Raw genomic sequence first — 57,671 nt, 5'->3', positions numbered from 1 at the left:
TATATAAAAAGAGGGGGTTTTAAACACTTAACCAAATGAAATAGGACGACGTCCTGTTTTGTCATCTACTTTTGGCTTTTTAGTTCGCTTACGCTTACTTTTAGCAGGCTGAACTGTTGGTTGAGAGACCGCCGGCTTTGGTTCAGTGTGAGTTTGTACAGCAGGTTTTTCTGCAGGGATTGCATCCGCACTTAGTGATAGTTGAAAAAACTCACCATCAAACTCTAATACATCACCACTGTATAATTTTTTCCGTTTAATTGTACAAATTTCATGGTTAACACCCACATAGCCTTCAGTTATTAGGTTTTTAGCTTGGCCGCCACCTTCAACTAAGTTTAGTACTTTTAATAATTTACAGAGCTCAATCGGCTCTTCTTCTAATTCTATTTCTATGTATTCTTCGTTCATATTTGCTCTCGGTGGGGTAACGCACAAGCTTTAGTATAAAGGCTTGCAGCTACTTTTGCACCAAAGCAAGTGACTTTAGCTAATTGTAATAGGTAAATAGTTATGAAAGTTTTTATGTATTTTGTCTGTCTTTAAAAAAACTGAAGCAATTGAAGGTTAAGCTTTGCAGCAGTTAATTTTACGTATGGCCTGCTAATTGCTAAAACTTTGGCGGAATAAATATTTTTCATTAAATGGAGTAGGAAATGGGCGTAAGATTAGCAATGAAAAAAGAGCTAATGGGATTAGATAATTCAGGTATGTTAACTGCTGACGATGTTAGAGAGCACCTTGCTAATTCTGTAAAAAAGCAAGCTGATCAAGACGAGCGCGGTTTTTCTGTAATTTCAAAATTCAATGATACCCATAGCCGTTTAGTTAGTGGTGATGCCACGAGAAAAACAAAACTTGAATTTGAACGTCATCGTTTGTTTAAAGAAGTTTTATATACTCGCAAAAGTGTTGATGCTTGGTTAGATAGCCAAACAAATTAAATTGCCATAAATAGTTACCTTTAATAGACTACAATTGTAATCAAAAAGGGGTAACTATGAAAAATGGAATTTTAATATGTGTGTTGGCATTACTATTAGCTGCGTGCCAACAACCTACCGTGTATGTATTTAGTGAAAACTTGCAAGATGAACAGCGCAATCAGCTCGATGCTGCGCTAAAAGCACAATCGCTCCCTTATGAATATGTTGAGCTGGCAATTCCATCAGAGTTTAGTGAAGCCACATTACTCTTATCAAGCGATAAAATTTACCCAAAAGAGACTGAGAAGTTAGCTACTATTATGCAGGGGCTAGGTTACGAGCCACAAGTTAACTATACAACGCGTTCAAATCATTTTTATGGTGATGGCAATATAGGCTTTTATCTAAAAAATGCAGTGGCGGGTACAACCTTTGTTATGCCTAAAAAGTTACGAACAACTCAATGCAGCGAAGACAAGTACAATGATTTAGCGGTCAAATTTGCAAATGAACATGTTGAATTTACACTACCAAGTGGCGCAATAGTTAGGCTGAGTTGGGAGTATTTATATGGTTATCTTGTTATTTATTACAAAAATCATTCGCAAACATACAGTCACTCACAACCACTTATAAATACGCCCTTTGGCGCCAAACCATCCGATACTTACAGGTTTACAGCTCACGTTAATAACCCCAGCTGGCTTGATTGCTCACTACAAATTGTTTATATGGACTGAGTGATAGAGTTAACCGTGGGTTTCTATATGCTCACTTAGTTTTGCAATTCGTTCGCTCATGCCCTCGATAATACGGTCTTTAATTTTTTCACGTATAACATTAGGTAAACGAGTCAATGCTTCAGGAGTTATAGCGAGTACGATAGTGTCGCTTTTAGCTTGGGCATTGGTACTTCTTTGTCTGTTACCAATAAAGGCGCCTTCACCTATAAATTCACCGGGCTCAATAGTACCTAGTTCTAATAAGTGATTATGCTTAAAGACTAAAAGGGCGCCACTTAGTACAATGTATAAATGTTTGTCGTTATCAAACTGCTTAAATAAAAATTGCTGTTGGTTAACTAAATACAACAGGCCAAACGATTCTAATAATATTTGACGTTCGTTGAGCGTAAACTCTTTAAAAAAGTGTAGCCTGTTTATAATTTCCATTTGTTTGAATAATGGAATATGTTCGATTAGCTTCATCAATAACCAAATTTGTTAGACACGTTTAATTAGCTAATATTGCGCTCTTTTAACTTACGGGTCAACGTGTTGCGTCCCCAGCCAATTTTTATAGCTGCATCTTGTTTATGGCCAGAACAATTGGCGAGAGCTGTTTTTATTAGCCGAGTTTCTAGTTGTGCTTGAATATCGGGCCAAATATTTTCTTTGCCTTGTTTAAGTTCGTGGTTAAGCCATTGTTGAAATGCATCAAGCCAATCACCTTCCTCTTGAATTGGCGAGGCATCAAGGATCTCAGGTGGTAAATCTTGTTCTGTAACAAGTTCACCTGGCGCCATCACAGTAAGCCAACGACACGTATTTTCGAGCTGACGTACATTACCGGGCCAATTAAAGAGTTTAAGCTGCTCTGTTGCTTTAGGGCTGAGTACTTTGCTTTCTACTTGTAAGTCTTTAGCGCTTTTGTGCAAAAAATGTTGCGACAAGCGATCAATATCTTCAGTGCGCTCCCGAAGAGCTGGCAAGCGTAGGCGTACTACGTTTAAACGATGAAATAAATCATCCCTAAATTTACCTTGTTTAACTAAGTCTTCCAGATTTTGATGCGTAGCTGCAATAATGCGTACATCCACCTTTATGCTTTGATGCCCGCCCACACGATAAAATTCACCATCGGCAAGCACGCGCAATAAACGTGTTTGCACATCAAGAGGCATATCACCAATTTCATCTAAAAAAAGCGTGCCGCCATTGGCTTGTTCAAAACGCCCTTTACGCACACTGTCAGCGCCCGTAAATGCGCCTTTTTCGTGGCCAAATAATTCTGACTCAACAAGCTCTTTTGGAATTGCGGCCATGTTAAGTGCAATAAATTGATTTTCTTTACGTGGACTATGATTATGCAAGGCGCTGGCGACCAGTTCTTTACCTGTGCCAGACTCACCATTTATTAATACACTCATGCTAGAGGCTGACAGTTTACCTATTGCTCTAAATACCTCTTGCATAGCGGGTGCTTCACCAATTATGTGTGCACTTTTAGGTGGGGCCTGCTTACGTTTAGTTTTTTTTGTAGAGTTTGCTCTAAATGCACTTTCAACAAGGGCAACCGCTTCGTTTAAATCAAACGGTTTAGCTAAATACTCAAAAGCACCTTTTTGAAAGGCATTAACGGCCGAATCTAAATCTGAGTGCGCGGTCATTATAATAACCGGTAGCCCAGGATTTTGCTCTGCAATAAGCTCAAGTAAAGCCATGCCATCCATGCCGGGCATTTTTACATCCGACACCAAAACAGCGGGTTGGCTAAATTTTAGTGCGCTTAATACATCTTGCGCATTTGAAAAGCTCTCAGCATTAAACCCAGCACGGGTTAGTGCCTTTTCGAGTACGAAACGAATTGATGCATCATCATCTACAAGCCAAACTGTTTTCATGCAAACTCCAAACATTAATCTGCAAAGGGCAGATAGATATTAAATTCAGTATGTCCAGGCCAGCTATCACATTCAATATAGCCGTCATGCTGATCAATAAGCGTTTGCGCAATAGAAAGTCCAAGTCCTGAACCACCTTCTTTATTGGTGATCATCGGGTAGAACAATGTTTCGCGTATGCTGTGGTCAATGCCTGGTCCGTTATCAGATATTTGGATCAACAAGGCTTTTTTAGGTGCTTTACCTGGGCGACGATGTTGATGGTTTATGCGGGTTTTTATTTTTATTTCACCGCCATCAACGAGCGCCTGTTGGGCATTTCGAACAATGTTTAATACGACTTGTTGTATTTTGCCTTGGTCAATATATACATCAGGAATACTCGGGTCATAATCCTTCACTAAGCCAATATTAGAACAATTATCTAACGTACTTAGCCTGACAACCGACTCTAGGGTTTGATGAATATTGCCATAAGACTTTTGCGGTAGCTGATTTGGCCCTAAGAGCCTATCTACTAATTCGCGCAATCTATCTGCTTGCTCAATGATAAGCTCAGCGCATTGGTCTCTTTCTTGTTGATCAACTTCATACTGCAATAACTGCGCCGCTCCGCGAATTCCACCTAAAGGATTTTTAATTTCGTGCGCTAAACCACGAATTAAGTTTCGTGCAGCTTGATATTGATGCATTTGGTTTGATGCTTGGTCGTGCTTTATTTCATCATCTGTTTGGCGCCATTCTAATAATATATATAACGTGTCTTTAAATTTAAGCTGTCTTGAGCTGACTGCTACCTTGGCATGGCGAGAATCGCTAAAAACCACGTCAGCTCTATGTTGCTGGCAATCAACGCCATCAATTAATGAATACTGTTCAATACGTTTCAAGTCAATAGAATGGTAATTAAAAAGGCTATCGAAAGGTTGATCTAACAAGCGTTTAGTACCAAGACCAAGTAACTCACTCGTACTGGTATTAGCATAAACAACAGTAAATTTTTTATCGAGCAACATGACCGCTGTTGTTTGGTTTTGCCAGATAGCGTCAAGCAGTTCTGGGCTGAAAATTTCATTATTAATCATAGTTGCACCATTTTAGTGCGCTAATATTTGCAGGCAATTAATATTAATAAAATGCACTGCTGCGCCTCAGTTTTAAACTTAAATTTAGTTCTTGAATGTTATACCAATCTGCTTAATTAAGTGAGCTATTTTGAGGTATGAAAACCGTGTCGATAACAGGGCAAAAAATTCGTTATTTAGTTGTTCTATATCAGAAATTTTTAACACAGTTAGCGTCAAGCTTAAGCCCTCAAATTGATCAAGTATTATTGCGGATTGGTATTAAGCCCTTTCTGCGCATAAAAAACACATAAGGTTGGCTCACGGCAATAATTTGGTTTTTATTATTCAACAGCTTTACTTGCAATGTATGTTCACCGCGTTCAACATCTTTTATAGCAAAGGTTGAATCATGACTAGCAGGGCCATGTGTTTGACCATCAACAAACAGCTGTATTGTTAACCCACTTTCGAACCGTGGTGTTATACGGCTGGTAACATATACCGTGCCTGTATTTTCATGAATTGTTTGATTATGCTCTGGTGACAAAATAGCAATGTTAAACGCTGCTTTTTGGGGTTGAGGTTGGTTATTTAAAATATCAGTATTGGTCGCAGGCATTGTAAGGTGCTGACTTGTAAGCTTTACCTCCGTCGCGCCTTTATGCGGTGTATCTGAGAACACTAACACGCCATTTTTATCTTCCCAAGCGTATATTTTTTTTTCAGCAGCATAGCCATAATTACTTAATCCTAAAGTAATTGTTAGTAATAAAATGTAATTATTCACTCGGCGGTCCTGCGTTTTAGAGTAACTTTACTCTAGTGGAGATTGCTTTGATTTACCATTAAAAAAGCCCGCAGAGCAGCGGGCTTGAGAACACACATATTTTTTACAGCTTAATTAACAGCTGTAGTACATTTCAAACTCAACTGGGTGAGTTGTCATGTTAAGTTTTTCAACTTCTTTAGATTTAAGTGAGATATAAGCATCAATTAAATCATCAGTGAATACACCACCTTGAGTTAAGAATTCACGGTCTGCGCTAAGTGCAGATAGTGCTTCGTCAAGTGATGCTGCAACCGTTGGAATTTCTGCTGCTTCTTCAGCTGGTAAGTCGTATAAATCTTTATCCATAGCATCGCCAGGGTGGATCTTGTTTTTGATACCATCAAGGCCAGCCATAAGCATTGCTGAGAAAGCAAGGTATGGGTTAGCTGTTGGATCTGGGAAGCGTACTTCAATACGACGACCTTTTTCAGATGGAACCACTGGGATACGGATTGATGCAGAACGGTTACGTGCAGAGTATGCAAGCATAACTGGTGCTTCAAAACCTGGTACTAAACGTTTATACGAGTTAGTAGAGGCATTTGCAAAAGCATTGATTGCTTTAGCATGCTTAATGATGCCGCCAATGTAGTAAAGTGCATCTTCAGAAAGACCGCCGTACTTATCACCAGCAAAAAGGTTTACACCATCTTTAGCAAGTGACTGGTGACAATGCATACCAGAACCGTTATCACCAACAACTGGCTTAGGCATAAACGTTGCTGTTTTACCGTATAAGTGAGCCATGTTATGGATAACATATTTCATTTCTTGAATTTCATCCGCTTTTAATACCATTGTATTAAAGCGAGTAGCAATCTCGTTTTGACCTGCTGTTGCAACTTCGTGGTGATGTGCTTCTACTACTTGGCCCATTTCTTCTAGAACTAGACACGTAGCTGAACGCCAATCTTGGAAGTCATCAACAGGAGCAACTGGGAAGTAACCGCCTTTAATACCTGGACGGTGACCTGTGTTGCCATCTGCATATTCTTTATCTGAGTTCCAAGCAGCTTGCTTAGAATCAATTTTGTACATAGAACCAGACATATCTGATTTGTATTTAACGTCGTCAAATACGAAAAACTCTGGCTCAGGGCCAAATAAAACTGTATCTGCAATACCTGTAGAGCGCATGTAATCTTCAGCACGCTTAGCAACAGAACGCGGGTCGCGCTCATAACCTTGAAGCGTTGAAGGTTCAACAACGTCACAACGAACAATTAGTGTTGTTTCTTCTGTGAAAGGGTCTAATTTGATAGAGTCTGCATCTGGTAATAAAACCATGTCTGACTCATTAATGCCTTTCCAACCAGCGATTGAAGAACCATCGAACATTTTACCGTCTTCAAAAAAGTCTTCATCAACTTGGTGATGAGGAATAGATACATGTTGTTCTTTACCTTTAGTGTCAGTAAAGCGTAAATCAATGAACTTAACGTCATTTTCTTTAATAAAATCTAAAACCGATTGTGACATGTGTCCTCCAAGTGTGGGGTTTTGTTATTGCTGCATAATTGCTTTAGCATTTATTAAGCTGATTTTGTGCCATTTTTATAACTGCATGTTTATAAATTAAAAAAAATAAGTTGTTATAAAATTCAGCATAGTGGCGCACTAGTTTGGTGCGTAAAATATCCCTTTTGGTGCAATATTTACACGGTGCAATTTGCTGATAATTTAATCGCTTAAAATTAGCATAAACTAAATGCAAAAGAGTACCAAAAAGATCGGAAAAATAGCCAAAATGGCTGTTTCTCGAAAAAATATCGAAATTTAATTCATATAATTGTCATATATAAAACAGATACTTAGTGAAAGTATTGAGAAAGTTTTAAAATTTGTATTGGATAAACTTTCATCCATGTCATTAATGAGGGATAATATGCGCCCTTTTAAATCCTATGCTTGGACATCTCGTGAAAACGCAGATGAGTGCGTAGATCTTGCAGGATCATTGAGAATTTAATTTCTCTGAGTAAATATATGAGCATCGAAAAGTTAAGAAATATAGCGATTATCGCGCACGTTGACCACGGTAAAACAACACTGGTTGACAAACTACTTGAGCAATCAGGTACATTAGAAACACGCGGCGGTAACGAAGAGCGCGTGATGGACTCAAACGACATTGAGAAAGAACGTGGTATTACCATTTTGGCTAAAAACACAGCCATTTCTTGGAACGACTACCATATCAATATCGTAGATACTCCGGGACACGCCGATTTCGGTGGTGAAGTTGAACGCGTACTTTCGATGGCTGACTCAGTATTATTACTTGTTGATGCTCAAGAAGGTCCAATGCCACAAACGCGTTTCGTTACGCAAAAGGCATTCGCGCAAGGCTTAAAGCCAATCGTAGTTATCAATAAAATTGATAAGCCAGGTTCACGTCCTGATTGGGTTATGGATCAAATCTTTGATTTATTCGACAACCTTGGCGCAACTGACGAACAGTTAGACTTTAAAGTAATCTACGCTTCAGCAATCAACGGCTGGGCAACACTAGATTTAGACGAGCCATCAGAGAACATGGAACCTATGTTCAAGATGATCGTTGAAGAAGTATCACCACCGGATGCAGATCCTGAAGGTGACTTCCAAATGCAAATTTCTCAACTAGATTACAACTCTTATGTTGGTGTAGTTGGTATTGGTCGTATTAAACGTGGTTCTGTTGCTCCTAACCAACAAGTTACTATTATCAGTGCTGATGGCACTACACGTAATGGTAAAATTGGCGCAGTACAAAGCTACCTAGGTCTTGAACGTATCGAAACTGATAGAGCTTACGCTGGTAACATCGTAACTGTAACAGGTATTGGTGAGCTTAAGATTTCTGACACAGTTTGTTTCCCAGGAAACGTTGAAGCATTACCACCACTAAGTGTTGATGAGCCAACTGTAACAATGACATTCTCTGTAAATAACTCACCTTTCTGTGGTAAAGAAGGTAAGTTTGTAACGTCACGTAATATCCGTGAGCGTTTAGACAAAGAATTAGTACACAACGTAGCACTTCGCGTTGAAGATACTGCTAGCCCAGATAGCTTCCGTGTTTCTGGTCGTGGTGAATTACACCTAGGTATCTTAATCGAAAACATGCGTCGTGAAGGTTACGAGCTTTCAGTTTCTCGTCCAGAAGTTATCTTACGTACTGTAGATGGCGTTCTAGAAGAACCGTTTGAAACAGTGACTATTGACTGTCAAGACGAGCATCAAGGTTCTGTTATGGAACAAGTTGGCCTACGTAAAGGTGAACTTACTAACATGACTCCAGATGGCAAAGGCCGTATGCGTTTAGACTTCATGATCCCTAGCCGTGGTTTAATTGGTTTCCAAACTGATTTCATGACGCTTACTTCGGGTTCTGGTCTTATGTACCATACGTTCGATCATTACGGTCCTCACAAAGGTGGCGACATCGGTGTTCGTAAGAACGGCGTAATGATTGCAAACGCAACTGGTAAAGCACTTACTAACGCGTTATTCAACTTACAAGAGCGCGGCCGTTTATTCATCGGTCACGGTGTTGAAGTATACGAAGGTATGGTTATCGGTATTCATAACCGTGATAACGACCTTACAGTTAACGCCCTTAAAGGTAAGCAGTTAACTAACGTACGTGCATCTGGTACTGATGAAGCGCAAACGCTTTCTCCGCACCTTAACTACTCACTTGAGCAAGCGCTTGAGTTCATCGATGATGACGAGCTAGTTGAAGTAACTCCACTAAACATTCGTATTCGTAAGAAACACCTTACAGAAAACGAACGTAAACGTGCGGGTCGTGCACCTAAGTCATAATCTATTAATTTAGAATAATGATTTTAAAAGCCGCTGTATTGCAAAATACAGCGGCTTTTTTGTGGGTGAGATTAATTAAGTAAAAAGGTTAAAGGAGTTTTTTACTAACGAGCTCACCGAGATGCTGTGTGGTATATCTAGGTCGACTTATAAATATGTGTTGTTATTGGGTAATAGTGTTGTTATAAATTATCAAAGATTTTGCTGGCGCAAACACTAAATATTTATCGGTATTCTTGGTGATACACAGTTAGAGTTTTTGATTATTAAACCTCAATTTGGAGTATATTATGGCCTATGAGTTAGGGAAAAGATTAGTAATTGGTGTAGCTTCAAGTGCTATGTTTGATTTGTTAGAATCGGATACTGTTTTCAGAAAGCAGGGTGAGGAAGAGTATAGGAAGTATCAATTAGAAAATCTTGATAACCCGCTTAATAAAGGAGTGTCATTTTCATTTATTAAACGGTTACTTTCTTTAAATAACTTAAGCGAGAATCCTAAAACAGATCCTTTAGTGGAAGTAGTATTACTATCGCGTAATGATCCAGATACCGGATTACGTGTCATGAAATCGATTAAGCACCACGGCTTACCAATATCACGTGCTATTTTTATGCAAGGAAAATCTCCTTATGAATATATTCCAGCATTAAGTATATCCTTATTTTTATCCGGTAACTCTTCTGATATCAAAGAAGCAATAGGTATGGGATACCCTGCGGGTCATGTTCTCGAATCAGCAATTGTAGATGATGACGATGATGATTTAAGAATAGCTTTCGATTTTGATGGTGTTCTAGCTGACGATGAATCTGAAACGGTAATGCATAATACAAATGATGTTAATCAGTTTCATGAACATGAAACTAAGAATGTGCTGCAGCCTCATAATCCAGGACCTTTGAAAGAATTTCTTGTAAAAATATCTGATATTCAAAAATTAGAAGAAAAAAAGAAGAAATCTGATCCTGACTATAAAAATCGCCTGAGAGTTTCAATTGTAACTGCCCGTAATGCTCCATCACATGAGAGAGCTCTTAATACTCTGAAGGAATGGGGTGTAATGGCTAACGATGCATTTTTCCTCGGTGGTGTAGATAAAGGTTTAGTATTAGGAGTACTTAAGCCTCATATCTTTTTTGATGACCAGTCAGGGCATTTAAACTCTACAAGTACAGTTGCCCCTTCAGTTCATATACCTTTTGGTGTTAAAAATTTAAAGTTAGACTAATAGTTTAACTCCATCCAAACGCATTGAATTTGATGTCATATTTAATGCGTTTTAAAACAGCCGATAACGCAAAGCCCCCGTGTTTGTTGGTGGGGTATTTTTTCGTTGGGTTTCGCTGTGCTCAACCCAACCTACTTAATTATTTATTGGTGGGGGTAGCTTACTTTTTAGGAAGTAGGGTGATTTTGCCAAATACGTCGGCATCTATAAAGCCACGATTTCTGTCGCCATTTACTGGTTGTACTTCGTGTGAGCCCATAAAGTGCTCGCGCACGTCGCTGCCATCGTTATCGCAATACGCTAGCATAAAGCCGATTACTTGCTTTTCGCTAAGTGTAATAGGGGTGTTTTTAGCCCCTTCTTTATAATCATTTGGGTAGAGTTTTATTGCTACTTCCCAGGTAATATTAAAAGGCGCGGTGGTGTTGCGCTTCCAGTTACTAACTAGATGGTCGGTATACAAATGGGCTTGTTTATCAGGTCCGTAATCGGCAGCTTGGTTATCAAGGCCAATATGGTACGCCAAAGCGGTGTGATTAAATTGATGATTACCGCCTGATGCATCGCTATCAATAAATACTTCAAGCGCATCGTCATCCCAATATTTATACGTTGGATCGGCGTGTGTATCAATTAAAACGTCATCCACAATATCGGCTTGTAGGTATAAATAGTTTTGATCCCACAATAAACGATAGCGCCCTTTAAAGTCGGCATCGTTTGATGGCAGTGTGCCATCCATTAAATAAGGCATGTCGTGCCAAGTGGCTTTATTCCACGCATCTTCTGATACGCCATCAATAGTAATTGGGGTTGATGTATGCTCAACATCAGTGGCCATTGCTGGCGTGCTTAATAAAAAGCTTAAGGCGAGTGCTAATTTCTTCATTAATCCCTCAATTTTATTGTCGATTTGTCTTAATGTAATAACAATCTTAAAACAGCTAAGTAAATAGTTACAGTGAAATACTTTCGCCTTCGTTTAAAATATACAGCGGTGTTTTAGCATCCATTTTTTTAACCATGTGCAATAAGCGCAGCAAGGCTGAATGACTGCTGTGATCGCCCATTTTCCAACTTGAGTTACCGTACCCCCACGGTATCATTACTCTACAATTAAGCTCTTGTGCTGCGCTTAGTGCATCTTCTGGTGTGGTGTGGACGTAACGGTACCAGTTAGGATCGTCTTTACTGTAGTAAGAAGCGATTGGCATTAAGCAAATATCGATATCGCCGTATTTTTGCTGTATGTCTTTAAAATGTTTTGAGTAGCCAGTATCACCTGCAAAAAATAAAGTGCTACCGTTTTGTTCAAGTAACCAGCCATTCCATAGGTCTTTATCGTGATCTTCGTAAATAAAAGGCACTGAAATACGACTGCTAAAGTGATGTGCAGGTACGCCATGAATTGCTAAATCGTCAATACTCGTTTTTGCATACCAGGCCATTTCGCTAATGTTAAATCCACCTGTTGGGAAGTTATCAGCCATTCCCAGTGGCGTTAAGTAGCGTGGTTTGTTACCTATTTCTGCTATATCTGCTTTATTAAAATGATCATAATGAAGGTGAGAATATATAACGGCATCTAAATTAGTTAGTTCGCTGTTAGTTAGCCAGTCACCGGGCTTACGATAAAACCCTGAGGCAAGTTTAAAGGCTAAATCAACAGGGGAGTCGAACTGCTCTTTTACAGGATCAAACACCACTTGCTGCCCGTTTGGTGTGCTGATCATAAACCCTGCATGGCCAAGCCAGCGAACAGTGTATCCGGTATTTAATTTTGGAGTTACTTGCCCAGCAATATATTGGCAGTTTTCACTTCCTTCTTCACATTGCAAATGAGTGTTGCTTGGATAGCAGTCATTTTCACAACTAATAGGGTACGTTTTTTTGCCTGGGTATAGATTATGGTAGCGCCCTTCGCGCTCACCATCTTTATGTAGTGGTACTACAGTATCAGGCCCTGCGATTCTTTCTATGTGATTAGCAGTTCCGCAAGCGGTTAGTAAGCTAGAGATAGCTAAAAGAGTTAAGGTACTTATTTTCATTGTAGTTTTTTATTTTAATTCTAATTTTATGAAAGTGTACCAAAAACGTTAGATTAATAAGTGGTTAAAAAGTAACAAAAAGTAAAAATAAATAAGCCTGCGAAGTTGCAGGCTTATTTATTTTTGTTCGTTTGTTTGTAATATATTAGTTAGCCTGCGCTATTCATTTGTTCAATAAATTTGTTTGAATCGGCAATCGATTTGTTCATGTCGTTCATTAACACTTGTATGTCGCGTTTAAGGTTAGTGAATTCACCTTTAATAGCCGATACCGCTTGTGCGTTTAAGTTATGCTTTAAATATAAAACATTATCGTGAAGCGACGTTAATACTGGCTCCATTTTACTCTCTGCGCTGCGCATCGAGCGTAATAACTGTTCAAACTGACGCTTAGTCGCGGTTAGCTTTTTGCTGCTTTCACGCTTAAGTGATGCGCTTTTGTATTGCTCTAGCTCATCGCTCCACTCATCAAAAAGTGCTTCTGCTACGTCTTCTACTTTATTGATGTTAGTTGATACTTCGTTTGCGGCTTTTAAGCTCGACTCGTAATCGTCGTTTAATTGATTGTAAGTGTCTTGTAGTTCGCCACCATTAAAATCGATTAGAGTAGTTAAGCGCTCTAGTGCGGATTTAAATTCTTCTTGAGACTCTTGCTGCGAGTCTTTGGTTTCTTCTACGCGGTCGATAAGGATGTCGCGTTTGTGAATACCTACTTTTTCCATTGCAGAGTAATAAGCTGTTTGGCAACCTGACAAAGTAAGTGTTAGTACAAGCATTGAAACACTAAGTAATGTTTGTTTTTTCATCTGAATTCCTGTTTACGCGTGTTAGTGCTGTAAATTATGGCGCTGATTGTTATTATAATCAAAACCACATAAGCACAAGTCAATTGTATGAATGATAAGCTCTCCAATTACAAACAGCAAGTTAAGACCTTTATACGCCAGCAGCCAAGTTGGTGGATGCAGTATTTTAATCGCTGTATAGATGATCAAATAACGGTTAATGCCGGCTATTTAGCCTATGTTACGTTACTTTCTTTGATACCGCTTATTGCAGTGGGTGTTGCTATATTTTCGGCTTTTCCAGGTTTTGAATCCACTCGTATGGAGATTGAGAGCTTTTTGTTTACTAACTTTGTGCCTACTTCTACCGATGTTATTAGAGAGCACATTAGCTCTTTTGCCGGTAACGCAAACCAAATGACCGCAGTAGGTATTGGTTTTTTAGCTGCAATTGCATTGTTGCTAATACGTAATGTGGATGCCACGCTAAACCGCATTTGGCGAATAAAGAAAAAGCGCCCGATGATGATTTCCTTTGCAGTATATTGGATGGTTTTGAGCTTAGGGCCTATGTTACTTGGTGCCAGCATTGGTGTTACCTCTTATATTGTATCTTTGGTATCGTTTGCTGATCAGGGTATTCCTGGGTTTAGCGGGTTTTTGTTAAAGCTATTGCCGTATGGTATTTCGATGGTGGGCTTTATTATGCTCTACACCTTAGTGCCTAATACGCGCGTATCGTTTAAAGCGGCGATACCGGGAGCATTATTTGCGGCACTTTTGTTTGAGCTAACTAAAAAAGGGTTTGCACTTTATATTAGCCATTTTCCTTCGTACGAAGTGATTTACGGCGCAGTGGCAACGATTCCTATTTTGTTTGTTTGGGTGTATTTATCGTGGGTTGTTGTTTTGCTTGGCGCTGAATTTACAGCATGTATTAGCCCAGATGAAATACCAGAAACACCAGAACTTGAGTTTGAAGATGACAAGCCAACAGTAAAGGACACAGTTTAAATGCAAGGGTTAATACAGCGCGTAAAGCATGCCAAGGTAGAAATTAATAATCAAGTTGTAGGCGAAATTAGCCAAGGTATATTGTTGTTGCTGGGTGTTGAAAAACACGACGATAAACAAACGGCCGATAAGCTTTTACACAAAGTAAGTAACTATCGTATTTTTACTGACGAAAAGGACAAAATGAACTTAAGCCTCAAAGATATTAAAGGTGAGTTGCTGGTGGTTTCGCAATTTACCTTAGCGGCTGATACTAAAAAGGGTATGCGCCCTAGTTTTTCATCTGCGGCAACGCCAAGCCAAGCTAATGAGCTTTACGAGTACTTTGTTGCTCAAGCTAAAGAGTTGGGGCTTACAATAGCCACCGGTGAGTTTGGTGCCGATATGCAAGTAAGCTTGTGTAACGATGGACCCGTTACGTTTAACTTATCTGTTTAAGTTTTTTGGTTACCACGACAATATGATTCACGTAGCCCGTAATTTTTTGCGGGCTGACTGTACAGCCAAACACATCGAGTAATAGCTGCTTAAGTTGCTTTAATTGCGACTCATGTTGCGATAAAAAATTAATAAATAGCACACCGTTGTTATTTAAGGCCAAGTAGATTTTTTTATAAAATGCCTCTTCAAATAAAAATCGAGGTGCGTCTATTTGGCTAAATAAATCTAAGATAATCCAGTCAATATTTTGCGCACTTTTTAAAACCTGTTGTGCATCGGCGCAAAGCAGTTGCTCATTTTTATTTGACGAAAAAAACTGGGTATAGCAATCAATAATATCGGCGTTTTTTTCAACGGATGTTATGTGTGCTTTGGGGTATTTGTGTTGTAAATAATTACGAATAGCACCGCCGCCAAGGCCAAGTTCTAGCACCTTTTTTGGCGCGCTAAGAGCTTGCCATTGCTTACCTAAGCACAATAAATGTGGAAAAAGTAATAAACTCGGGTCATTTAAATCAATAACAGATTGGAGTGTGTCGTTAATGAGTAACCAGCGCAACTGCTCATGACCACGTATCTGAATGTGATCCCCACTGCATTTATGCCAATAGATTAACTGACCAATGCTGTGGCTATTCTCAATAAACTGATCGCTTAGCAAGCCCGTCAGCGAATTTATATAATTGATTTTTTCTATCATATTCTCAGCATAAACTAGCACCGTTAAATGGCAATGCCTTGTGTTATTAATTTTTAGATATTTTATGGCCATCACCAAAGTCGTATTTGCAGTTTTTTAAAGATGGAGTATGGTATTTACAATAAAAATACCAAGCGATTTAATTATTTGAGCTTTCTAGCTTGTAGATAATCAATATGATTAGTATAGCGCCGTAGCCTTTTTGATTTTTATTTACGGCTTATATAACAACAGGAGTATGTATGTTTCAGGTAAGCACCCCACAAAGTAGCGAAGATTGGCAAGCGTATTACCAATTGCGCTGGCAGGTATTACGCGCGCCTTGGGGCGAGCCGCGTGGCTCTGAGCAAGATGATATGGAACAAGACTCTGAACACCGCTTTATAAAAAATAAAGAAGGTGAAGTGCTAGGTGTAGCACGTTTGCACTTTAACAATCATGAGCAAGCACAAGTGCGCTATATGGCGGTTGCAGAGGGTAATCGTAACCAGCATATTGGTAGTCGCTTACTGCACGAGCTTGAAAAAATTGCATGGGTTCAAAACGCAGGCGAGCTTGTATTGTTTGCACGCGAACGAGCGCTTGAGTTTTATAAACGCCACGGTTACGAATTAAAAGAAAAAGCGCACTTAGCGTATGGCGATGTACAGCATTTTAAAATGGTAAAGCAAAAGCCGTGTGAGCCAGGTTGGTTTCGTCACCCTAATTGGACGCAGGTACTACAAAATACGTGGCGGGAGTCTATTCCAATTAGTGACGCGATGGGCATTAAGGTAGAAAGCTATACCGATTGGCAATTTACAACCAGCGCCGACCTAGACGCTAACTTAAACCTACATAACACTATGTTTGCAGGTTCTATTTATAGCTTGGCTACGCTAACAGGTTGGGGCGCTACGTACTTAGCACTTAAAGAAGCTGGGCTTGAAGGTAATATTGTATTAGCCGATGCTAACATTAAGTACTTAAAGCCGCTTACTACCGACCCACGAGGGTGTGTAGATTTGCAAGCCTGCAAAGGTAAGTTGAGCGATTTAGAAACCGAAGGTAAAGCAAGCTATGTTGTGCCTGTTACTATTTATGATGGTGATAATATAGTTGCGGAGTTTGAAGGGCAGTTTGTAGTAAAAAAATAACTGTTTAGTTGTTCAAAACACTAAAAAGCCAAGCAATGCTTGGCTTTTTAATGCGTAAAACTTAGGGAAGTATTACAGCAGATCGGTTAATAATATACCTACACCAATACGTTCTATATCGGCATTATAGTCAATTAAGCTTTCGCCATAACCATTGAAGTATTGTGCATAACCACGAACTCGGCCCCATAATGGAAATGACCAGTCAAGCTGAATAGCACCACGATTGTCTGAATTTAAGTTATTACGCGACATAAAGCTAAATTCATGATCGTTAAGACGGTATGCACCGCTAAATTCAAAATAGCCCATGTATTTGTATATGTCTGGATTATCGTCGCCTTTAGCTTCTAAAACGTTGTCTTTTTCGTCCTCGGCTATGCGATACCAAGGTTTAAAACTAAAAACAAACCCTTCATTTTCCCAAATGAAATCAGCGTAAATACGGTTCCATGAGCGTGAGTTGGGCTGGCTACGACCATTTGACTGATGTGAAATACCTAAAACAATTGCCATTTCATCGCCCCAAAGTACATTTTCTGGATCGAGGTAGTTTATCCAAAAAACTTCAGGTTCGTAGTTCGTTTCACGAAATGGTGAGGAGATTTCTGAATTATATATTTGCCAATATGATTGCAGCGTAAAACCAAAAAATAATGCTTGGTCTTCATCTGAAAAATCATCGTACAAAGGTACTTTAATAGAAAGCTGGTACTTTGCCTCTAAGTTATCGAGCGGTTCACCATCATTATCATCAGTTAATTCGTCGAAGCCATCGAAAGGGCGATCATTGGGATGGGATACGTACGAAAGTGGTAAAATATAATTACGTTTATGTGGCGTAATAACATTACGATTTTTTTTACCCACTTCTTCACGTGCTTGGCGTTTATCAAGCGCGGTAAGTTGTTTGTTTTCTTCAAGAGCCGAACATTTTTTACGAAGATCGTCTAGAGTTTGTTTACCGTCTCCACCAATAACTTCGTTTAAAATACACTGTTTTACAAGGTTTATTTCGTTGTCTTGCTCGTTTGTAGCAACCTCTTCTTGTGCTAAGGTAGTTGTACTTATTAAGGCAGAAAGTGTGATCCAGTGGCGCCAGCTCATTGTAGTTCCTTTGTGAGTTTAAGTTATTGTATGCGTTAATTTAATTATAACGTCTTTTTACATATGTAACGGTGAACTTTTACTGAATTTTTTCTTATACTTCGTATTATACGTATTTGAGATAAACACAGATCAAAAGAAAAGCGGCCTGGGCCGCTTTCTAATGCAAATTAACTACTTTAGTTAATTTATACCAATTTTATTAAAAACATGATCATTCTAGCGTATTAAATAACTCACTAACTACGTTAAAAATTATTTATATAGAACAACTATGTACCATAATTTTAGCCTTGTTATTAAGCTATTTCCTTATCGCTATAATAGATCACTAATTTAATGCAATTGGTATTACTCTCACGCAATGAGAAGGGTGAGCTAAAGCTCGAATATGTTAGTAAAAAACTTATAAAGTTCGGTACCTTGGTTAACACTCGCTGAGGCAAAGTGCAAAATAGCAATTGCATCGCAATCAAGAGTGAGTGTTTGCAGTGGCTGCTCGCTTAAGTAGCGCTCCATGCGTAAAATATGTGCAATAGGCTCACCGGCTTTAATGTGCCCGCCAAGTGGGGCTATGTATTCAACCATACCGCCAATAGGGGCGTAATAAGCAAAGTAGTCATCTAAATTACATGCATAGCGAGTGATGTTAGCTGGCGTATGCGGTGCGTTTTGTAATACGCCTTTGTGATTTAAGTAACTTAAAATGCTGTTTGCATCGTTTAGTGCTTCTTTTAAGTCTATTTTTTCTTGGCTGCCTAGCTCTACCGTAAATGCTTCTACAGGTATTGATAATTCACGACCTTGCTCGCTAAGTGCATCACTTAAATGCCACCATGGGCAAAAGTTAGCTTCATCCATAGCGCCGTCAAAATCACTGGGGATAAGCAGTACATGTTCAATATTAAAGTAACGTGCGCTGTCGGTTGCATAGGTTGGGCAGTACAAATGCTTGCTGGAAATAGGACCAGTGTGTAAATCGAGTACTATATCAGCCTGATGAGCGAGTTTTTGTAAGTTAAGCGCAATGCGTTTACCCGTATTGAGTAAATAAGCAGGGCCGTTAAGTTTGCTGTCTACTTCGTCAATAAGCGCCTGTTTGAAGTTACTTTTTAATGTAGCGTTGTCATACTGAGTATGATTTTGCGCAAACTGTGTCACTAAATTTTTATTGTAATGATACATGCGATTCCAATTAGTGCCCGTAATCGGATCGAACCTGCCAAGGGTAAACTCGCCAGATTTTTGATTACAACCAATCGGATTTGCATAAGGTACAAGGGTAATATCGCCATTAAGATTAAGGTGTTTTAATTGCTCAAGCAGCTGAAAAATAACTGCGTTACCTTGCACTTCAGCGCCATGCATATTGGCCTGAATGTAAACACTAGGCCCTGTACCATCGCCTTTTAAACGATACACAGGAATTGTAAGCGGTAAGCCGTTTGCAACTTCCCCTACTACAATGTTCTCTTGGCTAATGTGTGTTGTATTACTCATACTTATTACCTTAAATAATAGCTGGCATTTTCGGCTTGGCGAACACAGGTAAGTGTACCGTTTTGCAATGTGTACTCGGCGGCTAGCTCATGGCATAAAAAATACGGCATACTTTCGGTAAAGCCGTAAGCACCGCATTGGCTAAACACTAGCCAGTCGTGCTCATTTAAATCGCTTGGCAGGTTATGTTCACCTAGGCAATCAAGCGCTGTACAAAGCGGGCCGTATAAAGTGACCGCTTGAGTTTTAGCACTGGATTCACGCAGTAATGCAGCAGGAAAATCTTGACTGGTAACAGCAGGGCGTAATAAGTGATTAATACCGCCGCTTAAAATTACTTGTTCTTGATTATAGTTTTGTTTGCGCTCTACTACTGGGTTTGCGTAATGACCGCATTCGCCAACGGCATAGCGACCAAGTTCCATCCATAGCTCTTCTACACCCGCATCATTTTTAATTTTAGCGAGCGCAGCAATTAAGTCATCCCAATCAAGCGTTGCTTCATTTTGTGTATAAGGAATTCCTAAGCCGCCGCCTAAATCGAGAATTTTAAGGCTAATATTTAAATCGCTGGCAAGTTGACTAAGTGGTGCAATCATTTGTGACCACAAGTCGCTTAGCTTTTGCGTGCTAAGCATGTTGCCCCACTGAAAAATATGCAGGCCGTCAAACTTAAGTGCAGGGTAGTCAGCTACATTGAGTGCTTGCCACTCATCACAACCCATACCAAACGGCGTAAGGCTATCGCCGCCCAGAGGGTTTTTTTCACCTTCAGGCCAACGTAATTGCACACGCAGTAATACTTGTAACTGCGTGTTTTGTAATTGTGCTTGTTGGTTTAACCAACGTACTTGATTGAGGCTTTCTGCTACAAATATACGCACGCCGCGCTCAATAAAGTGTTTTATTTGTTTAGGGCTTTTTGCAGGCCCTGTGTTGAGCACGCGCTGTGAGCTAATACCTTGTGCGAGTACTTGCTCAAGCTCACCTTTACTTGCTACGTCAAAATTAAAGCCAGCGTTGTCTAAGCTTTGAATAATTTTAGACAGTGGATTTGCTTTTACCGCGTACCATAGTTTTACATCGGTTTGCGCCACTAAACGCGCAAGATGCGTGTTTAGTTGATCTAGGTCGTAAACAAAAAAAGGTGTATCAAGTTGTTGTGTAATAGTATTTACAGCGGTTTTGATAGGCGTGCTCAAAAAGCTCATTATCGTAAAACCTCTTCAAGCAATAACGATGCATCGCTTTTCTCGTCGCGGTATTTAACAATTAATGCACACGACATGCTTAAGCCTTGCTCGCGCGCCCATTCGTTTGACGCAGGGCGAGAGCCTGGTATTACAATCGCGTACTCTGGGATTGGCTCGCCTTTATCTAGTTGGCGCTCGTTTACGCAGTCGTATACCGGAATAGTTGCTGATAAACGCACGCCAGGGGCAAGTACTGCACCTTTTTTAATAACTACACCTTCAACAATAATACAGCCAGCGCCAATAAATGCGTCATCTTCAACCACTACTGGGCTTGCACCAATTGGCTCAAGTACACCACCAAGCTGAACTGCAGCACTTAAATGTACGTTTTTACCTACTTGTGCACACGAGCCAACTAATGCGTGGCTATCTACCATTGTGCCTTCGTCGATATATGCACCAATGTTTACATACGCTGGTGGCATAATAATCGTGCCTTTAGCCACATAAGCACCACGGCGAACACTTGAGCCACCTGGTACCATACGAACGCCATCTTCAGTGCTAAACTCTTGCGGAGCTAAGTTATGTTTATCAACAAAACCACCTGCAAACTCAGTATTAGTGCCATTTTTAAAGGCTTCTAAAATACCTTTTTTTACTTCTATGTTAGCTTGCCATTGGCCGCTTTCGTTTTGTGATGCTGCGCGTACAGCGCCCGATTCTAAATTATTTAATAGTTCTAACCAGCTCATTATAAAAACCTGTATTTAATGCCAAGATAAAATGGTGTTGTTTGCAGTTGTGATGCAATCGGTTTGAGTTAACTCAAGATGTGTTAAAGGTGGACGAAGTTGCGGGCTGCTTAAGCGGCCTTGCAAATGCATCAGTACCTTTACGGGAATAGGGTTTGCGACAGCAAATAGGCTATTAATAGCGCTTGACCACTGGGCAAATAAATTAGGGTGTTGACCACTTAAACTGCGTTTAACAAACTCGTGAGTTTGTGCGGGCCATGCATTTGCAGCTACCGACACTAATCCTTTTGCACCTGCTTGTGCAAAGTAAGGCATCAGCGCATCGTCGCCACTAAAAATAGCTAAATTAGGGGCGGCTTGGCGGTAAGCTTCAAACTGAGCAATACTGCCGCTCGCTTCTTTTAACGCCCATAAATTTTTATTGTTTTGTAAGTTTTGAATTGTTGCCGCTGGGATGCTAACAGCACTTCGTCCCGGTACGTTATAAAGCATACACGGGTGAGCGCTTGCATTAAGTAGGCTTTCAAACCAATGAGTTTGACCTATAGCGCCGGGCTTTGCATAAAGCGGTGAGCCAAGTAAAAAGCTATGAATTGGCAATGTATTACAGTAGTTAACCCACTCAATTTGTTGCTTTAAGTTACTACCGCCCACAGCAACCATGAGTGGTACTGTTGGTTTTAGCTGGCATACGTGTTCTACAATGGCTTGTTGCTCTTTTTGCGTGAGTGCTAAACCTTCGCCCGTACTGCCAAGTAGTAAAATACCGTTATGTGCCGCTTCTTGCTCGCTAACCAGTTTAGTTAACGTGTTGTAGTCAACATCGCCGTGTTGATCAAATGGCGTTACGAGCGCGGTCCACAATGAGTAGTCATTTAAATTGAAGTTGTTGATCATCTCTCACGAACTTATAATTTGTACCAATTTTATTAAAAACGTGATCATTTTATCGATAACTAATTTAATGCAATTGGTATTATTCGAAGAGTTAAAAAGCTTTATGGAAGGAGCCGCATTAACGTCGTTCGAACTAATAATTCGAAGAGCGAATGGGCTTAAAATAATAGGGCGCACGGCCTTAATATTTAAGACCAGAAGCTCTCCACCAAACTAATAAGCTGCTTGTTATAAGCAGCTATTGGTGACAGTCGCTAGGGTTCAACCTAGTCGCCCGAAATAAACACCTCGCAAAAGTGATTACTTCTCGGCGTTAATTCCCCTCACGTATGCTCACTGGAGTTTGCGCTCCTAACATACGCTACCTGAATAACGCACCTCTTCTAGCCCTTTGCACCTGTTTGTAGAGTAAAACTTACAAACCTGAGCAATTTAAATAGGGTAATTGCAGCGATTAAAGCATTTTAGCCGTCTGGGTGTCAAGCGACTAAATGCATATTCATTCATCCATAATGGGAGTGGTTACGTATTGGGTGCTTTTCTCGTACACTAGCAATATAAGTAGTGAGGTATTTAATTAGTATGGAAAAATTTAGCGATATTTATAAGCGAGCGGTAGAGCGAAAAGGCTCCGAAAAAATGCTGAAGTTATTACTTGCAAAACCGTTATCTAAAAAACAACTAAGCACGTTAAGTGACGACGATTGGCTTGAAGAATTTACTCGAAAAGTATTTCAAAGCGGTTTTTATTGGTCAGTCATTAATAATAAGTGGCCGGGCTTTAGAGAGGTTTTTTGGGATTTTAGCGTTGATAAGTTATTAATGATGCCACCCGATATGCTGGAACAAAAAGCTACGGATGAGCGTATTGTTCGTAACTATAAAAAAGTAAAAACAATTACCGAAAATGCTTACATGATCCACGAGATAGCAGGAGAACATGGCAGTTTTAGCCAGTTTATCGCTAATTGGCCAACAGACGATATTATTGGTTTATGGGCGTATTTAAAAAAGCATGGTTCGCGTTTAGGCGGAAATACTGGCCCTTATGCATTGCGAGCACTTGGTAAAGATACTTTTTTATTATCACGCGATGTAGAGAATTATTTGCGTGCGCATAAAATTATAGACGGCGGCTTACAAACTAAAAAGTCACTGAATGCAGCCCAAGCCTTTTTTAATGAAATGCAAAAGCAAAGTGGCTTAAGTATGCAAGAGTTGAGCTTAATTGTTGCTTATGGCGTAGGTGACAACCGTGTTGGTATAAGTCAGCAACAATAGGAATTACCATGAAATTAGTGCCAAGATACACAGACATCGCGGAAAACTTCGCGATTGAAGATTTCCCTGCAAGTGTCGCCTCTCCTCAGTTATTGCTGTGGAACGAGAGCTTAGCAAAAGAGTTTAATATTAACGTTGCGGCTGATTTGCGTGCCAGCACTTTTAGCGGCAACGAAAAACAGGCAATTCCTGCAGTAGCACTTGGTTACTCTGGGCACCAATTTGGACATTTTTCACCACGGTTAGGCGATGGGCGAGCACATTTACTGGGCGCTATTAATGATGATAAAAACCAGTTGTGGGATATTCAATTAAAAGGCTCTGGTGCTACTCCTTACTCAAGAGGGGGAGATGGGCGTTGTGCACTTGGTCCTGCTATTCGTGAATACGTAATGAGCGAGGCAATGCATGCGCTGGGAGTTAAAACTACACGCTGCTTAGCGGTTGTTGGCAGTGGCGAAACGGTTTACCGTAATCCGCCACAAGCAGGGGCTATCGTTACTCGCGTAGCAACGAGCCATATTCGTGTTGGTTCATTTCAATATTTAGCGACGCAAGGCGATGTTGAAGGGCTTAAAAATTTAGCCGATTTAGCTATAGAGCGACACTACCCAGAAATAACCGATACAGGTTCGCAGCGCTATTTAGCCTTTTTAGGCGCAGTGATTAAAAACCAAGTTAAGCTAATTGTGAGCTGGATGCGTGTTGGTTTTATTCACGGAGTAATGAATACAGATAATACGCTAGTAAGCGGAGAAACCATTGATTACGGCCCATGTGCCATGATGAACAGTTTTGATTTTGATACTGTATTTAGTTCTATTGACAAACAAGGCCGCTATGCATTTGGTAACCAGCCGAATATGGCTAACTGGAACTGTGCCCGTTTAGCTGAAAGTCTTATACCACTAATTCATGACGATGATGAGCAAGCTGTTTCGCTAATGACGCCACATATAAATAGCTTTGCTGAACAGTTTAATATTGAATTTACGGCTATGTGGGCAAAAAAGTTGGGCTTAGTCGGTATTGATGAAAACGATACAAAGTTAGCTGCAGAATTGTTAACATTATTAAAAGTTCATGAACTCGATTACACCAATACCTTTGATGCATTAACCGAGTCGTTAAAACAGGAAGCGCTTATTCCTGAAGCATTAGCGCAATGGGCATATAAATGGCAAAGCCGGGTTGATGGAAATAGTTATACAGTAATGCGAAAAGCGAACCCTCGAGTAATACCACGCAATCACATCATTGAATCAATTATTACTGACTACAGCGAAATGGGGTCAAGTGCGCTATTAAGTGATTTTTTAAAAGTACTGAGCAATCCTTATAATGAAGTGAATAAGCTTGTCGATTTTCAGACGCCTCCTAAAAGTGATCATGGGTATCGTACTTTTTGCGGTACTTAACTATTAATTTTAGATGTAAGTTTATAAATATTCATTTTTCATTTTTAGAAGTGTTCATTGATTGAGCAAAATAAATTCTAGTGTTATCATCCATTTTATAAGGATAAGTAAGTTTTGCTGTGTATAAAAGTGCATTTAACTGAATTGTTCCTGTTTTTGTCACAGGCTATCGATTTATAAAAAAACCACAACTATAAATTATTTGCAGAGTAGGTAATATTTTTGATTTCACCTACAATGGGTGGTTGGATGTCGTTATAGATAATTAAAAAAATTTATAAACTTTATTATTCGTTAAGTATTGATTAACAAAGGTTCGGTTAGTCTGTATAAAACAGATTGAGCTAGTATTGATTAGCTACAATTTTTAATTGTTAAAATGGGAAGAAAACAATGAAATTAAAATCACTTACAATCGCAATTGCGTTAGCTGCAACTAGCGTATCTACATTTGCTGCAGATAAAGAAGAAGGTTTCTACATTGGCGCATTTGGTGACTACTATGACGCATCTTGGAAAAACATGCGTGCTCAAGCTGGTCTTGATGTAAATGAATCAACTGGTTGGGGTGTTGAAGCTGGTTACCGTTTCAGTGATTACTGGAGCGCACGCCTAGAATATGCAGACATGGATTTCAATGCTTTTGATAAAGTTGCTGGCAACCGCAACAGTATTGATGGCGAGCGTTACGGTATTGATGCTCTTTATCATTTAAATGGCGGTCCTTTCTACGGTCTTTTCGGTATTAAAGAAATGGACGTAGTAGATGACAACACATTCTTAAATGCAGGTGTTGGTTACCAACATTTCATTACAGATGGTTTATTTGTAAATGCTGAAACAGCTGTATACCAAGGTCTTGACCGTGGTTACACAGATGTAGGCGCTAAAATTGGTATTAACTACTTATTTGGCCAAAACTCAGCACCAGTTGAGCCAGTAAAACCAGCTCCAGAAGTAGTTGAAGTTGCAGTTGCTCCTTTAGACAGCGACAATGATAATATTTTAGATGCTGACGATAGATGTCCAAACACGCCAATGACTGACGCAGTTGATGGCACTGGTTGTACTTTATATGAAGATAAAGAAGTAACTGTAAGCTTATTAGTGACTTTCCCTAATAATACATCAGCAGTATCTACTCAGTACTTAAATGATATCGAAAAAGTATCTGAGTTCTTAAAAGAGTACCCAGGTACAACAGTGCTTTTAGAAGGTCACACTTCAGCTGTAGGTAAAGCAACTTACAATAAATGGTTATCTAAAAAGCGTGCTGATGCTGTAGCTAAGCAACTTGTTGCTGATGGTATTGCTCAAGATCGCATTACTACAGTTGGTTTAGGTGAAGAGCGTCTTAAAAATGATGCAAACACTAAAGCTGCAAACGCAGAAAACCGTCGTGTAGAAGCGCATATCAAAACTATCAAAAACGTTAAAGTTTTACGTTAATTAAATAGTTTGTAATAGAAACCCAGCCAAGAGCTGGGTTTTTTTATGTCTGTAATAAATTAATATTGGTTAATGGTAATGATTATTACTTAACAAGTATTCATGGGAATAGTTTTTACTACAACCACTATTCATAGTATTTATAATCGGTATAATCAGTTGCGTAACTGGATGGATTTTCATCTATCCATAAAAGCTTTATAATTACGCGTTAGAATACTATAAGTATTGGGTAACTTATTTGCGCTTGAAGCGCTACCGGATACTTTCACGTCACCAAGAGGGCAATATTGTGCTACAAGAATATCGTAAACACGTAGAAGAACGTGCCGCGTTAGGTATCGTACCAGCGCCATTAGATGCTCAGCAAACTGCTGATCTTATTGAATTAATCAAAACTCCACCTGCAGGTGAAGAAGAATTCATTTTAGATTTGTTTATTCAGCGTATACCAGCGGGTGTTGATGATGCTGCTTATATTAAAGCGGGATTTTTAGCAGCTATAGCTAAAGGTGAAACTAATTCTCCACTTGTTTCTAAAGAAAAAGCGGCAGAATTATTAGGTACAATGTTGGGCGGTTACAATATCGCACCAATGATTGACCTACTTGATGACGAAACACTTGCACCAATCGTAGTTAAAGGCCTTTCAAATACATTACTTATGTTTGATGCGTTCTACGATGTTGAAGAAAAAGCAAAAGCGGGTAACACATTCGCTAAGCAAATTATTGAGTCTTGGGCAAATGCGCAATGGTTTACTAATAAGCCAGCTGTTGCTGAAAAGATCTCAGTTACTGTATTTAAAGTAACTGGCGAAACAAATACGGATGACTTGTCACCTGCACCAGATGCATGGTCTCGTCCAGATATCCCACTACATGCTTTAGCAATGCTAAAAATTGAACGTGATGGAATTACACCAGACAAGCCAGGCGAAGTAGGTCCAATCTCTCAGCTTGAAGAATTAAAAACTAAAGGCCTACCACTTGCATATGTAGGTGATGTTGTTGGTACTGGTTCTTCTCGTAAGTCTGCAACTAACTCTGTACTTTGGTTTATGGGCGATGATATCCCGTTCGTACCAAACAAGCGTGTTGGCGGTGTATGTCTAGGTAATAAAATTGCGCCAATCTTTTTCAATACAATGGAAGATTCAGGCGCATTACCAATCGAGTTAAATGTTGATGAGCTTAACATGGGCGAGCAAATCGACATTTACCCGTACGAAGGTGTTGTTAAGCAACATGGTACTGATAAAGTGATTTCTACTTTTGAGCTTAAATCTGATGTGATTTTAGATGAAGTTCGTGCTGGTGGTCGTATTCCACTAATTATCGGTCGTGGTTTAACTGATAAAGCACGTACATCACTTGGTCTAGCTCCAACTGACGTATTTAAAGTACCAACAGCAACAGAAGTATCTGACAAAGGCTTCACACTAGCGCAAAAAATGGTTGGTAAAGCATGTAACGTTGCAGGTATTCGCCCAGGTCAATACTGTGAGCCTAAAATGACAACTGTTGGTTCGCAAGATACAACAGGTCCTATGACACGTGATGAACTTAAAGATCTAGCTTGTTTAGGTTTTTCTGCAGATTTAACCATGCAGTCTTTCTGTCATACATCAGCTTATCCTAAACCTATTGATGTAAACACTCACCATACGCTTCCTGATTTCATCATGAACCGTGGCGGTGTTTCACTTCGCCCAGGTGATGGTGTAATTCACTCATGGTTAAACCGTATGTTACTACCAGATACTGTAGGTACTGGTGGTGATTCACATACTCGTTTCCCATTAGGTATTTCATTCCCAGCAGGTTCGGGTGCAGTTGCATTCGCAGCAGCAACGGGTGTTATGCCACTTGATATGCCAGAATCTATTTTGGTTCGTTTTAAAGGCGAAATGCAACCAGGTATCACTTTACGTGACCTTGTACATGCAATTCCTTACTACGGTATCAAAGCGGGTTTATTAACAGTTGAGAAAAAAGGTAAAATTAACGAATTCTCTGGTCGTGTACTAGAAATTGAAGGCGTTGAACACCTTACTGTTGAGCAAGCATTTGAATTATCAGATGCATCTGCAGAGCGTTCAGCTGCAGGTTGTGCGGTTAAACTTTCTAAAGAATCTATCGCAGAATACCTAGAGTCAAACATTGTTATGCTTAAATGGATGATCTCTGAAGGTTACGGCGATGTACGTACTATTGAGCGTCGTATTACTGCAATGCAAGATTGGTTAGCTAACCCAGAACTAATGGAAGCTGATGCTGATGCAGAGTACAAGCATGTACTTGAAATTGATTTAGCTGAGATTAAAGAACCCGTTCTTTGTGCTCCAAATGACCCAGATGATGCGCGCTTACTATCTGACGTTACTGGCGAGAAAATCGACGAAGTGTTCATCGGTTCTTGTATGACTAACATCGGTCATTTCCGCGCAGCGGGTAAATTACTAGATGGCTTTAAAGGTCAGTTACCAACTCAACTTTGGGTTGCTCCACCAACTAAGATGGATAAAGACCAGCTTACTGAAGAGGGTTACTACGGTATCTTTGGACGTGTTGGTGCACGTATCGAAACACCAGGTTGTTCACTTTGTATGGGTAACCAAGCACGCGTTGCAGACAAAGCAACGGTTGTGTCTACCTCTACACGTAACTTCCCTAACCGTTTAGGTAATGGTGCAAACGTATTCTTAGCATCAGCAGAACTTGCTGCTGTAGCGGCTATCTTAGGTAAATTACCTACTCCAGCTGAGTACCAAGAGTACGCAGCGAAGATCAATGCAACGGCTGCAGATACTTACCGTTACTTGAACTTCCACCGTATGCCTGCTTACACTAAAAAAGCAGACAAGGTTATTATTCAACAAGCTGTATAATTTTTAAAGTTTGTTTAAAAACCCGCTTTGGCGGGTTTTTTATTGACTAAAATAAATATTAGATAGTTCATGCTTCTTTTTTTATATTTTTGTATTAACTCTGGCCTTAAGTTGTTTTTAAGTTGAGTAATAAAGCAAAAAATCCTCTCAATATGCATTAAAATCCTCACCAATATTCTCATTATTTTAGGCGAGATTTTATGACAGCATTAAACAACCAGAATTTACTGCAACTACGTTTTATTAACCAAGTAAATATTGATTTGGTTAAGCCTTCTTTTGATAACCTGCCTGCAAATCCATATGCAGATGGTGCTTTTCGTAAACGTCGTTATTCAGTAGTTAAAATGCTAAATGGTGAAATAAAGTTACAAAAAACCAAAGCATTTGTTCAAGACGATTCAATTAATACTTTTCAGGGTAATGTAGAGCGTACTTACGAAAACCTAGAGCAAAGTTTACTTGAATCAGAGGGTATGAAAAATATCGTCAATGAGTTTCGCCAACTTACCGGTATTGATGAGCAGCGCGATATTGAAATTCATCAGTTCCGCATGCTTGCCATTGATAGCGATACACCTGCAGCGCCAGAAGGCGTTCATCAAGATGGTTTTGACCATGTATGTATATGCGGCGTATCTCACGAGAACTTAGAAGGTGGCGAACTGCTTGTATACGAAAACAAGCAAGCTGAGCCTTGTTTTAAAATGGAAATAAAAGACGGCATGTTTGCATTAATAAACGACCGTCAAGTGTGGCACAACGCAACACCTATGAACAAAATTGATGCTAGCAAACCAGGTTACCTGGATTGTTTTGTATTAACGTCTTAAGGAATAAGCATGAACATAACGCAATTACGTGAGCAATTTCCAGCATTAATGCAAAACGTTGATGGTAAATCGCCAATATTTTTAGACGGACCAGGCGGCTCGCAAGTACCAACATCGGTGCTTACTGCGATGACTGCTTATTTAGGTCATTATAATTCGAACTTAGGTGGCGCGTTTTTTTCAAGTGATAAAACGGTTGAGTTGATGGCGAATGCGCGCCAAGCCGCCGCTGACTTACTTAATGCACCTAGCTCACAACAAATTGTGTTTGGTCCAAACATGACCAGCCTCACATTTAGCTTTAGCCGTGCAATTTCGCGTGATTGGCAGGCTGGCGATGAAATAATTGTAACTAACGCTGATCACTTCTCGAATGTATCGTCATGGCAACAAGCCGCAGAAGATAAAGGTGTTGTTGTAAATACTGCGCTTATTAACGAAGCTGATTGCAGCTTAGATATGGCGCAGTTTGAAAGCTTATTAAACAGTAATACTAAGCTTGTTGCGGTAACGTATGCGTCAAATACCACAGGTTCAATTAATAATATTAAACGCATTGTAGAGCTTGCTCACAGCGTAGGCGCACTTGTTTATGTTGATGCAGTGCATTACGCACCGCATGAACTTGTTGATGTACAAGCACTTGATTGCGACTTTTTAGCTTGCTCGGCGTATAAGTTTTTTGGTCCGCATTTGGGTATGGTTTACGGTAAAAAAGAGCATTTAGATGGGTTTACACCGTACAAAGTTGAGCCAGCTAAAGACATAGCACCAGGTCGCTGGGAAACCGGCACACAAAGCTTTGAAGCAATGGCTGGTTTTATCGCGGCTGTTGATTATATTGCGGCGATTAGTGAGCTTGATGATAGCCATTCACGCCGCAAAAAGTTAAGCGTGGCTTTTGCTAAAACTAAGCAGCACGAAATGGCGCTTAGCGAACACTTTTTAACGCGCTTAGTTAATTATCCACGCATTAATTTGTTTGGTATTGATGATTTTGATCGCCTTAATGAGCGTACACCTACCTTTGCTTTAATTTTTGAAGGGCTTGAGCCACGCGCCGTTTCAGAATTTTTAGGCAAACAGCATATTTGTGTGTGGGACGGTAACTTTTACGCGCAAGGTTTGTGTAAGCAGTTAGGTGTACTCGACAAAGGCGGTGTAGTGCGCATTGGTTGTATGCACTACAACACCATTGAAGAGCTAGATCAGTTGTTTAATTTATTTGATGAACTGCTCGGTTAAATAATACTGATTTTGGTGCGCTAACTCTTAGGCGCACCATATATTTGTTCTGCTCGATTAAACAGTACCCACGATGTTAAAATATACTTATCGTTTGATACTGGCTTATTGCCTCTATGAGTATGTGTAAAGTAGCCAGGTGCTATTACCATAGTGCCTTTTTTAGGGGCTATTTTACGGTTTTGATAATAAAACTCTGTTTCACCACCTTCTTCTACATCGTTTAAGTAAAACATAAATAGCAACACGCGATGTAATGCTTCATTGTGCTGTAGCTGCGGATAAACTTCACTGTGCCAGTAAGGGTAGCCACCTTTGTTTACTTCGTATTTTTGCGCTTGAATATTGCCAAGTCTAAAAATCTGCTGCACTAAAACGGGGAGTTGCGGCTTTCCTACTTCTTCAAAATTAGCATGAGTTAAATCAACTACTTCCCCCGTTTTTGGATGATATACCTTTAAACCAAACGCCCCAATCATCATAAAAATATGCTCTTCAACATACTTAAAAACATGCTGTGCAGTTGTTTGTTGTATATGTTTTAATTGCTGAGCATATTCGGGGTGATTATTTAAGTGTAGATCGTGGCTGTCTTTTTTCTTTAGATCGACACCGCCCGATGTCACCCCTTGTCTTACATGCGGGCTTTGCGCGAATGTGGTAATAAATTCATCGCAAAAATCATTGCTTAGCGCGTTATCGTATACGCGAATAAAGTCCGTCATGAGTAACCTTTATATAATTATTATTGGATTTTTATGTTTATTGAAAAAGTGATGCCGCGCTTTAGTGAAACTGATGCGCTCGGACACATTAACAATACCGTACTCCCGGTATGGTTTGAAGTTGCACGTGCACCTATTTTTAAGTTTTTTACGCCTGATTTAAATCCACATGATTGGAAGTTGATAATTGCCAAAGTTGAAGTGTCGTTTGTAGGCGAATTATTTTATGGCCACGAAGTAACAGTAAAAACCTCTGTAGAGCATATAGGCACTAGCTCTTTTACGCTTAGGCAAGAAGCATGGCAAGATGATAAATGCTGCGCAATAGGTAAAGCCGTTATGGTGAGATACGATTTTATCGCAAAATCAAAGCAGGCCCTTAGTATTGACGAAAAAACAGCGCTTAATGAGCATATATGCCAAAGAAGCTGACCTTGAGGAGCCTATATTTTATATAACCTCCGGCGAAGCTTAATTATTGTAAATAAATAATGGCAGCTGTAAATTTTTATCGAGAAATTTTAACGTATTTAGATTGAGTTACAGGCTTCAGTTATATACTATTTATAATATATATTGTTGCGCCGTCATAACAGAAAATGTTAATTCGGTAATTTGATTGGAGAATACATGTGGTAGCTATTGCCAATAACCAGCTTTTACAAGTTATTCAGCTCAGTGATGGTAAAGATTTAACCGCTGAAATTTTGCCATTTGGTGCAATAATTAAAAGCATAAAGTTTAAAAAGCAAGAAATGACACTTTGCGTCGATGACCCTCAATACTATCTTGAAAACCCATTTTACCTTGGCGCTACAGTAGGTAGATACGCTAACCGTATTGCAAAGGGGCGTTTCAGCTTATCTGGTACGCAGTATCAATTAGAAACGAACAACGGCCCTAATAGCTTACATGGCGGTGTTAAAGGCTTTAATAAAGTACTTTGGCAAGTAACCAAACAAACTGAAAGTGAAGTTGAGCTTTATTATTGCTCGCCCGATGGTGAGCAAGGCTTCCCCGGTGAGTTACAGGTTTGGCAAACGATTAGTGCTAAAAATGGCGAGCTTGCATTACGCTTTAAAGCTACGACTAACAAAGAAACACTCGTTAATTTTACTAACCATTGTTATTTTAACCTTGATGGCAGCGAATCAATTAATGATCATTCTGTTCAAGTAAATACCAGTCACTACCTTCCCATCGATAAAACCAGCATCCCGCTTAATGAAGCGGCATTAGTGACAGGTAGTTGTTTTGATTTTACCAAACCAAGTCAAGTTGGGGAGGCATTAAGCGCCATTCATCCTCAGCTAGAAGCTGGAAATGGCTTTGACCACTGCTATATTTTTAATGATGACAGCAGTTTAAAGACGATGGCTACATTAACCTCGCCACACACGAAGGTTAATTTAACGCTCAAAAGCACTCAGCCAGGTATGCAGTTATACACCGCTAACTTCGTCGGTGCGCCGTTTAAAGCACGACAAGCTTTGTGTGTTGAAGCGCAAAATTGGCCTGACGCGCCAAACCGTGAAAATTATCCAAAAGCTAATTTATTACCTGATGAAGTTTATGAACAGGTTATTATTTACGCATTTTGTAATTAACTTAATATGTTGATGTTAATTTAAAGAAAATAAAAAGAAAAAATACGGTAATAAATAACGCTCTACAATCAAGGAAAAGGTTGCACTTCAGCTTGATTTAAAGTATTTATAATATAAATAGTATTTGAAACTATTTGCACTAGCACAACGACACAACGACTACACACAATCAGGAGTTTTTAAAAAATGATAATTAACAATAAGTTATCGTTCAACAAGAAAACCGCGATCAGTATTGCTATCACTGGCATATTGGCAAGCGGAAACGTTGCAGCTCAAGGCGCTGAAGGCGATACGTCTACAGTAGTAAATGAGGATGTTGAAGTTATCGCAGTAACGGGTATCCGTAGCAGCTTACGTTCATCAATGTTAGATAAAAAAGCATCTAATGTTGTTACAGACGGGATTAAAGCAGAAGATCTTGGTAAATTTCCTGATTTAAACGTAGCAGAATCTCTGCAACGTATTACAGGTGTAGCAATTGACCGCAGTGGTGGTGAAGGACAAGCGGTAACTATTCGTGGTTTTGGTCCACAATTTAATACTGTACTTGTTAATGGTCGTCAAATTGCGACAGACAGTGCAGGTCGTGAATTTAATTTTGATGTATTAGCCGCAGATCAAATCACCGGTGCTGATATTTATAAAAGTAATACAGCAACGCTTCAAGAAGGCGGCATTGGTGGTACGGTTAACGTAACTACAGCACGTCCTTTTGATTTTGGTGGTTTACATATTTTAGGTTCAGTTAAAGGTATGTACGAAAGCCTTTCTGAAGAAGTATCCCCATCAACATCATTCTTAATAAGTAATACGTTTAACGATGATAAGCTAGGTGTGCTTTTTGCCATCACTAATCAACAACGTAAACTTCAAAATAACCAAATTTTAACGGCAGGTTGGCGCGGCGGCCAAACAATCTCTAATCCAACTGATGGTGTATTGTTTGAAAATGCCTATATTCCACGTAACTGGGACCAAGTTGTTGATGAGCAAGATCGTGAGCGTACAAATGCAAGTTTAGTACTGCAATATGCGCCATCTGACGATGTTACTATTACTGTTGATGGCATGATTTCAAAATTTGAAGTTGATTCAACAGTACGCGATTTAGCATCTTGGTTTGAACCAGACCGCGTAGGTAGCGCAACGATTGATCCAGAAACAGGCACGCTTTTAACTTTCTCTCAAGAAGTGGGTTTAGGTGCGCCAAGTGGCGACCCTGCAAGTGACTTTGTGTCGCACACTCGTAACTCTCGTGATGTAACTAATAAAGCATTTGGTATTAACGTAGATTGGCAAGTAAACGAATTATTAAAAGCTAAATTTGATGTGTCTCGCTCAACAGCTGAAAATGACCGTGCAGGTACTGACCGTTTTAATGTTGTAGGTATTATTAATAGCTATAGCTTTGATGGTACAGGCAGTGTTCCTACTGTTCAGCATGACGGGTTTGAAAATGGTTCACTCCCAGATCCTAGCCTTGCGCGCCTTCACTACAATGAAGTCGGTCTTCAGTTTACAGATGAAGATGAAATCACAGAAGTAAAAGCTGATTTTGAATACGTGCCAGATAAAGGCCCTGTAGATCGAATCAACTTTGGTGCTTATCGCCAAGAGCGTGAAAAATCAAGTTTTCAAGTTTATGGTACTCAATGTCAATTTTGTGGTTATGGGACGCAAGCACCACTTGATGCAATTGATTTTGAAGCCTATCAAGCAAGTAACTACTTCCCAGGTTTGATCGATACATTTTACACCTACGACGGTGATAAAATGCTTGATTATTTAGCCGATCAAGGTTTCCCAGTAGAGCCAACATTACAAAATAACCGTTACACAATCAACGAAGACATCACCAGCCTATACATGGACTTTACGCTTGGTTTTGACCTTGCGGATATGCCTGTAACCGTTAACTTAGGTGCACGTTATTCTGAAACTGATATTGAAGTAGCTGCAATACAGAGCTTTATTAGTGATGTAATCCCAACGACGGATGCAACTTTGTTTGCTAACGTATTTGGTCCGGCCACAAGCATTGAACAAGGGACTAGCTACTCAAACTTACTACCATCTTTAAATGTTAAGTTAGAACTGCAAGACAATATGATTTTACGTTTTGCTACGTACGACAGTATTACTCGTCCAACGATGTCGCAGTTATCACCAGCGACTACGTTTAACGAGCCTCGTCGTCAAAACTTAACGGCAAATGGTGGCAACCCTGCTCTTAAGCCATTCCAATCAGAAAACTGGGATATTTCTTACGAGTGGTACTACAACGATGCTAACTTATTTAGCTTTGCAGTATTTAGTAAAGAAGTTGATGACTTCATTGTCACGCTAACAGGTGCAGAAACATTTGAAATGTCTGACCGTTCGGGTCCTGATTTTGCGTGTACTACATGTACAGACCAAGCTGATGATGAACTCAATGGTAGTTCAGAGGTATACACAGTAACTCGCCCTCAAAATGGTGAGTCAGCTAAAGTAACGGGCTATGAAGTTGGTGTGACGCACATATTTGATAATGGCTTTGGTATTATAGCCAATGCCACAGTCGTAGATAGTGACATTAGCGTAGGCGCAGACACCACACAAACGTTTGCACTTGAAGGTTTAGGCGATTCGCAAAACTTAATATTGTTTTATGAGCAAGATAACTGGCAAGCACGTGTTGCATTTAACAACCGTGAAGGCTTTTTACGCTTAGTTGATAATGGCTTTAACGGTGAACCAGTGAACGTAGAAACTTACGGTCAGTGGGATATTAGTGCAAGCTACGATATTAACGAAAACTTCACTATTTTTGCTGAAGGCATCAATATCACTGAAGAAGAGCTAGTACAAACAGGTCGTTTTGCTAACCAAATCTATTCAGTAGAAGATAATGGCTCACGTTACGCGTTTGGTATTCGTGGATCGTTTTAATTGATAGCAGAGGCAGCGACTGCCTCTTAGTTTTCATTGCAGTGCATTATAAGTCCTGTTACTAATAAAGTTAGTAGCTATTTTGCACAAAATGAGACTAATTTAAACAAATGCCCGAAAGGGCATTTGTTGTCTAGCCGGTTATCAATAAAGTACTCAAAGAGTAGTCCGTTATGAATAAAACAATAAAAACAATCGCCGTAATTGGTGGCGGCACAGCAGGATGGCTGAGCGCTGCAATTATAGCTTCGTATCACCAAGGTAAAAATGGTGACGGCTTAAAAGTGATGTTGGTTGAATCGTCAGATATTCCAACAATTGGTGTAGGTGAAGGTACCTGGCCCACTATGAAAAACACTCTTCAGCAAATAGGTTTGCGTGAAGTTGATGTATTTAAAGCCTGTAACGCTACCTTTAAGCAAGGTGGTAAATTTGTAAATTGGACGCACGGCAACAACGATTTTTACTACCATCCATTTACTGTACCGCTAGGCTACGGCCGCATAGATTTAGCCCCTTATTTAGATAATGTTGAAGACTTTGCACAGCAAACTAATTTTCAACATGATATTTGCGAAGCAAGCTTAGCCCCACGGGGTATAGCGCAAGGTGAATATCAAGGTAATTGTAATTACGCTTATCACTTAGATGCCGGCGCTTTTGCAGAAATGCTTAAACAGCATTGTAAAAGTAAGCTTGGCGTAGAGCATATTATTGGTACTGTTGATCAGGTAAAACTTGATGACGATGGTGCAATAAATGAGCTTACTCTAAAAGATCAAACCCGCACTATAAGCGCTGATTTATTTATAGACTGTACTGGTTTTTCATCATTGTTATTAGGCCAAGCGCTCAACGTACCGTTTAAAAAAATGGACCACGTGCTATTTAACGACAGCGCTCTGGCGATGCAAGTCCCTTATGATGAAAACGATGACTCCTTAGCCAGCCATACCATAGCAACAGCGCAAAACGCTGGATGGATTTGGGATATAGGTTTAACGCACCGCCGAGGTGTAGGGCATGTATATTCAAGCAAGTTTCTATCAGACGATGAAGCAGAGCAAAACCTAAGAAACTATTTAGGCGATGCAGCAAACTGTTTAACTGCCCGTAAGATTAGCTTTGAGTCGGGCTACCGTGAAAAGTTTTGGCATAAAAACTGTGTTGCCATTGGTATGTCGGCAGGGTTTGTGGAGCCGCTTGAAGCAACCGCTATTATGCTTGTTGAAATTTCAGCACGCTTTGTAGCAGAGCATATGCCAGCAGATACACAAGTAATGCCTATTGTAGCTAAACGCTTTAACGAGCAAATGGATTACCGCTGGCAGCGTATTATCGACTTTTTAAAGCTACATTACATGCTAACCAAGCGCCCAGAACCTTACTGGCAAGCACATGTACAGCCCGATACTATTCCACAAACCCTGCAAGAAGACTTACTTCTTTGGGGAAGCCGCGGTCCACTTATTCAAGACTTTCATGGCGCATTAGAGTTATTCCCTGCTGCCAGTTATCAGTATGTTTTGTACGGTATGGGCTTTAAGCCAGACTTTACTAAACAAGCATATTTGTATTCACAACATGTGCAAGCCAAACAAATAATTGAACGTAACAGCCAGCTTACACAGCAGATGTTACAAACTTTGCCGCCACATCGTGCTTTTATAGAGCAGTGGCTAGCAGCTAACCCAGTTTAAGGATGTGTAACTATGGCTATTAGTGAACTCGTAAACACTAAACACCAAACATTAAAAATTAACCCCAATGCAGCCGTTGAATACGCAAAAACACAGCATTTAGTTAATTTAAGAGCTAACGAAGTGGCTAAAGTAGCCTGCGACTTACCTATTTTTTTAGCCCATAACGCACAAAATGGCAGCTACACAATATCAGCGTTAACAAGTTTTAACGCCGGGCAAAGTTTATTGGTGAATAACAACCAATGGCAGGCACTTTACACACCTGTATGTATGCAAACTCACCCTCTTCATTTAATGACCCGTGAAGCAAACAGTAGCGATTACTTTATTGCGATTGATGAGCAAAGCTCAGCTGTAAACTCGCAGCAAGGCGAGGCACTATTTGATGCTAAAGGTAACCCAAGCTTATTTTTAAATTCGCAACAAAAGCTACTTGAGAGCGATTTAAAAAATGACTATCAAACATATCAATTTGCCCAGGAAGTAGCGTGCTTAGGGCTCATTAAAAATATTGATATTGTTTTACAGTTTGAACAAGGCGAAACCCAAACCATTCAAGGTTTGAGCACCGTTGATGAAGACAAACTGCAAACACTAGATAGCAATACCATTGCGGAACTACAAAAGAAGGGTTACTTAAGTGTGCTTAACAGCATGCTTATTTCACTGTTTCAGCTTAACGCCTTAGTGAAACTTCATAATCAGCATTCAGACCTCAAACCTTTAAAGCAAATTAAATTAGAACTAAGTCGAGATTCACACGCGCTATAGCGTGTCTATTTTCACACACATATAAGAGACACACACATGTCAGATAATATTTTACAGCTGGTGGTTTTTGTTTTTGTCACCGCTTTAATTGGTGGCCTTACTTATTGGAAATGCCGAGGCCAAAATCGTAATAACGGACAAAGCCAAACTAAAGAGTACTTTTTAGCCGGCGGTGGCCTTACTTGGATGTTTGTTGCAGGTTCAATCACACTTACTAATTTAAGTACTGACCAGCTTGTTGGCATGAACGGTAACCAAATGGCTTTACTGGTTTGGTGGGAGCTTGCAGCAATTATAGGTTTGATTATTTTAGCCAAAGTGTTCATTCCTGTTTATTACAAATACAACTGTACAACGACCACAGAGCTTTTAGAAAAGCGCTATAACAACAAACATATTCGCGCTGTTATTGGGGGATTATTCTTTTTAGGTAATGCACTTATTTATATGCCAGCGGTTATTTATTCTGGCGCGCTCTTTATGCAAACCATGTTTAAGGTTGATATTCCACTAATGTATATTGCCACCGCGTTTGCCATTATTGGTGCTGTTTATGCATTTTTTGGTGGTTTGCGGGCAGTTGCTGTATCGGATACCTACAATGGCATACTTGTACTGGGCATGGCTGTTTTAGTAGTCTTTTTAGCACTTAATGCGATTGACTATGACTTTTCGGGTATTCCAGAGGAGCGTTTAACACTCATCGGCGATGCTGATTCACCTATTCCGTGGCCAACACTTTTAACCGGTATGATCTTTATTCAAATGTATTACTGGGGTACTAACCAAACAATTACGCAACGAGCAATGGCAGCGCCTAATGTTAAAGAAGCGCAAAAAGGTATATTTGCAGCAGCAGGTATTCGCTTTTTAATCGTCCCTGCAATTGTGGTATTACCGGGTATTATTTCGTTTAAACTTTATGGTGATATTGGCGACGCTGCTTACGGTCGAATTGTTGGCGATGTAATGCCTGCATGGTTAACTGGTGTATTTGCAGCGGCAATGGCGGCGGCAGTGCTATCTACTTACAACAGTTTATTAAATTCAGCCACAGCACTATACGTGTGTGACATTCACGAAGCTTACTTTAATAAAGAGCCAAGTGTAGTAAAGCTAAGTGGTTACGTAACATTATTACTAACGAGTTTAACGCTGGTACTTGTACCAATTTATCAGCAAGCCGACAGTATTATTAACTTACTACAGCAATTAAACGGCTTATTAAGTATGCCTATATTCTCTATTTTTGTAGTGGGCTTATTATTTAAAAATGTTGATGCCCGTGCGGGTATTGCAGCGGTAATTTTAGGCGTGGTTATGTACGGTATGCTTACGTTTGCAAACTCACCACTACATACCGACATTCATTACATTCACTTAATGCCAATTACACTCATTGTATGTGTGACTTTTGCATTAGTAGTAAATAAAGTGGTATTTGGCTTAAACGCGCAGTGGGCAGGTAAGACCCCTGATCTTGATGGCGCAACGCAGACGCTAATACAAAAATAAACTACAGATAAATTAAGCTATTAAAATCGGTCACAGGTAATTCTTGGCCGATTTTTTTATCCATCAAAAAGAGAGTAATTGGATTTTTGAGTTAAGGTTAGTTTAATGTCTTTTATTGCAGTGGTACTTCCAGTGAGTTTATCTAACTATTTGCAGTGCAAAGGCTATCAAAAGTTAATTTATATGATATATACTATTATTATTGAGAGCCACTGTCTGACCGATCGTATCTCAAGCAACGGTAAATGAGTTCACACACAAAATAACTGACTCACATACTCACATTATTTAACTCGTAATAGATTAAAAGGATAGGAAAATCATGGCCGACACTAAATCATTTTATCGATTAGACAGTGTAAACAGCACCGTTATTTTCGATTGCCAGAGCAAAACACCGGCATTACTGTACTTTGGTAAACGCCTATCTGAGCAAACAACTGAAACAATGCTTACTCAGCTAGCAACTCGTCAAGAAGTAAAATGTGCCGTGGTTGAAGAAGCGCCTATTTCTCTATCTCCTTTATTAGGCGAAGGCTTTACTGGTGCGCCAGGCCTTGAACTTGTAAACGACTCAATTGCATGGTCAGTAGGGCCAGAGCTTCAAGAAGTGCGTCAGCCTTCAAGTGCGACCGTTGAGTTTGTAAGTGTAGATAAGCTTCGTGGTATTGAAGTCGTGCATAGCATTACACTTGATAAAAGCACTGACGTACTAAGTGCACATACTGTATTAACTAATTTAGGTGACTCACCACTGGGCGTTAATTTTTGCGCCGCGCCAACATTTCAATTGCCAGATAGCGTAAGCAAAATAGTGAGCTTTGAAGGTCGTTGGTCAAACGAATTCCAGCGTCAATCGGTTGATTTAGTCTTAGGTAGTTTTGTTCGCGAAAACCGTAAAGGCAAAACATCACACGATGTATTTCCTGGTTTATTAGTGCATAACGAAAATGCAGGCGAGCAACACGGGGAATGTTACGGCTTTCATTTAGGTTGGAGTGGTAACAATAAACTACGTGCAGAGCTTTTAGCTGAAGGGCGCCGTTATGTACAAATGGGCGAGCTATTACTTCCTGGTGAGCTTACGCTTGTTAAAGGTCAAACGTATCAAAGCCCGAGCATTTATGGCTCGTTTTCCAGTGAAGGTTTTAGCGCGCTTTCTCGTAATTTCCATCGTTTTGTTAAAGCTAATTTACTTAGCCAAGCACAACGCGAAAAAACGCGCCCTGTGCATTACAACACATGGGAAGGTATTTACTTTGATCACGACGTAGACACGCTTAAGCAATTAGCCGACAAAGTAGCCCCGTTAGGTATTGAGCGTTTTGTACTTGATGATGGTTGGTTTAAAGGCCGCCGTGGCGACAATGCTGGCTTAGGTGATTGGACAGTAGATTACAAAATTTACCCAGATGGCTTATCGCCAGTTATAGATCATGTTAATAGCTTAGGTATGGAGTTTGGTATTTGGTTTGAACCAGAAATGGTCAACCCTGATAGTGATTTATACCGCGCGCATCCTGATTGGGTTTTAGGCTCTCAAAACAACGAACAGTTAAGCTTTAGAAATCAGCTCGTACTTGATTTAACGCGCTCTGAGGTGGTTGAGTACCTATACAAAGCCATTGACGATATTTTAGTTGAATACCCAACCATTAAGTACATTAAATGGGATATGAACCGCGATATTAACCATGCGGGTAACTTTGATGGTAAGCCGGCCGTGCATCAACAAACATTGGCGCTTTATCGTTTAATTGATCGTATTAAAGCGGCGCACCCAGGGCTTGAAATAGAAAGCTGTTCGTCAGGTGGTGCACGTGTAGATTACGGCGTACTTGCACACACAGACCGTGTATGGACGTCAGATTCAAACGATGCGCTTGATCGCCTTGAAATACAGCGTGGATGTTCGTTCTTTTTCCCATCGTCGGTAATGGGTGCACACGTAGGCCCACGTGATTGTCATATCACAGGGCGTAATGTGAGCATTGAAATGCGTGCTGCGGTATCAATGTTTGGCCACATGGGCATTGAAATGGACCCACGTGAGCTGACCGATCACGAATACAATACACTCAAAGCGGCAATAGTACTTCACAAAGAGCATCGGGAGTTTATTCATAGCGCCGATTTATACCGCCTTGATAGCGACGATTTATCAATTAACTTTGGTTTAATCGATGAGCAAAAAACAAAAGCGTTATTTGCCTATAATAGCGTTCGCGAAACACCGCGTACAGCGCCTAATAAATTACGCTTTGTTGGCCTAGATACCGATGCACAATATACACTTAATTTAGTGTGGCCGGTAAAATTTGAAGAGTATCGCCCATCTTCTATTGCTGTGGTAAATGGTCAAACATTTACAGGTGAAGCGTTAATGCAGTTTGGCTTACAAATGCCAATTTCATTCCCGCAAACATCGCTTATTTTTGAACTTACAAAAGCGTAATTTTAAATATGGGCAGCAAAAAGGGAGCTAATTAGCTCCCTTTTTTAATCTGTCAAAAGTAACTTTTTACTACACCAGCTTTGATTCGATAAGCTCAAGCGCTTCTTCTAAAATAGTTTCTACTGCTTTTTTAGCCAGCTCTGGGTTACGTGATTTTATGGTATTTAAAATGTCTGCATGCTTTGCTACATCAGCGCCGGGTACACCTTTAATATGGTTAGTGTAGCGAATACTTACACGTAATGCGGTGCTAATAAACTCAGTCAATTGTACAAAAAATCGGTTGTTGCTGGCCACTAATATACTGGTATGAAAGGCAATATCAGCTTCGAGAGGATCATCTAATCCTTCATCGGCATCGGCCATACGCGCTAATGCATTATCTATTTCAACGAGTTGTTCAGCAGTTGCATTCACCGCTGCAAGCGCTGCAGCTTGAGGCTCAAGTGCTACACGGACTTGGGTAAATTCTTTTAATAAAGAAAGTGACGGTTTGCTGCTTAAAATCCAACGGAGTACGTCGGTATCAAACATGTTCCAGCTACTTTCAGGTAATACACGAATACCCTGCTTAGGACGCGACGAAATTAATCCTTTAGCAGAGAGCATTTTTACCGCTTCGCGAGTGGCACTACGGCTCACATCGTATTTTATACATAAGTCAGCTTCCGACGGCAGACCTTCACTTACAGGGTACACGCCACGCACAATAGCAAAACCCAAATCATGGGTTAGTTGGTGTGTTAAGTTTTGACGAGGTTGGCTTTTCATTGTGCGAGTTTCCGAGTTCATATTGCTAGATTATATATCATATATCATATTAATGTACGTAAGGATATGGTATAAACTTTTTATTAGTTAAGTATTTTAACACAGTAATAACAATTTGGTTTGGCCCTTTATGTTGTAAGTATCAGTTTATAAAGGGTTTAAATAAGATTTTATATGTGCTGTATGGAGAGTTGAATTTGAACACCCTCGCTCAATATCATAGTCTTTCTGGTAAAGTTATTTTTATTACTGGTGGTGCATCAGGCATCGGTAGAGCAATGGTCGAATCATTTACTAAGCAAAATGCCAAAGTTGCTTTTATCGATATAGACGACGATGCTGCGCAGGCGCTCATTAACAATCTCCCACAAGCTAACTTATGGTACAGGCAAGTTGATGTAACTGATTCCCATGCTCTGCAGCAATCATTAGTTGATGCGTGTGCTGCCCTTGGTAGCGTCAATGTACTGGTCAATAACGTAGCAAACGATCGCCGTCAACCTAGCGAAGACGTTACAGTGCAAGACTGGGATCAGTGTCTGCAAATTAATTTAAATCCAGCCTTTTTTGCTTCCCAAGTCGCTATGTCATTTATGCAGCGAGAAGGGGCGGGCAGTATTATAAACTTTAGTTCTATCAATGCCATAATGGGCCAACCGCAAATGGCCGGTTACGTTACCGCTAAAGCAGGTCTTATAGGCATGACTAAGGCACTTGCTCGTGATTATGGCGAGTTTGGTATTCGCGTAAATGCTATTTTACCTGGGTGGGTGGCTACCGACCGTCAATTAGCAAGCTGGTTTACAGAGGCCGAGCAAGTAAAATGGATGGAAGCTATGGCGCTTAAAAAGCTAGTTTCACCTGAGGATGTTGCTAATTTAGCGATGTTTTTAGCGGCAGATGAAAGCAGTATGATTACCGGGCAGGGCATTAAAATTGACGGTGGGAGACTTTAAAGTTTGACTACTTCATCTCTTTTTATAGCCGTTGATTGGGGTACCAGTCATTTACGTGCTTATTTGTGCCGCGTTAACGCAAAACAACCGCTTACATTACTTGAACAACGTGATGGGCCAGGTGTTGTAAAAGTTAATCAAGACTTTGAGCAAACGCTTCTTAGTGCTATCGAGCCTTGGAGTCAGCAGTATGGCTGCGTACCTGTATATATAGCAGGGCAAATCACATCAAGCATAGGTTGGTACGAAACGCCCTATTTAGAGTGCCCTATAAACCCTGAGAGTTTGCTCGATGCTGCTATTAGCTTTAATTGTGCAGGGCATACTATTAAAGCGTTGCCGGGTACTAAATGTACCCTACAAAATTCTTTATTTGATGTAATGCGCGGTGAAGAGCTGCAAATTTTAGGGTTTTTAAAACAAAATCCAGAGTATCAACAGGGTAAAATATTACTGTGTTTACCAGGTACACATACTAAGTGGGTACTTATAAACCATGGTGAAATAATCTGCTTTAAAACCGCAATGACTGGCGAGTTATACGATTTACTGTGCCACCAAAGTGTATTGATACCCAGTGACTGTGAAGAGGGCGACTTTGATTGGAAAGCATTTGCTCAAGGGTGCAAACTCACGCTTGACAGTGATAGTGGTAATTTAGCGCATGGTATTTTTAGTGTGCGTACTCGTCAGCTTTCAAAGGAGTTAACACCTGTACAAGCTAAAGCGTATTTATCGGGTGTGTTAATTGGCAGTGACGTACGAGCAGCACGCCATGCCAGTGAGTGGCAGTTGCAAAGTAATACACAAGTTGTGGTAGTGGGAACCAAACAGCTTAATAAATGTTTTTCTACGGCACTTAACCAAATAGGCGTTAAATGTGTTGAGTTTGACATTAAAATGGCTACGTTGAGCGGTTTTAATTTTTTATATCAATCAGCTTAATTAAGTGAGCGATTTTGAAGTAAGAAAATCGGGTCGATAACAAGGTGAGAATTTCGTTATTTAGTTGTTCTATATCAGAAATTATTAACATAGTTAGCGCCAGGTTTAAGCCCTCAAATTGACCAAGTGTTATTGCGGATTGGTATTATATAACCGAGAAAATTAAACCCCTTCATAATGATTAAATTATAAAGGGGTTTCGTAGAAAGCTTTTAGGGCTATTGCAGCCAATTTCTTTAGCGGTTATTAAGCAATTTTGGCCGCTTTGCTTTGTTCAATATAATTATTAAGGGTGGTAGTTTGGGTTTCACTAAAGCGCAGTCCTAACTTTGTGCGGCGCCATAATATGTTATATGCGTTTTGTGCCCACTCTTCATTTAATAAAAAATCGACCTCTGCTGCAAATAAGTTATGCCCAAAATCTTGACCTAAATCGCTTAGTTGTTTTGCATCACCCAAAATATTTATAGTGCGAGTACCATAGGTGCGTACAAAGCGATTTAGCAGTATTTGTGGTAACCAATTATAGGTTGTTTGTAATTGCGCTTTAAGTGCTTCTACAGAGCTAAAATCGCCACCTGGTAACGCACTATGTTTAGTCCAAGCTTCACTCATTTGCGGGTAAAAGTCTTCAAGTTTGTTAACCGCAGCTTCGGCAAGTTTGCGGTAAGTTGTAATTTTTCCGCCAAACACACTCAGTAGAGGTGTTTGTTTAGCATCACTCGAAAGCTCTAGTTTATAATCGCGAGTAACGGCTTGTGCATTAACTGATTCATCATCAAGTAATGGACGTACACCTGAAAAAGTATGCACAATATCTTGGCGTTTAATCGGAGTTTTAAAGTAGCTATTAGTAATCTCGATAAGGTAATCGATTTCTTCTTCACTAATTTTAACGTCTTGTGCCTCACCTTTGTGCTCAACATCAGTCGTGCCAATAAGTGAGTAATCATCTTCAAACGGAATAACAAACACAATACGCTGATCTTTATTTTGTAAAATATAAGCTTGCGGTTCGTTATGAATGCGTGGCACGACAATGTGGCTACCCTTTACAAGGCGAATATTTTGTGGTGATTTTTCTTCGAGTGCTTCATCAAAAAGCTTAGCAACCCAAGGACCCGCTGCATTTACTATGCCTTTAGCAGCAATACTATAATGCGATTTTGCACTTTGTTGCTCAAGCGTTACTTGCCATTTATCTTGCTCACGATGCGCTTTGACACATTTAGTTTGTGTGGCAATTACTGCGCCTTTTTGCTGCGCTGCAAGGGCGTTTAAAATAACTAAGCGAGAGTCATCAACCCAGCCATCAGCGTATTCAAAACCTTTAGTAATTGAAGGTTCTAGTACGCTATGCTCGCCAAATTTAATGCTCTTCGATGCAGGTAACGTAACTCGTTTTGCTAGGTTGTCATACATAAATAAGCCAATGCGGATCATCCATGCAGGGCGTAAATGCTTTTGATGGGGTAATCTAAACGTAAGTGGCCACATAATGTGAGGGGCATTTTTTAGCAGCACTTCTCGCTCGGCTAAGGCTTCTTTTACTAATCTAAATTCGTAGTGCTCAAGGTAGCGCAGACCACCATGGATCAGCTTGGAGCTGTTTGAAGACGTTGCAGAAGCTAGATCTGACTGTTCGCACAAAAGTACTTTAAGTCCTCTACCAGCAGCATCTGCTGCTATGCCTGTGCCGTTTACGCCGCCACCGATGACTAGTAAGTCATATTCGTTATCTGCTAATTTCACCGAGCACCCTTCTATTTATAATATAAATAATACATAAAGCATCATAAAGCTGCTGTTTTCATTTGACAATAGAAAACCCAATTTTTTATTTGTTAATTTTGACGCGAATCCACTTTCAATTTGGAGCAGTAAAGTGTGCCTTTTAAATCGAGCATTTAGCTAAGTTAAAAAAGACAAAGTGACTAAAGTATTAGCCTTAGCCACTTAGTATTTACTGCGGGCAATTTTTATTTGTTAAGCACACTTGAGCTACACAGTGCTGCCATTTTGCATATAAATCATTACGCTCGTCGGCACTCATGGTTGGCTCAAAACGACGGTCACATGTCCACATTTTCGATAACTGCTCAGTTGATTCGTAAACGCCGGTTTGTAAGCCTGCTAAATAAGCGACCCCTAAAGAGGTGGTTTCGGTCACCGTTGGACGCTCTACTGTTGCACCTAAAATGTTTGATAGGAAGGTCATAACCCAATTGTTTTTTACCATGCCGCCATCTACACGAAGCACACTTGGGCGAAGGCCATCACGCTCCATCGCTTTTTGTAAATCTTTGGTTTGATAACCCACTGATTGCAAAGCAGCCGCAACAATAGTACTAATTCCTGAGTCGCGTGTAAGACCTAAAATAGCGCCACGTGCATTTGGGTCCCAATAAGGTGCACCTAAACCCGTAAACGAAGGCACTAAAAATACACCATGATCGAGGGGGACATCTTTAACCATCGATTCACTTTCGCCAGCATGACTAAGTAGTTTTAAGCCTTCCACAATCCACTGCATAGTCGCGCCAGCCATAAAGATACTGCCTTCAATGGCGTAAGTTGGTTTGCCGTTTAGTCTATAGGCAACAGTAGTCAGTAAGCGGTTTTCTGAGGTCAGTGCTTTTTCGCCGGTGTTAAGCATTAAAAAGCAGCCAGTGCCATATGTACTTTTTGCCATGCCTTGCTCAAAACATGCATGACCAACAAGGGCTGCCTGTTGATCACCAGCAATACCACATACACGAATTGGTGCACCAAAAATATCAGCGCTCGTTGAGCCAAATTCGTCGGCTGAGTCCATTACTTCTGGCAGCATAGATTCTGGAATATCGAATAACTCTAGAAGCTCTTGATCCCACTGCTGGGTATGAATATTAAATAACATAGTACGGGATGCATTCGTTGCATCAGTGCGATGTTCTTTACCACCTGTTAGTTGCCAAAGTAGGTAAGTGTCAACCGTACCAAAAGCCAGTTCGCCAGCGAGGGCTTGTTCGCGTGCGCCTTCAACATTATCTAAAATCCAACGAACTTTAGTGGCTGAAAAATAAGGGTCAAGTAGCAAGCCTGTTTTTTCGCTAATAGTTTGGCAAAGTTCATCGGTCGTTAAGCTTTCGCAGTAGTCACTAGTGCGTCTATCTTGCCAAACAATCGCGTTATAAATCGTTTTGCCTGTTTTTTTGTTCCATACTAGGGTGGTTTCGCGTTGGTTAGTGATACCTATAGCGATAATTTCTTCAGGCTTTACATCTTGTTTAGCGAGTACTTCGCGACTAGTGCTAAGCACTGTTTGCCAAATATCGTTAGGATCGTGCTCAACCCAGCCGTTTTGTGGAAAATGCTGAGGAAATTCTTGCTGTGCTGTACCAAAAACGTCTGCATCTTTTGTAAACAAGATGGCACGAGAGCTTGTGGTTCCTTGATCAATTGAGAGTATGTATTTGGACATATTTATTAATATTATTTATCTTATATATAGCTAGATTGCCTTTAACGTTAGCTAATGGCAATGGTTTTTCTTAAAATATCTTACTAAAAAGTAAACTCGCCTGTTTTGATTGATAACTTTTAAAAAGCAGGGCGTTTTACTTTGAGTAAATTTTAAGTGCGAGCGCGACTATTTAAGAGAAACAGTCGCTTTTAGTGAGTTATTTAACTTGAAATCTGACGGACTATTGCAAGTAAATTCAACGCAGTTAACGCTGAACATAGCTGCTTGAGATAGATTTATTATCCAGAGCTCAGTTACTTAACGTGTGGTTTAGCTTGCTGCCAATCCATACCAGTGGAAAAGCGATTATCAAATCCGTGCCACTGTGGTAGTGGCTTACCATCAACAACAGCTTGGTCGCCGTTTTGTGGTAAATCTAAGTATTTACACTCACTGGCTATACCTTTTACGTGGCAATCCATCATAGCAAGCACAAAGTGTTTATTGATTTCGTTTAGTGTGCGCATAGACCACGATGGCTCGTAGTAATGGCCTATATCTAACTCACTGCTGCTTTGTGCAATAGCAGGGGCTGGGTGTGGTGCAATATTATGGCGCGCATTTTTGTAAGTAAGCATGTACTTATCTTCGCTGCCTGTTTGGTTATATAGGTTTTTAATGCCCTCATAACCCGAAATGTCATCTAAGTTACCAGCTATATAAAGCGAAGGTACTTTAATATTTGCCATTGCTTTGGCATCAAATATAGCGTGCTGTCCGCCCCACGGTGCAAAGGCAACCATGGCTTTTATACGTGGGTCTACTTTTGGGTTTTGGTATTGTCCACCAGCGCAGCTGTTGAGTAGTTGCTGTACTTGTTTAATCTGAGCTGGGTCTTTTATACCCGTAAACATGGCCGTAGTTTGCTCATTAAAAGCGTAACAACCACCTATCGTATTTACCGCGCCATAGCCACCCATTGAGTAACCAATTACACCAGCGCTTTTGTTATCTACTTGCTTACTTGCAAAGTTATTTTGCTCGTTGAAGTAATTAATAACAAACTGCTGATCGCGAGAGCGATTTATAAGCGTACTGAAAAAGCCAGAGAACGGCGCATTTTTAAAATCAACATCTGCGTTAGTTGAATCAGTATGATCAATCGCTACAACTATGTAACCGTGTGACGCTAAGTGCTCGCCAAGGTAGTACATAATTGTACGGTAACCGGTATAACCGTGCGAAAGCACAATGACAGGGTAGTGCTCTTTACTATTTATGGCGACATCACGCATTGCATCGGCTTGCAGAGTAAACTCTTTACCTGAGCGAGTTTGATCAGTGTAGCTGCTAAGTGGTGCTTTTGCTGTATTTGCAGCCGGATACCACACTTCTACTTTTAAAGGACGATCTTTTTGACCTTGTGTAGCGGGATCAAATTGCGCAGGGTTAACTAAACCAAGTGTTTGCACACCTACATTGTAGCTACCTTTAGCTGCAAGTTCTGGGAGTACTTCGCTAGTGATTGGCGGGTATAGCTGCTCTGGTTTATTAGATTCAGCAACAGCTACACTGGCAGATAAACTGCACGTAGCAAGTAATATAGCTTTTGAAAGCGCCTTGAGTGTGTGTGTCATTGTGTGTCCTTGTTGTGTATTTTTATTTTTTAATTAGTCAGTTCAGCCGACTCGACGGCATTGCTATATTGCAACTGCCATTGTGCTCGTAAGGTATCCATTATGTTCATAACTCGTAAGCTAGTACCCAGTGGTAATACGCTGCTTTGGGTTTGTTTTTGTAATATACACTGCGTGACATGTGCAATTTCAAACTTGAAATTTTCATTGTCGCTAAAGTTGTATTCAAAGTACTGAGGGTCTTGGTCGTTTATGTGTAGCTCTAGCGTTTGTGCACCTACAAACTGAGGTATTCGAATATAGCCAAGCTCACCATTAATACATGCTTCTGTTGGGCCATTTTGCTGCAGTGCGCTGGCAAGAGATGCAAATTGCCCATTACCGTAATCAACTATAGCAGTGCTTCGCTCATCAACACCGGTTGTGCTTTTATGTACAAAGGATTTGATGTGTTCAGGGGCTTTATTAAATACCACATCAGCAATCGAAATAGGATAAATACCTAAATCGAGTAGGGCGCCACCCGCTGTTACAGGGTTCATTAATCGATGAGTGTCGGCAAAGCTGCCAGGTAAACTAAAGTTGGCATTAACACTGTGTACATTACCAATAACACCTTCATTTAGGAGTTGTTGTAATTTTACTATGGCTGGTAAAAATCGCATCCAAACGCCTTCCATTAAAAAGCAGTTTTGTTGTTTTGCAAGCTCAGTGAGGCTTTGCAACTGCTTAGCATTAACGGTAATTGGTTTTTCGCTTAGCACGTGCTTATTGTGCTTTAAGCATTGGGCTATCGTTTTAAAGTGTTGATCGTGCGTATTGGCAATATAAATAGCATCTATATTTGGGCATTGCATAAGAGCTTGATAGCTCTCATAGCCTTGAATATTGTACGGTGTGGCAAATTCTTTAGCGCGCTGCATACTCGTTGATGCCGCGCCAATAAGCTGTGCATCACTACAATGTGCAATGCTTTTAGCAAAGGTGTGAGCTATATTGCCACACCCAATAATTCCCCAATTAACCTTTGCCATGCTTATTCCTTAAATTTATTTAAAAAGACGTAATTTGTAATCCTGAACCCGCTGAACATACGTAAATATCAGCATTTAGGCTAAAACGCTCAAAGTAATGCTTTTCTACCGCTGCTTTAATTAGTGGTACTTCAGCATCACGACACAAACATACAATTGCACCACCAAAACCACCCCCTGTCATACGTACTGCGCCGCGCTCGCCCATCGCTTCTTTACAAATTTCTACTAGGCCATCGGTTGCCGGTACGGTTACTTCAAAGTCGTGTTTAAGTGATTGGTGCGATGCTGCCATTAGCGTACGAAGTGCATCCATATCGTTATTTTGCAGTGCAGTAGTTGCTGCAATTACGCGGTCGTTTTCGCTAATTACGTGGTGTGCACGTTTATATTCGTTTTCGCTTAATGTCGCTTTTACTGCTTGCAAGCCAGTCATGGTTGCTTGGCGAAGTGTTTCTACACCCATTTTTACAGCAGCTTGTTCGCAGTCAATACGGCGCTGGTTGTATTCGCTATCAACTAATTTACGCGGGTAGTTTGAATTAACAATAACAATGTTTAAATCATCTGGTACTTTTACCGCCGTAGTCGCTAAGTTTTCGCAGTCAATTAAAAGTGCGTGACCATTCTCGCCTTTAGCCGAAATAAGCTGATCCATAATACCGCATTGGCAATGCATAAAGTCGTTTTCGGCTTCTTGGCCAAATAACGCAATTTTCTCTGGTGGTAAACCAAGCTGTGCAATATGGTTAAACATACCGCCAACAGCAACTTCGAGTGCTGCCGATGACGACAAGCCACTGCCTTGCGGCAAATTACTATCAATAAGTAGGTCAGCGCCACGTAATGTATGGCCTGCTCGTTTAAGTACAAAAGCCACCGCGCGAATGTAGTTACCCCATTGCGATTGGCCTTCAGTGATTTCTTCATCAACGCTAAAGCGGTCTTGCTCGCCTGGGTAATTTAAAGAGCGCACAGTGATAATATTATCGTCGCGCTGTTTAAACATAACTTGGGTACGAAACGCTAACGAACACGGTAAAACAAAGCCATCGTTGTAGTCGGTAAATTCGCCAATGAGGTTTACACGCCCCGGTGCTGCTGCAATACCTTGAGCAGGAGCGCCATACAGTGACAAAAATTGTTGTTGGAATTCGTTAAGCTTCATCTATGTGTCCTGCTGTATCTTTATAATGTGTGGTACTGGCTGCTTTTAAAATAGAAGCGGCGGTTTCTGCGCTTAAATCGCGTTGGCTTTCGCCTAGCATTTCGTAGCCTACCATGTGTTTTTTAACGGTAGCAGAGCGAAGTAGCGGCGGATAAAAATGTGCATGCAAGCGCCAGTGCTGCTCATCAGAGCCTCTATTGGCCGGTGCATTGTGCCAACCCATTGAGTAGGGGAAGCTGCAATTAAATACGTTGTCGTATTTAGTGGTTAATACTTTAAGAGCCTGAGCTAAAGAGTCGGTTTGTGCATCGTTTAGCTGGCTAAAGTTTTGAATGTTATCTTTAGTTACTAGCATTGTTTCAAACGGCCATGCAGCCCAAAATGGCACAACCACAAGCCAGTGCTCGTTTTCAAATACTACACGAGTTTGATCTGCTTGCTCTTTTTGCGCGTAATCGGCAAGCAAGGCTGTGCCATGCTTTTCATAATAGGCGAGCTGCTGGTTATCTTCGGCTTCAATTTCCGTTGATAAATGCGAATGCGCCCATACTTGACCGTGAGGATGAGGTTGCGAACAACCCATGATCTCGCCTTTATTCTCAAAAACTTGTACGCATTCGTACTGCTGTGCAAGCTCTGTGTAATTTTGTTTCCAAGTTTTTACTACTTCGTGCAATGCATTTTGGCTAAGCTCTGGTAGTGTTTTATTGTGCTCCGGAGAAAAACAAATTACGCGGCATTCGCCACTGGCTTCGTCGGCAATAAATAAATCGCTGTCTGACTCTAAGCTTTGTAATTGCTCGCTGGCATTAGGTGTGAGTGCGCCAAAGTCATTTCTAAATACATGGGTGTATTTGTAATCTGGGTTACTGTCGCCATTTGCACGGGTGTTGCCAGGACAAAGTGGGCAGCTGTCATCGTGTTTTGGTAATACGTTTTCGTTAACAGCTTCTGTTGCGCCTAACCATGGGCGATTATTACGATGTGGTGACACTAATACCCAACGACCCGTTAGCGGATTTTTACGTCTGTGAGTACTTTCTAATAAAGTCATATTAACTCTCCAACCCACTTGGGTAATTAGTTTGCCAGCGCCATGTGTCGTTTGTCATGTCGCTAAGTGTTAGTTCTGCGTGCCAGTTAAGTGTGTTTTGCGCTTTTGTGGCATCGGCGTAATTACAGGCAATATCACCTGCTCGGCGCGGTGCAATCTTATACGGAATATCTTTATTGGCTGATGCGCTAAATGCTTTAATCATATCAAGCACAGAATAACCTTGCCCTGTGCCTAAGTTATAAGCATGAAAAGCTGTGTCTGTTTTGTGCTGCATAAAAGCGGCAACGTGGCCTTTCGCTAAATCTAAAACGTGAATATAGTCGCGCACGCCGGTGCCATCTTCGGTGTCGTAGTCGTCACCAAAAATATTTACCACGTCGCGCTTACCTACTGCAGTTTGGGCAATAAATGGCATTAAGTTATTAGGAATACCATTAGGACTTTCGCCTAGTAAACCGCTTGGGTGTGCACCTACTGGGTTAAAGTAACGAAGCGCAATCCCCATAAATTGACTGTTGGCATTACATACGTCTTGCATGGCTTGCTCAACCATGACTTTAGTCCAACCATAGGGGTTAGTTGCGCGTATAGGATGCTTTTCGTCAATAGGGAGGTAGTCTGGCTCGCCGTACACAGTAGCCGATGAGCTAAATATAATATGGTTAACGCCTGCCTCTTGCATGCTCTGTAACATGCTTAATGTGCCCGACACATTATTTTGATAATAACGCAGCGGTTGCTCAGTTGATTCGCCAACGGCTTTTAAAGCTGCAAAGTGAAAAACAGCTTCGGCTTTAGTATGTTTTAGAGCGAGTTTAAATTGTTGCTCGTCTTGAATGTCACCCAAAATAAACTCAAACCGAGTACCTGTAATCTTTTCGAGTTGGTCAAGTACCCGCGCACTTGCATTAGATAAGTTATCATAAATAACAGGTGTAATACCTGCTTCATGCAATGCAATACATGTGTGGCTACCTATATAACCCATGCCGCCAGTAACTAAAACTTTCATGTTATTTCTCGAAAAGTATATTTATATGATAAATACTACTATTAAGGGGGTGTAAAAACAATAGTAATGATTAGAGCAAAATTCAAATAGAAGAATAAAAAACATTCGCTCATCAGATCCTCGCTTTATCAATTTATTTTATAAACTGATTCTATTACATGGCTAATTATCACGACGGTATTGGGGTGCTACGATAGCTGCATAATTTACTTTAAGACTGTAACTGGGCTTTAACTAACCACAACCCTGGTTAAGATATTTATTATCTAGAGTCCAGGTTAACTACTTTAATGTTGCACTGAGAGGGCATACACATGAAAAAAATCATTTTAATCACCGGTGCAACAGATGGCATTGGTTTAGAGACGGCAAAAATGTTACTAGCCCAAGGTCAGACTGTATTACTGCATGGTCGTAATATAGAAAAGCTTAATAATGTACAGACAATGTTAAACGAGCATTACCCGCAAGCAAGTACTCAAAGCTATGTGGCCGATTTAAGCGAAATGTCACAGGTACATTATTTGGCAGAACAGATAAGCGCAGATCATAAACAAATTGACGTACTTATTAATAACGCTGGTGTATTCAAGCTTGAAAACGTAACAACACCTGATGGCCTTGATGCGCGTTTTGCCGTAAATACATTTGCACCTTATTTACTGACTAAATTACTGTTACCACTATTAAATAAAAATGCGCGTGTAGTTAACGTATCATCGGCCGCGCAATCAAGCGTTAACCTTGATGCACTTATTGGTAATAAGGCGCTTTCGGATGGTGACGCTTATGCACAAAGTAAGTTAGCTATTACGATGTGGTCGCGCTATCTAGGACTTAAATTAAAAGAGGTAGGCCCGTTAGTTGTATCAGTAAATCCAAAATCGTTACTGGGTAGCAAAATGGTTAAAGATGCATACGGATTAGACGGTGGAGATCTAAAACTAGGAGCTGATATTTTTTATCGTGCTGCGCTTAGCGATGAATTTAACAACGCCACAGGTTTGTATTTTGATAACGATGCTGAGCGTTTTGCACCGCCACATATAGATGCATTAAACGAGACTAAAAACCAACAACTAGTTGATACATTAGATAGTGTTTTAGCACAGCTTAAATTAGGTGAATTATAATGAATAAACCTATACGTGGACTGCTGAGTGCGCGCTTTATGACAACTTTAAAGCCCTGCTACTGTGTTTATGAATCCAGTGGGTGATTTTGTAAAGTAATATAGATTTTTGATTGAAGACGATCAAAGAGTTCACTGTTTACAGCGAACTCTTTTTTACTTTTTAGTGTTGTTCGGCTTGAAGTAAACGCTGGTATAGCCAATCTTTTAATTCTGAGCGATCATGCTTTAATTGATGCATTTGTTCATCGCTAATTGGCGCATCTTTAAGCTCCAATACTCTTATTTCTTTGTCTAACTTATCGTACTGTGTTGCCTTTTCGGCAAATTCAGAATCGTCAGTATTGAGTGTTGCAATGGCATTTAAATGATCTGGAAAGTCGTTTGTTAATGAGTGGTCTTCGCCTAACATATTCGCTCCTTAATAGGATATAAATGAGCTCACAAGTAAGTGAGTTGTTTAAGTGAATTATTACCTTCATATAATACACTGGGGTTTAAACAATCATAAATCAACCATTGCCAACTTAATTTGATATAGCGCAAACAACCGCTTTTACTTTTTAGCAGTTACTGTTTTTTCCAATAAGGGACTTCACCAAAGCAGGCAATAAAATGATCGATAAACGCACGTACTTTAGCGGTCAATAATTTATGGCAGGGGTATACAGCTGAAATAGTCGTATTAACTACTCGTGAAAAGCTTAGGGCTCGATATTATTGCTCAAGATGCGAGAAAGTAGAATAACCACAGAAGTTAAGCGACTATGAGTGGAATTAAACTTAAGTAACCTGAACTCTGGGCAATAAATCTATCTTGAGCTGCTATTTTAGTTAAAAGAGCAAGTTTTTAACGCTTTTTGCTAATTTATGTTGGTTAATTAATAGTGGTAGAATGCAGCGCTTAGTACCACTTGTGTGAAGTAGTGGTCAATAATTTATAAGGTCTGTTGTGTAATGCTGTTAATGATCGATAACTACGATTCGTTTACTTACAACTTAGTGCAATATTTTCAGCGTTTAGATCAAGACGTTTTAGTAAAACGTAATGACGAGCTAAGCATTGCACAAATAAAACAGTTAAACCCGAAACACATCGTGTTATCGCCGGGTCCTTGCTCACCTAACGAAGCTGGTATATCGTTAAGCGTGGTTGAGCAGCTAAAAGGGCAATACCCAATTTTAGGCATTTGTTTGGGACACCAAACCATCGCACAAGCTTTGGGTGGTGATGTCATTCGTGCTAAAAAAATTATGCACGGTAAAACATCGCCCATAGTTCATACCAATAAAGGTGTATTTAAAGGTTTAGCCAACCCATTAACGGTATGTCGTTATCACTCTTTAGTCGTTAAAGCACAAACACTGCCTAAAGAGCTTGAAGTAACCGCGTGGAGCCAAACCGAATTAGGTGAATTTGACGAAATTATGGGATTACTCCATAAAGAGTTAGCGATAGAGGGAGTGCAGTTTCATCCTGAAGCTATTTTAACTGAACAAGGATTAGCACTGCTTGATAACTTTTTAACGCGCTTCTAATTTTTAATACCGATACTTATTTTATATTTACTAATGAATGGATGTTATGACTGAACTTGTAGCGCAACAACGAACAGCTA

The 57,671-nt window shown here is 40.2% G+C and carries 50 protein-coding genes and 1 riboswitch (1 of these 51 only partly in view); of the genes, 25 read left to right on the top strand and 25 right to left on the bottom strand.

Translation table 11 applies throughout. The features are described from left to right. Positions 1 to 27: 27 nt before the first annotated feature. Positions 28 to 411, bottom strand: a complete 384-nt coding sequence (locus tag DO88_RS09000) for an RNA-binding S4 domain-containing protein (RefSeq protein ID WP_008133330.1) — start codon at positions 409 to 411, stop codon at positions 28 to 30. 245 nt (positions 412 to 656) lie between these two features. On the opposite strand from DO88_RS09000, the gene DO88_RS09005 reads away from it, so the two are divergent. Both DO88_RS09005 and DO88_RS09010 read left to right on the top strand, forming a co-directional pair. Next, entirely contained in the window at positions 657 to 944 is a 288-nt protein-coding gene (locus DO88_RS09005) for a hypothetical protein (RefSeq protein WP_007582180.1), read from the top strand. A gap of 56 nt (positions 945 to 1,000) precedes the next feature. Continuing rightward, positions 1,001 to 1,666: a hypothetical protein gene (locus DO88_RS09010; protein WP_033039488.1), complete on the top strand. Its 666-nt coding sequence runs from the start codon at positions 1,001 to 1,003 to the stop codon at positions 1,664 to 1,666. A gap of 9 nt (positions 1,667 to 1,675) precedes the next feature. On the opposite strand, the gene DO88_RS09015 is transcribed toward DO88_RS09010, so the two are convergent. From DO88_RS09015 to glnA, 5 genes are all read right to left on the bottom strand, one after another. Further along, on the bottom strand, positions 1,676 to 2,134 hold the full coding sequence (locus DO88_RS09015) for a Crp/Fnr family transcriptional regulator (RefSeq protein WP_008133336.1): 459 nt from the start codon (positions 2,132 to 2,134) through the stop codon (positions 1,676 to 1,678). Between the two features lie 29 nt (positions 2,135 to 2,163). Beyond that, positions 2,164 to 3,549 (bottom strand): nitrogen regulation protein NR(I), encoded by a 1,386-nt coding sequence (gene glnG, locus DO88_RS09020; RefSeq protein ID WP_007376205.1) that lies wholly within the window; start codon positions 3,547 to 3,549, stop codon positions 2,164 to 2,166. Positions 3,550 to 3,563: 14 nt separating this feature from the next. Further along, positions 3,564 to 4,634: a nitrogen regulation protein NR(II) gene (gene glnL / locus DO88_RS09025; RefSeq protein ID WP_008133339.1), complete on the bottom strand. Its 1,071-nt coding sequence runs from the start codon at positions 4,632 to 4,634 to the stop codon at positions 3,564 to 3,566. A 238-nt stretch (positions 4,635 to 4,872) separates the two neighbouring features. Continuing rightward, positions 4,873 to 5,403: a DUF4124 domain-containing protein gene (locus DO88_RS09030; protein ID WP_033039485.1), complete on the bottom strand. Its 531-nt coding sequence runs from the start codon at positions 5,401 to 5,403 to the stop codon at positions 4,873 to 4,875. A 114-nt stretch (positions 5,404 to 5,517) separates the two neighbouring features. Continuing rightward, positions 5,518 to 6,924 (bottom strand): glutamate--ammonia ligase, encoded by a 1,407-nt coding sequence (gene glnA / locus DO88_RS09035; RefSeq protein ID WP_033039482.1) that lies wholly within the window; start codon positions 6,922 to 6,924, stop codon positions 5,518 to 5,520. A 507-nt stretch (positions 6,925 to 7,431) separates the two neighbouring features. Between glnA and typA the strand changes: the two genes are divergently transcribed. Both typA and DO88_RS09050 read left to right on the top strand, forming a co-directional pair. Then, entirely contained in the window at positions 7,432 to 9,255 is a 1,824-nt protein-coding gene (gene typA, locus DO88_RS09045) for a translational GTPase TypA (protein WP_007376210.1), read from the top strand. A gap of 290 nt (positions 9,256 to 9,545) precedes the next feature. After that, entirely contained in the window at positions 9,546 to 10,487 is a 942-nt protein-coding gene (locus DO88_RS09050; protein WP_033039477.1) for a 5'-nucleotidase, read from the top strand. A gap of 160 nt (positions 10,488 to 10,647) precedes the next feature. Here the strand turns inward: DO88_RS09050 and DO88_RS09055 are convergent, their stop codons facing one another. The 3 genes from DO88_RS09055 to DO88_RS09065 all read right to left on the bottom strand — a co-directional run bounded on the left by DO88_RS09055 (position 10,648) and on the right by DO88_RS09065 (position 13,341). Continuing rightward, on the bottom strand, positions 10,648 to 11,376 hold the full coding sequence (locus tag DO88_RS09055) for a CBM9 family sugar-binding protein (protein WP_033029248.1): 729 nt from the start codon (positions 11,374 to 11,376) through the stop codon (positions 10,648 to 10,650). 67 nt (positions 11,377 to 11,443) lie between these two features. Continuing rightward, on the bottom strand, positions 11,444 to 12,535 hold the full coding sequence (locus DO88_RS09060) for an MBL fold metallo-hydrolase (RefSeq protein ID WP_033029246.1): 1,092 nt from the start codon (positions 12,533 to 12,535) through the stop codon (positions 11,444 to 11,446). 149 nt (positions 12,536 to 12,684) lie between these two features. Beyond that, positions 12,685 to 13,341: a DUF2959 domain-containing protein gene (locus DO88_RS09065; protein ID WP_007376214.1), complete on the bottom strand. Its 657-nt coding sequence runs from the start codon at positions 13,339 to 13,341 to the stop codon at positions 12,685 to 12,687. A gap of 87 nt (positions 13,342 to 13,428) precedes the next feature. On the opposite strand from DO88_RS09065, the gene DO88_RS09070 reads away from it, so the two are divergent. Both DO88_RS09070 and dtd read left to right on the top strand, forming a co-directional pair. Then, positions 13,429 to 14,334 (top strand): virulence factor BrkB family protein, encoded by a 906-nt coding sequence (locus tag DO88_RS09070; protein ID WP_007376215.1) that lies wholly within the window; start codon positions 13,429 to 13,431, stop codon positions 14,332 to 14,334. After that, positions 14,335 to 14,772, top strand: coding sequence for a D-aminoacyl-tRNA deacylase (gene dtd / locus DO88_RS09075; RefSeq protein ID WP_007376216.1), 438 nt, complete (start codon positions 14,335 to 14,337; stop codon positions 14,770 to 14,772). On the opposite strand, the gene DO88_RS09080 is transcribed toward dtd, so the two are convergent. Further along, positions 14,756 to 15,475, bottom strand: coding sequence for a spermidine synthase (locus DO88_RS09080; RefSeq protein WP_033039475.1), 720 nt, complete (start codon positions 15,473 to 15,475; stop codon positions 14,756 to 14,758). The two genes, dtd and DO88_RS09080, sit on opposite strands and share 17 nt — an antisense overlap. A gap of 242 nt (positions 15,476 to 15,717) precedes the next feature. Here DO88_RS09080 and DO88_RS09085 point away from each other — a divergent pair, with 242 nt between their 5' ends. After that, complete coding sequence (locus DO88_RS09085) at positions 15,718 to 16,611, top strand: bifunctional GNAT family N-acetyltransferase/hotdog fold thioesterase (protein ID WP_033039474.1); 894 nt, start codon at positions 15,718 to 15,720, stop codon at positions 16,609 to 16,611. 72 nt (positions 16,612 to 16,683) lie between these two features. Here DO88_RS09085 and DO88_RS09090 read toward each other — a convergent pair whose 3' ends face one another. From DO88_RS09090 to dapA, 5 genes are all read right to left on the bottom strand, one after another. Further along, on the bottom strand, positions 16,684 to 17,718 hold the full coding sequence (locus tag DO88_RS09090) for a phospholipase A (protein ID WP_033039471.1): 1,035 nt from the start codon (positions 17,716 to 17,718) through the stop codon (positions 16,684 to 16,686). A 378-nt stretch (positions 17,719 to 18,096) separates the two neighbouring features. Beyond that, positions 18,097 to 19,218, bottom strand: coding sequence for a succinylglutamate desuccinylase/aspartoacylase family protein (locus DO88_RS09095; RefSeq protein ID WP_033039468.1), 1,122 nt, complete (start codon positions 19,216 to 19,218; stop codon positions 18,097 to 18,099). 5 nt (positions 19,219 to 19,223) lie between these two features. Then, positions 19,224 to 20,429, bottom strand: coding sequence for a PLP-dependent decarboxylase (locus DO88_RS09100; RefSeq protein ID WP_033039466.1), 1,206 nt, complete (start codon positions 20,427 to 20,429; stop codon positions 19,224 to 19,226). Continuing rightward, positions 20,429 to 21,169 (bottom strand): 2,3,4,5-tetrahydropyridine-2,6-dicarboxylate N-succinyltransferase, encoded by a 741-nt coding sequence (locus DO88_RS09105; protein WP_008133358.1) that lies wholly within the window; start codon positions 21,167 to 21,169, stop codon positions 20,429 to 20,431. Before DO88_RS09105 ends, DO88_RS09100 begins: the two co-directional genes overlap by 1 nt. 15 nt (positions 21,170 to 21,184) lie before the next feature. Beyond that, positions 21,185 to 22,069, bottom strand: a complete 885-nt coding sequence (gene dapA / locus DO88_RS09110) for a 4-hydroxy-tetrahydrodipicolinate synthase (RefSeq protein ID WP_033039463.1) — start codon at positions 22,067 to 22,069, stop codon at positions 21,185 to 21,187. Between the two features lie 190 nt (positions 22,070 to 22,259). Beyond that, positions 22,260 to 22,460: riboswitch (Lysine riboswitch) on the bottom strand. A gap of 191 nt (positions 22,461 to 22,651) precedes the next feature. Between dapA and DO88_RS09115 the strand changes: the two genes are divergently transcribed. From DO88_RS09115 to DO88_RS09135, 6 genes are all read left to right on the top strand, one after another. After that, positions 22,652 to 23,350, top strand: a complete 699-nt coding sequence (locus tag DO88_RS09115) for a DNA-3-methyladenine glycosylase I (protein WP_007376225.1) — start codon at positions 22,652 to 22,654, stop codon at positions 23,348 to 23,350. Positions 23,351 to 23,358: 8 nt separating this feature from the next. Continuing rightward, positions 23,359 to 24,768, top strand: coding sequence for a protein adenylyltransferase SelO (locus DO88_RS09120; protein ID WP_033039460.1), 1,410 nt, complete (start codon positions 23,359 to 23,361; stop codon positions 24,766 to 24,768). Between the two features lie 393 nt (positions 24,769 to 25,161). Further along, positions 25,162 to 26,217, top strand: coding sequence for an OmpA family protein (locus DO88_RS09125; protein WP_033039458.1), 1,056 nt, complete (start codon positions 25,162 to 25,164; stop codon positions 26,215 to 26,217). A gap of 292 nt (positions 26,218 to 26,509) precedes the next feature. Continuing rightward, positions 26,510 to 29,107, top strand: a complete 2,598-nt coding sequence (gene acnB / locus DO88_RS09130; RefSeq protein ID WP_033039455.1) for a bifunctional aconitate hydratase 2/2-methylisocitrate dehydratase — start codon at positions 26,510 to 26,512, stop codon at positions 29,105 to 29,107. 200 nt (positions 29,108 to 29,307) lie between these two features. Continuing rightward, positions 29,308 to 29,940: a 2OG-Fe dioxygenase family protein gene (locus DO88_RS0118320; protein WP_033039453.1), complete on the top strand. Its 633-nt coding sequence runs from the start codon at positions 29,308 to 29,310 to the stop codon at positions 29,938 to 29,940. A gap of 9 nt (positions 29,941 to 29,949) precedes the next feature. Beyond that, positions 29,950 to 31,185 (top strand): cysteine desulfurase-like protein, encoded by a 1,236-nt coding sequence (locus DO88_RS09135; protein WP_033039451.1) that lies wholly within the window; start codon positions 29,950 to 29,952, stop codon positions 31,183 to 31,185. A 20-nt stretch (positions 31,186 to 31,205) separates the two neighbouring features. On the opposite strand, the gene DO88_RS09140 is transcribed toward DO88_RS09135, so the two are convergent. After that, complete coding sequence (locus DO88_RS09140) at positions 31,206 to 31,910, bottom strand: 2OG-Fe(II) oxygenase (protein ID WP_033029215.1); 705 nt, start codon at positions 31,908 to 31,910, stop codon at positions 31,206 to 31,208. Positions 31,911 to 31,943: 33 nt separating this feature from the next. On the opposite strand from DO88_RS09140, the gene DO88_RS09145 reads away from it, so the two are divergent. From DO88_RS09145 to DO88_RS09175, 7 genes are all read left to right on the top strand, one after another. Beyond that, the gene (locus tag DO88_RS09145) at positions 31,944 to 32,342 is read left to right on the top strand and encodes an acyl-CoA thioesterase (protein WP_033039449.1); all 399 of its coding nucleotides are present in this window, start codon (positions 31,944 to 31,946) and stop codon (positions 32,340 to 32,342) included. Positions 32,343 to 32,542: 200 nt separating this feature from the next. Next, positions 32,543 to 33,517 (top strand): aldose epimerase family protein, encoded by a 975-nt coding sequence (locus DO88_RS09150; protein ID WP_033039446.1) that lies wholly within the window; start codon positions 32,543 to 32,545, stop codon positions 33,515 to 33,517. Between the two features lie 186 nt (positions 33,518 to 33,703). Next, on the top strand, positions 33,704 to 36,451 hold the full coding sequence (locus tag DO88_RS09155) for a TonB-dependent receptor (protein ID WP_033039443.1): 2,748 nt from the start codon (positions 33,704 to 33,706) through the stop codon (positions 36,449 to 36,451). A 173-nt stretch (positions 36,452 to 36,624) separates the two neighbouring features. Further along, positions 36,625 to 38,151 (top strand): tryptophan halogenase family protein, encoded by a 1,527-nt coding sequence (locus DO88_RS09160; protein WP_008133381.1) that lies wholly within the window; start codon positions 36,625 to 36,627, stop codon positions 38,149 to 38,151. A gap of 12 nt (positions 38,152 to 38,163) precedes the next feature. Beyond that, on the top strand, positions 38,164 to 38,925 hold the full coding sequence (locus tag DO88_RS09165) for a SapC family protein (RefSeq protein WP_033039440.1): 762 nt from the start codon (positions 38,164 to 38,166) through the stop codon (positions 38,923 to 38,925). Between the two features lie 36 nt (positions 38,926 to 38,961). Beyond that, a complete protein-coding gene (locus DO88_RS09170; protein ID WP_007376244.1) occupies positions 38,962 to 40,440 on the top strand; it encodes an SLC5 family protein in 1,479 nt (492 codons plus the stop codon). Between the two features lie 322 nt (positions 40,441 to 40,762). Next, on the top strand, positions 40,763 to 42,895 hold the full coding sequence (locus tag DO88_RS09175) for an alpha-galactosidase (protein ID WP_033039438.1): 2,133 nt from the start codon (positions 40,763 to 40,765) through the stop codon (positions 42,893 to 42,895). Between the two features lie 69 nt (positions 42,896 to 42,964). Here the strand turns inward: DO88_RS09175 and DO88_RS09180 are convergent, their stop codons facing one another. Further along, positions 42,965 to 43,666, bottom strand: a complete 702-nt coding sequence (locus tag DO88_RS09180) for a FadR/GntR family transcriptional regulator (RefSeq protein WP_007376246.1) — start codon at positions 43,664 to 43,666, stop codon at positions 42,965 to 42,967. 197 nt (positions 43,667 to 43,863) lie between these two features. Here DO88_RS09180 and DO88_RS09185 point away from each other — a divergent pair, with 197 nt between their 5' ends. Together DO88_RS09185 and DO88_RS09190 are read left to right on the top strand one after the other, a co-directional pair. Beyond that, a complete protein-coding gene (locus DO88_RS09185) occupies positions 43,864 to 44,622 on the top strand; it encodes an SDR family NAD(P)-dependent oxidoreductase (RefSeq protein ID WP_007376247.1) in 759 nt (252 codons plus the stop codon). A gap of 3 nt (positions 44,623 to 44,625) precedes the next feature. Next, positions 44,626 to 45,567 carry a 2-dehydro-3-deoxygalactonokinase gene (locus tag DO88_RS09190; protein ID WP_033029198.1) on the top strand — a complete coding sequence of 314 codons (942 nt, stop codon included), beginning with the start codon at positions 44,626 to 44,628 and terminating at the stop codon, positions 45,565 to 45,567. 246 nt (positions 45,568 to 45,813) lie between these two features. Here the strand turns inward: DO88_RS09190 and glpD are convergent, their stop codons facing one another. From glpD to galE, 7 genes are all read right to left on the bottom strand, one after another. Then, positions 45,814 to 47,319, bottom strand: coding sequence for a glycerol-3-phosphate dehydrogenase (gene glpD / locus DO88_RS09195; protein ID WP_033039436.1), 1,506 nt, complete (start codon positions 47,317 to 47,319; stop codon positions 45,814 to 45,816). 211 nt (positions 47,320 to 47,530) lie between these two features. Then, entirely contained in the window at positions 47,531 to 49,030 is a 1,500-nt protein-coding gene (glpK, locus tag DO88_RS09200; RefSeq protein ID WP_033014813.1) for a glycerol kinase GlpK, read from the bottom strand. Positions 49,031 to 49,326: 296 nt separating this feature from the next. Then, on the bottom strand, positions 49,327 to 50,649 hold the full coding sequence (locus DO88_RS09205) for an alpha/beta hydrolase family protein (RefSeq protein WP_033039434.1): 1,323 nt from the start codon (positions 50,647 to 50,649) through the stop codon (positions 49,327 to 49,329). A gap of 29 nt (positions 50,650 to 50,678) precedes the next feature. After that, positions 50,679 to 51,683, bottom strand: a complete 1,005-nt coding sequence (locus tag DO88_RS09210; protein WP_033039433.1) for a Gfo/Idh/MocA family protein — start codon at positions 51,681 to 51,683, stop codon at positions 50,679 to 50,681. A 19-nt stretch (positions 51,684 to 51,702) separates the two neighbouring features. Continuing rightward, positions 51,703 to 52,851 carry a galactokinase gene (gene galK / locus DO88_RS09215; protein ID WP_033039431.1) on the bottom strand — a complete coding sequence of 383 codons (1,149 nt, stop codon included), beginning with the start codon at positions 52,849 to 52,851 and terminating at the stop codon, positions 51,703 to 51,705. Then, on the bottom strand, positions 52,841 to 53,905 hold the full coding sequence (locus DO88_RS09220; protein ID WP_033039430.1) for a UDP-glucose--hexose-1-phosphate uridylyltransferase: 1,065 nt from the start codon (positions 53,903 to 53,905) through the stop codon (positions 52,841 to 52,843). The genes galK and DO88_RS09220 overlap by 11 nt, the downstream gene beginning before the upstream one ends. A 1-nt stretch (position 53,906) precedes the next feature. Continuing rightward, positions 53,907 to 54,920: a UDP-glucose 4-epimerase GalE gene (gene galE / locus DO88_RS09225; RefSeq protein ID WP_024593405.1), complete on the bottom strand. Its 1,014-nt coding sequence runs from the start codon at positions 54,918 to 54,920 to the stop codon at positions 53,907 to 53,909. Between the two features lie 314 nt (positions 54,921 to 55,234). Here galE and DO88_RS09230 point away from each other — a divergent pair, with 314 nt between their 5' ends. Continuing rightward, entirely contained in the window at positions 55,235 to 56,053 is an 819-nt protein-coding gene (locus tag DO88_RS09230; protein ID WP_008133404.1) for an SDR family NAD(P)-dependent oxidoreductase, read from the top strand. A 162-nt stretch (positions 56,054 to 56,215) separates the two neighbouring features. On the opposite strand, the gene DO88_RS09235 is transcribed toward DO88_RS09230, so the two are convergent. Then, positions 56,216 to 56,464, bottom strand: coding sequence for a YdcH family protein (locus tag DO88_RS09235; RefSeq protein WP_008133407.1), 249 nt, complete (start codon positions 56,462 to 56,464; stop codon positions 56,216 to 56,218). A 545-nt stretch (positions 56,465 to 57,009) separates the two neighbouring features. Between DO88_RS09235 and DO88_RS09240 the strand changes: the two genes are divergently transcribed. Then, the gene (locus DO88_RS09240) at positions 57,010 to 57,591 is read left to right on the top strand and encodes an anthranilate synthase component II (RefSeq protein WP_033039428.1); all 582 of its coding nucleotides are present in this window, start codon (positions 57,010 to 57,012) and stop codon (positions 57,589 to 57,591) included. 46 nt (positions 57,592 to 57,637) lie between these two features. Further along, on the top strand, positions 57,638 to 57,671 hold the 5' portion of the coding sequence (locus tag DO88_RS09245) for an HDOD domain-containing protein (protein WP_007376260.1). 1,127 nt of this gene lie beyond the right edge of the window; 34 of the gene's 1,161 nt are visible here — the first part of the coding sequence; its start codon is at positions 57,638 to 57,640; its stop codon lies off the right edge, out of view.

The sequence above is a fragment of the Pseudoalteromonas sp. S3431 genome, from assembly GCF_000690035.1.
In the GTDB taxonomy this organism is placed as follows: domain Bacteria; phylum Pseudomonadota; class Gammaproteobacteria; order Enterobacterales; family Alteromonadaceae; genus Pseudoalteromonas; species Pseudoalteromonas fuliginea.
This window is presented reverse-complemented; position numbering and strand designations above follow the sequence as displayed.

Bases quoted from the DNA above. Each gene is read 5' to 3' on its own strand.
- DO88_RS09050 (WP_033039477.1), top strand. From the start codon at position 9,546: ATGGCCTATGAGTTAGGGAAAAGATTAGTAATTGGTGTAGCTTCAAGT.
- DO88_RS09135 (WP_033039451.1), top strand. From the start codon at position 29,950: ATGAACATAACGCAATTACGTGAGCAATTTCCAGCATTAATGCAAAAC.
- dtd (WP_007376216.1), top strand. From the start codon at position 14,335: ATGCAAGGGTTAATACAGCGCGTAAAGCATGCCAAGGTAGAAATTAAT.
- DO88_RS09060 (WP_033029246.1), bottom strand. From the start codon at position 12,535: ATGAAAATAAGTACCTTAACTCTTTTAGCTATCTCTAGCTTACTAACC.
- DO88_RS09230 (WP_008133404.1), top strand. From the start codon at position 55,235: ATGAAAAAAATCATTTTAATCACCGGTGCAACAGATGGCATTGGTTTA.
- DO88_RS09210 (WP_033039433.1), bottom strand. From the start codon at position 51,683: ATGGCAAAGGTTAATTGGGGAATTATTGGGTGTGGCAATATAGCTCAC.
- DO88_RS09165 (WP_033039440.1), top strand. From the start codon at position 38,164: ATGGCTATTAGTGAACTCGTAAACACTAAACACCAAACATTAAAAATT.
- DO88_RS09070 (WP_007376215.1), top strand. From the start codon at position 13,429: ATGAATGATAAGCTCTCCAATTACAAACAGCAAGTTAAGACCTTTATA.
- DO88_RS09090 (WP_033039471.1), bottom strand. From the start codon at position 17,718: ATGAGCTGGCGCCACTGGATCACACTTTCTGCCTTAATAAGTACAACT.
- DO88_RS09080 (WP_033039475.1), bottom strand. From the start codon at position 15,475: ATGATAGAAAAAATCAATTATATAAATTCGCTGACGGGCTTGCTAAGC.
- DO88_RS09010 (WP_033039488.1), top strand. From the start codon at position 1,001: ATGAAAAATGGAATTTTAATATGTGTGTTGGCATTACTATTAGCTGCG.
- DO88_RS09085 (WP_033039474.1), top strand. From the start codon at position 15,718: ATGTTTCAGGTAAGCACCCCACAAAGTAGCGAAGATTGGCAAGCGTAT.
- DO88_RS09155 (WP_033039443.1), top strand. From the start codon at position 33,704: ATGATAATTAACAATAAGTTATCGTTCAACAAGAAAACCGCGATCAGT.
- DO88_RS09170 (WP_007376244.1), top strand. From the start codon at position 38,962: ATGTCAGATAATATTTTACAGCTGGTGGTTTTTGTTTTTGTCACCGCT.
- DO88_RS09120 (WP_033039460.1), top strand. From the start codon at position 23,359: ATGAAATTAGTGCCAAGATACACAGACATCGCGGAAAACTTCGCGATT.
- DO88_RS09175 (WP_033039438.1), top strand. From the start codon at position 40,763: ATGGCCGACACTAAATCATTTTATCGATTAGACAGTGTAAACAGCACC.
- dapA (WP_033039463.1), bottom strand. From the start codon at position 22,069: ATGATCAACAACTTCAATTTAAATGACTACTCATTGTGGACCGCGCTC.
- glnA (WP_033039482.1), bottom strand. From the start codon at position 6,924: ATGTCACAATCGGTTTTAGATTTTATTAAAGAAAATGACGTTAAGTTC.
- DO88_RS09015 (WP_008133336.1), bottom strand. From the start codon at position 2,134: ATGAAGCTAATCGAACATATTCCATTATTCAAACAAATGGAAATTATA.
- glnG (WP_007376205.1), bottom strand. From the start codon at position 3,549: ATGAAAACAGTTTGGCTTGTAGATGATGATGCATCAATTCGTTTCGTA.
- DO88_RS09000 (WP_008133330.1), bottom strand. From the start codon at position 411: ATGAACGAAGAATACATAGAAATAGAATTAGAAGAAGAGCCGATTGAG.
- DO88_RS09005 (WP_007582180.1), top strand. From the start codon at position 657: ATGGGCGTAAGATTAGCAATGAAAAAAGAGCTAATGGGATTAGATAAT.
- DO88_RS09125 (WP_033039458.1), top strand. From the start codon at position 25,162: ATGAAATTAAAATCACTTACAATCGCAATTGCGTTAGCTGCAACTAGC.
- DO88_RS09065 (WP_007376214.1), bottom strand. From the start codon at position 13,341: ATGAAAAAACAAACATTACTTAGTGTTTCAATGCTTGTACTAACACTT.
- DO88_RS09100 (WP_033039466.1), bottom strand. From the start codon at position 20,429: ATGAGCTTTTTGAGCACGCCTATCAAAACCGCTGTAAATACTATTACA.
- galE (WP_024593405.1), bottom strand. From the start codon at position 54,920: ATGAAAGTTTTAGTTACTGGCGGCATGGGTTATATAGGTAGCCACACA.
- DO88_RS09180 (WP_007376246.1), bottom strand. From the start codon at position 43,666: ATGAAAAGCCAACCTCGTCAAAACTTAACACACCAACTAACCCATGAT.
- DO88_RS09160 (WP_008133381.1), top strand. From the start codon at position 36,625: ATGAATAAAACAATAAAAACAATCGCCGTAATTGGTGGCGGCACAGCA.
- glnL (WP_008133339.1), bottom strand. From the start codon at position 4,634: ATGATTAATAATGAAATTTTCAGCCCAGAACTGCTTGACGCTATCTGG.
- DO88_RS09220 (WP_033039430.1), bottom strand. From the start codon at position 53,905: ATGACTTTATTAGAAAGTACTCACAGACGTAAAAATCCGCTAACGGGT.
- galK (WP_033039431.1), bottom strand. From the start codon at position 52,851: ATGAAGCTTAACGAATTCCAACAACAATTTTTGTCACTGTATGGCGCT.
- DO88_RS09115 (WP_007376225.1), top strand. From the start codon at position 22,652: ATGGAAAAATTTAGCGATATTTATAAGCGAGCGGTAGAGCGAAAAGGC.
- DO88_RS09235 (WP_008133407.1), bottom strand. From the start codon at position 56,464: ATGTTAGGCGAAGACCACTCATTAACAAACGACTTTCCAGATCATTTA.
- DO88_RS0118320 (WP_033039453.1), top strand. From the start codon at position 29,308: ATGACAGCATTAAACAACCAGAATTTACTGCAACTACGTTTTATTAAC.
- DO88_RS09095 (WP_033039468.1), bottom strand. From the start codon at position 19,218: ATGAGTAATACAACACACATTAGCCAAGAGAACATTGTAGTAGGGGAA.
- DO88_RS09105 (WP_008133358.1), bottom strand. From the start codon at position 21,169: ATGAGCTGGTTAGAACTATTAAATAATTTAGAATCGGGCGCTGTACGC.
- DO88_RS09140 (WP_033029215.1), bottom strand. From the start codon at position 31,910: ATGACGGACTTTATTCGCGTATACGATAACGCGCTAAGCAATGATTTT.
- DO88_RS09145 (WP_033039449.1), top strand. From the start codon at position 31,944: ATGTTTATTGAAAAAGTGATGCCGCGCTTTAGTGAAACTGATGCGCTC.
- glpK (WP_033014813.1), bottom strand. From the start codon at position 49,030: ATGTCCAAATACATACTCTCAATTGATCAAGGAACCACAAGCTCTCGT.
- DO88_RS09205 (WP_033039434.1), bottom strand. From the start codon at position 50,649: ATGACACACACACTCAAGGCGCTTTCAAAAGCTATATTACTTGCTACG.
- typA (WP_007376210.1), top strand. From the start codon at position 7,432: ATGAGCATCGAAAAGTTAAGAAATATAGCGATTATCGCGCACGTTGAC.
- DO88_RS09055 (WP_033029248.1), bottom strand. From the start codon at position 11,376: ATGAAGAAATTAGCACTCGCCTTAAGCTTTTTATTAAGCACGCCAGCA.
- DO88_RS09240 (WP_033039428.1), top strand. From the start codon at position 57,010: ATGCTGTTAATGATCGATAACTACGATTCGTTTACTTACAACTTAGTG.